We start from the raw sequence: 54,867 nt of genomic DNA on the forward strand, positions 1-54,867 counted from the left end.
GGATCCTGTTCACCACGGCCACCTCGGTGGTCGCCTCGGCCGCGTGGCCGGTGGTCTCGCGCCGCAATCTGCGCCAGATCGCGCTGATGGTCTACGGCCTCGGTGCCCTCGCGATCGCGATCACCCTGGCGTGGTCGTTCACCTTCGGCTGGCTCGTGGTCGCGCTCGGCGCGGTCTTCATCGTGACCACCGGTCTGCGCAACCTGGACTGGACGACACTGGGTCGCGGCATCGCGATCTACACCGCCGGAACGGCTTTGGTCGCGGTGCTCGCGGTCGCCAACGCGGGCCGCGGTTTCCAGAACGCCGAACCGGCCCCGCCCGGCGAGCCCACCTGGGGTTGGCAGGCCTGGGAGATCGCGAGTCTGCTGATCGCGTTCGGCGCGGTGTCGATCGTGGTCGAGTTGTGGTGGCGTGCGCGGATGACGCTGCGCCGCATCCGTCCGCTGCACAAGCTGATGATCGGGCGCTTCCCCGATGTGGTCGCTCCCGAACAGAACGCCACTTCGACCCAGTTGAAGGCCTCCGACCACGTGGCCCAGGTGATGGACGCGCTGTATCTGCTCTCGGGCAGCGGCATCGTCATCCCGGCGGCGGGCGAACCGCCTGCCTCGGTGCCGGAGCGGGCCACGGTCGTCGCCGAATGGGCGCGAGATCCGTTGGGGGACTTGTTCGTCGACGCGCGCTGGATCGCGCCGCCGCCGGGTGTGAGCCCGCGCGGCTGGGTACTGGCGATCGCGACCAAGTACGACGCGGCCGTCGCCGCGGCGGGCGCGACGCCGAAGAGCGCGGCCACCGCCAGCTGAGTATCAACACAGAGAACGGGCCTGAGCTGGTGGATTTCACCGTCTCAGGCCCGTTCGCTGTGCACGTATCCAATGTTTCTCGGCCGTACCCAGGACACCAGCAGGTGCGTCAGGCCGACCGTCGCGTGGATCCTATTCCGTTCCGTCCGGAGGAATTTCGGGCAAGCCCTCGCTGGCCCTCAACTTCTCCGCCATGGAGGTGAGCAAATTCTGTGATTCTTCCGAGAGGTCGAATGCCCTGCTGGACAGTCGACGCAGCCCGTAGCCCTGCAGCTGCGCGAGCAGTTCCAGGTCGTGATCGATCTTGGCCGCGTAGATGTCGTTGAAGAAGTAGTCAGGCTTGACCTTGAAGAACTTCGCCAGGGCGGCCACCGTCTCGTCGGACGGGTTGGTTCGTTGTCCCGACCGCAGCTGCGAGAGATACGGCTTCGAGATCGGATGCCCGGAGGCAGTCAGCGCAGCCGCAACCTCTGCGTTGGTGTGCGGCTTGCGCCCCGGGGGATGCACGGTTTCGAACAGCTTGTTCAGCCGCGCCGCGAAATCAGCCATTGTGAGCCGCCCAATTCCCTTCACTGTACTAACAGTCGTTATCTCGGATACGTATCATTGATATTAGCGGCTCAGTAACTGAAAACCTACGCCTGATTCCGGATTTCTCTACGGTTTCCGACGCTCACCTGCGTGCAGGGGCGGCGGCGGTCGCGTTTGCGGGTCACGCCAACGACTCTTGTCGAGCCCGAGGGTGCCGGGGTTCGTGCCCGTCGCGGGGTTCTTCGACCATAGGCCGATGGTAGCGTGAAGTTAGCTGATGTCTCATGTTCCCCCGGGCCCCCTGGATTGTGTGGCGTACGACACGTTCCGGGCGCCCTGGGATGAATGTTCAACCTGGGCGCCCGGTTTCGGTGAGGTCCAGTCTACAGGCGTTCGATGATCGTTCCGGTCGCGAGCGCGCCGCCTGCGCACATCAGCACCATGGCCGTGCCCTTGCCCGTTCGTTCGAGCTCGTGCAAAGCGGTGGTGATGAGCCGGGAACCGGTGGAGCCGACCGGATGCCCGATTGCGATCGCACCGCCGTTGACATTTACCCGGTCCATGTCCGGCTGATGTACAGAAGCCCATGAAAGTGCGACCGACGCGAATGCTTCATTGATCTCGAAAAGGTCGATATCCGCAATCGTCATTCCGGAGCGCTCGAGCAGCCGGGTGCACGCCTGCACCGGACCGTCGAGGTGGAACTCCGGCTCGGCGCCGACGAGCACCTGGGTGTGGATGCGCGCCCGCGGCCGCAAACCCTTGTTGCGCGCGACGGTTTCGTCCATCAGCAGCACCGCGGCCGCGCCGTCGGAGATCTGCGACGAGGTGCCCGCGGTGTGGATGCCGTCGGCGACGACGGGCTTCAGTGCCGCGAGACCCTCGAGCGTGGTGGCGCGCAGACCCTGGTCGCGGGTCACCTCCAGCTTCTCGCCGGTGGCATTGCCCTCGCCGTCGAGCACCGGCGCCGACACCGGGAGCACCTCGCGATCGAAGCGGCCCTCGGCCCAGGCCTGAGCCGCCAATTGCTGTGAGCGCAGGCCGAATTCGTCGATATCGGAGCGGGTGATGCCGCGCCTGCGGGCAATTCGCTCGGCCGCGCCGAACTGATCGGGCAGATCGATCGACCACGACGCGGGCCTGCGCGGGCCCGCCTCGGTGCCGACGTTCGCGCCGAGCGGTACGCGGCTCATGGCCTCGACGCCGCAGGCGATGCCGGTGTCGATCGCGCCGGTGGCGATCAGGCCGGCGATGAGGTGGTTGGCCTGCTGCGCCGAGCCGCACTGGGCGTCGATGGTGGTGGCGCCGGTCTGCCAGGGCAGGCCCGCGTGCAGCCAGGCGACCCGGGTGACGTTGTTGGACTGCTCGCCGGCCTGGGTGACGCAGCCGCCGATCACCTGCTCGACCTCGGCCGGGTCGATGCCTGCCCGATCGAGCAGGCCGCGCTGGGCCAGGCCGAGCAGCTCGGCGGCGTGCAGTCCCGAAAGCTGTCCGCGGCGCTTGCCGATCGGGGTACGCACGGCCTCGACGATCACGGGTGTGCCCATGTGATTCTCCCTCGTAACTGCAACAAGTTCTGTTTCGACATCCAGGGTAAAACCGCGTGGTTCTTCCGTCACGGCAACCCCTATGCTTGAATGATTGTAGAACGTGTTTCAGTTTGTCGAAGGAGACATCTGGTGGTAGATCCGCGCACCGAACACGCCGGCCCCGGTCAAGCGACGGGCACCCGGCCGAACCTGCCGGACGGGTTCGACGTCACCGACCCTGCTATCTACGCCGAGCGTGTCCCGACAGAGGAATTCGCGGAGCTGCGGCGCGCGGCTCCCATCTGGTGGAATCCGAAGTCGCCCGACGTCGGCGGGTTCCACGACGACGGCTTCTGGGTGGTGAGCAAGCACGCCGACGTGAAGGAGGTGTCGCGTCGCAGCGACGTGTTCTCCACCTACGAGAACACCGCGATCCCGCGCTTCAACGACGACATCACCCGCGAGCAGATCGAGCTGCAGCGTTTCGTCATCCTCAACAAGGACGCGCCGGAGCACACCAAGCTCCGCAAGCTGATCGCCAAGGGCTTCACCCCGCGCGCGGTCAACGGCCTGCGGGCCGAGTTGTCGGCGCGCGCGGAGAAGATCGTGAAGGCCGCGGCCGAGTCGGGCGGCGGCGACTTCGTCACGCAGGTGGCCTGTGAGTTGCCGCTGCAGGCGATCGCCGAGCTCATCGGCGTGCCGCAGGAAGACCGGATGAAGGTCTTCGAGTGGTCCAACGACATGACCGGCTACGACGATCCCGACAATGTCGACGTCGACCCTGTCGCCGCGTCGATGGAGCTGCTCGGCTACTCGTACCAGATGGCCGAGGCCAGGAAGGCCTGCCCGGCCGACGACCTGGTCACCACGCTGATCGAGGCCGACGTCGACGGTGAGGCGCTCACGCCGGAGGAGTTCGGCTTCTTCGTCATCGTGCTGGCCGTCGCAGGCAACGAGACCACCCGCAACGCCATCAGCCACGGCATGATCGCCTTCATGGAGAACCCCGACCAGTGGGAGTTGTTCAAGAAGGAGCGTCCGTCCAGCGCGGTCGACGAGATCATCCGCTGGGCCACGCCGGTGACCTCCTTCCAGCGCACCGCGCTCGAGGACACCGAACTGGGTGGCGTGCAGATCAAGAAGGGGCAGCGTCTGGTCATGCTGTACCGCTCGGCCAACTTCGACGAGGACGTCTTCGAGAACCCGGAGAAGTTCGACATCATGCGCCAGGACAACCAGCACCTGTCCTTCGGCGGCACCGGCGCGCACTTCTGTGTCGGCGCGAACCTGGCCCGCCTGGAGATCGACCTGATCTTCAATGCGATCGCCGATCACCTGCCCGATATCACCAAGGTGGGTAACCCGCGACGCCTGCACTCGGGCTGGCTCAACGGCATCAAGGAACTGCCGGTCGACTACAAGACCTCGGGTTGCCCTGTAGCGCACTGAGATCCGAGTAGGACATAAGAAATCAGCCCCGGTACCGAGAGGTACCGGGGCTGATTCGTTCTTCGTCGTCAGGACACGCGACGAGAGGTGGCCATGGCGCGGTCGACCTCCCAGAAGGCGCGCAGCGCGGCGATCTTGCCCTCGGCGTCGACCTTGTAGGTGAACACGCCCTCGGCATCGATCACGTGGCCAGCCATGGTGGTGCGGATCTTTCCGGTGAAGGCGATCTCGTTGCCGCAGGCGAAGGAGTCCTCGAAGAGGAATTCGATCGACTCGGTCAGCGCGATCGCCTTGTCCCAGAAGCCGCCGATCGCCTCGTGGCCGCGATGGCCGACGCCCTCGGGGTCGAAACCCGAAGGGCCGACGGGATCTTCGACGATCCCGTCCTCGGCGAACAGGGCGACCCAGGCCGCCCGGTCCTTGGCGCGCACCGCGGCCTGGGAGGCCAGGCCCGCCGCGCGCGCCGAACGGTCTACCGCTGTCTCCGTCATGGCTTTTCCTTCGCGACGATCGGGTCGGCGATGTATTTCTCGGCGAACTTGCGCAGCGAATCCTGCTTGGCGGCCAGCTCGCCGTCGAAGCCGATGCCGTCGGACAGCCACGGCACCACGATGGTGTCGGTGACGCCGGCGTCGGCCAGATCCTGGTAGCCGCCGCGACCGAACTTGTCGATGCACACGGCCTGGATCTCGAAGGGCACCTCGGACCGGTCGTACTCGGCCCGCAGCTCGCGCAGGGTGTCGATGGTGGTGACCAGGTCGTCGAACTTCATCATCGCCGAGGTCCAGCCGTCACCGATGCGGGCGGCCCGGCGCAGGGCCGGACCGGTGTGCCCACCGATGTAGAACGGCACCCGCTCGCTCGGCGCCGGGCTGATCTGCAGCTCGCCGAAATCGAAGAACTCGCCGTGGTACTCGACCATGCCGCCGTCGAGCACGAGCCGGATGATCTCGATCATCTCGTCGACCCGCGCGCCCCGGCGGGCGTAGGGCACTCCGCACCACTCGAATTCCTCAGGGGCCCAGCCGATGCCGATGCCGAAGCCGAAGCGGTTGCCCGACATGTTGGCGATCGAGCCGACCTGCCGGGCCAGCAGCAGCGGATTGCGCGAGCCGAGCTTGAGGACGTTGGTGTAGAACCGCAGGTTCGTGGTCACCGCGGCCATGGAGGCCGCGGCGATCAGCGGGTCGACCCACGGTGTCTCCGGCCCCCAGAACCGGCTGCCGTCCGGGGTGTACGGGTAGTCGGCGGCCTGCGACTTCATGTAGAACAGCGAGTCGGGCAGGCCGATCGAGGTGAACCCGCATTCTTCGGCCGTCTTGGCCAGCTCGGTCAGCTGGTCGAGCGGGCTCAGCGCGATTCCGAGGGTGAATTTCATTCCGGGCGCTCGCTTCCCACGACCCACATCGAGAAGTACTGGGAGCCACCGCCGTACGCGTGACCCATGGCCTTGCGGGCATTCTCGACCTGGTACGCACCGGCCCGGCCCATGACCTGCTTGGCCGCCTCGGCGAAGCGGATCAGGCCGGAGGCGCCGATCGGGTTGGAGGAGAGCACGCCACCGGACGGGTTCACCGGGATGCGGCCGCCGATCTCGGTCTCGCCCTTGTCGGTGAGTTTCCAGCCCTCGCCTTCGGCGGCGAAGCCCAGGTTCTCCAGCCACATCGGCTCGAACCAGGAGAACGGCACATAGATCTCGGCGACGTCGATCTCCTCGAGCGGGTCGGTGATCCCGGCCGAGGCCCACAGCGCGGCGGCCGCGTCGCGACCCGCCTGCGGGTTGACCTGGTCACGACCGGAGAAGGTGGTCGGCTCGGTGCGCATCGCGGTCCCGTGCACCCAGGCGACCTTCTTGCCCTCGGCCTCGACCGCCGCCGCGGCCTCGGCATTGCCGATCACGAGGGCGCAGGCGCCGTCGGAGGACGGGCAGGTCTCGTCGAAACGGATGGGGTCCCACAGCATCTGGGAGGCCAGCACCGAGTCGAGGGTGATGTCGGGCTGGTGCAGATGCGCGAGCGGATTCTTCGCGCCGTTGCGCCGGTCCTTCACCGCCACCATGGCGCCGATGTGCATCGGGGCATTGGAGCGGCGGATGTAGGAGCGCACGTGCGGGGCGAAGTAGCCGCCTGCGCCCGCGCCGACCGGCATGGTGAACGGCACCGGAATCGACAACGCCCACATGGCATTCGATTCCGACTGCTTCTCCCACGCGATCGCGAGAACCTTGCCGTGCACGCCGGCCTGCACCAGATTGGCGGCGACGACGCCGGTCGAACCGCCGACCGAGCCCGCGGTGTGCACGCGCAGCAGCGGCTTGCCGATGGCGCCGAGCGCTTCGGCGAGATACAGCTCGGGCATCATGACGCCCTCGAAGAAGTCGGGCGCCTTGCCGACGACGACGGCGTCGATGTCGTCGATGGTCAGGCCCGCGTCATCGAGCGCTCGATCGATCGCTTCACGGCACATGCCCGCCATGGACACGTCCGCGCGCTTCGTCACGTGATGAGTTTGGCCGGTGCCGAGCACCGCCGCGGGGAAGCTCATCGTGCCTCCGATTCCAGAACGGCGACCAGGTTCTGCTGCAGCGCGGGGCCGCTGGTCGCATGAGCGAGGGTCCGGTCGGCGGTGCCGGAGATGATGGCCGTCGCGGCGTTGCCGATCCGCTCCAGGCCTGCCGCGAACATCGGGTTGGCCGCGAGCGCACCGCCGGACGGGTTGACCGGGGTCTCGGGGGACAGGCCGATCGCCTCGGCCAGGATCAGCTGCTGATGGCTGAACGGCGCGTGCAGTTCAGCCAGGTCGAAGGAGGTGTTGCCGCGGGTCGCCGCCGCGGCCGCCCTGGTGGTGGAGGGCGAGCGGGTCAGGTCGCGGCCACCGAGCGCCTGGGCGTCGATATTGTGCGCGATGCCGGTGATCCACGCCGGACGCTCGCACAGCTCCCTGGCCCGATCGCCGACCGCGAGCACGATCGCGGCCGCGCCGTCGGTGATCGGGGCGATGTCGTGCGCGCGCAGCGGATCGGCGACATACGGTGCGGCGAGCAGGGATTCGATGTCACCACCGGCGACGGCGGCCATCTCGCGCTCGGTCCAGCGGCCCGCGTCCAGCCCGGCACGTGCCTGCAGGCCCGCGACCGAGACGGAATCGGGCCACAGCGGGCCGACCAGATACGGGTCGAGCTGCCTGGTCAGCACCTGACGCAGCGTGCCCGCCGACGACTTGCCGAAGCCGTACACGAGCGCGGTCTGCGCCTGCCCGGAGAGCAGCTTCACCCACGCCTCGTAGAGCGCCCACGCGGCGTCCATCTCCACGTGCGACTCGTTGATCGGCGGCACCGCGCCGATCGCGTCGACCGCGGAGATGAACGAGAACGCCCGCCCCGCCAGGTAATCCGAGGACCCGGAGCACCAGAAGTCGATATCGGTCTTGCTGATGCCGAGGTCGGCGTAGAGCTGCTGGAAGCACGGCACGAGCATCTCGACGCCGTTGGTGGTGCCGAAGGTCTCCGGCACGTGCGGTGCGTGGGCGAACCCGACCACCGCGATTTCTGGTGTACTCACGTCGCCTCTCAGAGGTGGTGCTGGTAGGACTCGTACGCGGCATCGGGCTCGCCGGTCGGCCGGAAGTGGTCGATATTGGCCAGCGCGTGGCCCCATTCCTCGCGCGGCTTCCACACGGCTTCGACCCGCATGCCCATGCGCACCTCGGATGCCTCGCAGCCGAGAACCAGGTGCAGGAACGGGATGTCGGCGCCGTCGAGCAGCACGTAGGCGGCCACATACGGTGGCTTGATCCGCTGGCCGAGGAACGGCACGTTCACGATGCAGAAGGTGGTCACCGTGCCCTTGTCGGGCAGCTCGACCAGATCGTCGGTCGGTGTGCCGTCGGTCGGGTTGGCGCCGCGCGGCGGGAAGTACACCCGCCCGCCCGCTTCGGACCGGCCGCCGATCAGCTTGCCCTCGGCGAGGCCGCGCAGGTAGACGCTCTCCTGCGGGGAGGCCGTGTGTTTGTAGCTCATGTCGACGGGCGTGGTCAGCATGGTCACCGGCTCGGCGGTGTCCTCGGGCTGCGCGGCGGCCTCGGCGCCTTCGCCCGGCTCGAAGCAGGCGATGTCCTGAATCGTGCCGGTGCGCTCGTCGGCCCAGCGCACCCGCACGCGCATTCCCGTGCTCACCTGGCTCGGGTCGGTCACGTCCAGCGCGTGCAGCATCGCCGTGTCGGCCCCGTCCAGCTGGACGAGTGCCCACGCGAACGGGCGGTCGAACGGCTGCCCGGGCAGCGGCTCGGCCACCCATGTCCACGACTGCACCGTGCCGGTCGTCTCGACCTGGACCAGCTCGGCCAACGGGGCCGAGGTGATCGGGTCGTATTCCTGCGCGGGCACCAATACCCGGCCGTCACTGCCGCGCACGCCGAGTATCCGGCGGTCGCGCAGTCCGGTCAGAAAGGCGCCGATGACAGGTCCGACGGACCTGGTGTAGTCGAACTGCACCCGGAGGGGTGCACTCAATACTTCCACTGCGGTATTCCCCTGGGTCACGATATCGAGTAGAACAGGTTCTTATTCTGCTTGCAAGGATTCGCCGGAAAGGGCGTCGGTCATGAAATTCGGACTGCAACTCGGTTACTGGGGTGCGCAGCCGCCCGCCAACGCCGGCGAGCTGGTCGTCGCGGCCGAGGAAACGGGGTTCGACGCGGTGTTCGCCGCCGAATCGTGGGGCTCGGACGCGTTCACTCCGCTGGCCTGGTGGGGGTCGTCGACCGAGCGGGTGCGCCTCGGCACTTCCGTCGCGCAGATGTCGGCCCGTACGCCCGCGGCGGCCGCGATGCACGCGCTCACCCTCGATCACCTCAGCGGCGGCCGGGCCATCCTCGGCCTCGGCGTCTCCGGTCCACAGGTGGTGGAGGGCTGGTACGGGCAGCCGTTCGCCCAGCCCCTGCGGCGCACCCGCGAGTACGTCGACATCGTGCGCAAGGTCCTCGCTCGCGAGGCTCCGGTGACCTCCGACGGCAAGCACTACGGCCTGCCCTACGCCGGGCCCGGGGCGACCGGCCTCGGCAAGCCGCTCAAGCCGATCGTGCATCCACTGCGCGCTGAGCTGCCGATCTGGCTGGGTGCGGAGGGTCCCAAGAACGTCGCCCAGACCGCCGAGATCGCCGACGGCTGGCTGGCGATCTACTACGCGCCGCGCCTGGCCGGCATGTACAACGAGTGGCTCGACGAGGGGTTCGCCCGGCCGGGCGCCCGGCGCAGCAGGGCTGATTTCGAGATCGCCGCGAGCGCCCAGGTGGTCGTCACCGACGATCCGGCGGGCGAGATCGAGCGGATGCGCTGGGTGACCTCGCTCTACATCGGCGGCATGGGCGCGCCCGAGCTGAACTTCCACGCCCAGGTGTACAAGCGGATGGGTTACGGCGCCGAGGTCGACGAGATCTCCGCTCTCTTCCAGGCGGGTCGCAAGGCCGAGGCGGCCGCGGCGGTGCCCGACGAGCTGATCACCGACACCGCCATCTTCGGCGACGAGGCCCATGTGCGCTCGCGGTTGAAGGAATGGGAGGACGCCGGGGTGACGATGATGCTGATCTCGGTTTCGGATGCCGATCAGATGCGTCGTCTCCAAACCCTTGTATCGAGTTAGAACACGTTCTAAATTCGATGGGGTGAGCAGCCAGCAGACAACGGAAGTCCTCGGACTGTGGAATATCGCCGCGGCCGATCCCGAGCGGATCGCCGTCGTCGACCCGGACGGCAGGGAGATCACCTATCGAGAATTGGCCACCCTCGCCAACCGCTACGCCAACGGACTACGCGGCATCGGATTGCGCACCGGCGACGTGGTCGTCAGCATGCTGCACAACGGTGTGGAGGCGATCGCCGCGTACTTCGCCGCGTATCAGGCGGGTCTGTACATCGTCGCGGTGAACTGGCACCTCACCGCGCCCGAGATCGCCTACATCCTCGGCGACAGCGACGCCTCGGCCTTCCTGGCCAGTGAGCGGTTCGCCGCCACCGCCGCCGAGGCCGCCGAGCTCGCCGAACTGCCCGCCGAAGCCCGCTTCTCGGCAGGCGTCATCGACGGCTTCCGGCCGGTCTCCTGGCTCGGCGCCGCCGACACCGGCCGCCCGGACGAGCGTTCGGTCGGCGCGCCGATGCTCTACACCTCGGGAACCACGGGGCGCCCCAAGGGCGTTCGCCGCCCGCTGACCGGCGCCGATCCCGATCAGGTCCCCGCACCGAACAAGGCCTTCTTCGCCCTGTTCGAGCTCGCGCCCTACGACGACCACGTGCACATCTGCGGCTCGCCGCTCTATCACACGGCCGTGCTGAACTTCTCGACGATCTCGATCCAGATGGGCCACAAGCTGGTGCTCATGGACAAGTGGGATCCCGAGGACATGCTCGCGCTGATCGAGCGCCACCAGGTGACCCACAGTCACATGGTGCCCACCCAGTTCCATCGCCTGCTGGCCCTGCCCGAGGACGTGCGCGGCCGCTACGACGTGTCCTCGCTGCGCAGCATGGTGCACGGCGCGGCGCCGTGCCCGCAGCAGACCAAGCGGCAGATGCTCGACTGGTGGGGTCCGGTCGTCACCGAGTACTACGCGGCCACCGAGGGCGGCGGCACGGTGATCAACGGGACCGAGTGGCTGAACAAGCCCGGTTCGGTCGGCAAGGCCTGGCCGTGGTCGGTCATCAAGATCCTCGACGAGACCGACGGCACCGAATTGCCCGCGGGCAAAGAGGGCATGGTCTACATGAGGATGGGCGCGTCCAGCTTCGAGTACCACCATGCCAAGGAGAAGACCGAGGAGTCGCGCGTCGGTGACCTGTTCACCGTCGGCGACATCGGCTACCTCGACGAGGACGGCTACCTGTTCCTCTGCGACCGCCGTTCCGACCTGATCCTGTCCGGCGGCGTGAACATCTACCCGGCCGAGATCGAGGGCGTGCTGATGAGTCACCCGAAGGTGGCCGACGTGGCGGTTCTCGGTGTGCCCGACCCGGATTGGGGCCAGCAGGTCAAGGCGTTCGTGCAGCCGGTCGACGGTACCGCCGGCGACGACGCGCTCACCGCCGAGATTCTCGAGTTCGCGGCCGGTCAGCTCGCCAAGTACAAGCTGCCCCGCACGGTGGAATACCGTGCGGAGCTGCCCCGCGACCCCAACGGCAAGCTGTACAAGCGCCGCCTGCTCTGAAAGAGGTTCCCGCTCAGACGGCTTCGCGCCACTCCGGCGCGAGCCCGAAGAGCGGGAACAACTTCTCGGTGTCGAGGAAGAAGTTCAGGCCCGAGATGGTGTCGCCCTCGAGCTCGAGCACGGTGATCGACCACGGCACCCACACGCCGGGCTCGCCACTTGGCTTGTAGTGACCGAAGGCGGGCAGCCCGTTGGCGCCTTCCAGCGGCACCATGCGCGAATCGCGGCACGCGCTGCCGGTGCTGAGCATGAACGCGGCCACATTCTCCGGCCCCGAGATCCAGAGATCGAAGGGCGGCATCGACAGCGCCACATCGGCTTTGAGCAGAGTGGTGAGCGCGTCCATGTCGTAGGCCTCGAACGCCTTGACGAAATCGTCGACCAGCTTGCGCTGCTCGGGATCGCCCTCGTCGAAACCGTCGGTGACGGTCGGCTGCACCTTGGACATGGTGGCGCGCGCCCGTTGCAGCGCGCTGTTCACCGACGCGGGCGACATCATCAGCGCCTCGGCGGTCTCCCCCGCGGAGAAGCGCAGCACCTCGCGCATGATCAGGATCGCGCGCTGGGTGGCGGGCAGGTGCTGGCAGGCGGCGACGAAGGCGAGGCGCAGCGTGTCCTTGGTCGAGGCGTGCTCGGCCGGGTCGGCGCCGAAGGCGAGCGCGTTCGGGATCGGCTCGATCCACACGTAGTCGGGCTGCGGGGCGGGCAGCGGCGAATCCGGGCGGCCCGGTCCGTTGAGGTCCATCGGCCTTGCCCGGCTCTGCGGACGATCGAGCATGTCCAGACAGATATTGGTGGCGATCTTGTACAGCCACGAGCGCAGACTGGCGCGGCCCTCGAACGAATCGTAGGAGCGCCAGGCGCGGGTGAAGGTCTCCTGCACCGCGTCCTCGGCCTCGAACGAGGAGCCGAGCATGCGGTAGGCGTACGCGCACAATTCGCGCCGGTGGGTTTCGAATTCGGCCAGCACTGCGGGATCGGGGCCGGTGGTAGCGGTTGTGGCGTCGCTCATAGTTTCCCACGATGCCACAGGGGTCCGACAGCCGACAGAGGTGAAAACAGACCGGCGAGATTTGCGAACTTTGCCCGGCGCGATGAATTCCGGTGAGCCGTCGCGTCTACATGTTCGAGACCGCAACGACGCCACGAAAGGCTGATACCCATGAGCAGCAAGATGATCTTCATCAACCTCCCCGTCGCCGACCTCGACCGCTCGAAGAGCTTCTACGAGGCTCTCGGCTGGAAGGTCAACGAGGATTTCACCGATCAGAACGCGTCGTGCATCGTCATCGACGACAACATCTGCCTGATGCTGCTGACCAAGCCCTTCTTCTCGACATTCAGCACTCGGCCGATCGCCGACACGATCAACACCGCCGCCGCGGGCTACGCGCTCTCGCTGGCCAGCGTCGAGGAGGTCGACGCGCTGACCGACGCGGCCGTCGCCGCGGGCGCGACCGAGCAGACCAACGAGGACAAGCGCGCCCAGGAGGCCCAGGTTGGCATGCACGGCCGCACGTTCCTCGACCCCGACGGTCACCAGTGGGAGCCGTTCTACATGAACTACCCGGGCGCGTAGGCACCCGGCCGAACAGGGCGCGAGGCGGATGGCTCGCGCCCTGTTCGCGGTGACTACTGCCCGGTGAAGTTCGGCTTGCGCTTCTCCGCGAAGGCGCGCGGCCCTTCCTTGGCATCGGCTGACCGGAAAACCTCCATGCCGATCTTCGCCTCGATGGGGAACGCCTCGTTCTCCGGCATCGCCTCGGTTTCGCGCAGCGTGCGCAGCATCGCCTGGACGGCGAGCGGGCCGTTGTCGGCGATCTGGCCGGCCAGCGCCAAGGCCTTGTCGAGGGCGGTTCCGTCGGGGACCACGTGGCCGATCAGGCCGATCTCCTTGGCCTCGGCGGCAGTGATGTGCCGACCGGTCAGCAGCAGATCAGCGGCCACCGTGTACGGGATCTGCCGGGCCAGCCGCACCGCGGAACCGCCGAGCGGGAACAGGCCCCAGCGGGCCTCGGAGACGCCGAACTTGGCGCTTTCCCCGGCCACGCGCAGGTCGGTGCCCTGCAGGATCTCGGTGCCGCCGGCGATGGCCGGGCCCTCGACTGCCGCGATCAGCGGCTTGGCCAGTCGCCGCCCCTTCAGCAGCGCGGGGAGGTAGGCCGGGTCCCAGCTGCCCGCGGAGGCGGTGTCCCCCGGATGCTGCGAGCTCATCGCCTTCAGGTCCATCCCCGCGCAGAAGGCCCCGCCCGCGCCGGTGAGGATCGCGACGCGGATATCGGGATCGCTGTCCACCTGGTCCCAGGCATCGCGCATGATCGCCATCATCTCGCCCGACAGGGCGTTGCGCGCCTCCGGCCGGTTCATCGTGACGATGAGGACGTGATCGCGCTTCTCGACCAGACAATGCGACATTTTGGATATCTCCTGACGTTCGACCTTGTCAGAAACAGTAACACGTTCTATTTTTGTTCCTGTGAGCTACAACATAGCCGATCTCGTCGAACACGCCGTCGACCTGATGCCCGACCGGATCGTGCTGGTCGGCGAACATCGCGAGTCGACCTACGCCGAACTGGAGGAGCGGGCCAACAAACTGGCCCACTACCTGCTGGAACAGGGTGTGAAACCCGGCGACAAAGTCGGAATCTACTCCCGCAACACCGTCGAAGCCGTCGAAGCGATGGTGGCGATCTTCAAGGCGCGGGCGGTGATGATCAACGTCAACTACCGCTACGTCGAGAACGAGTTACTGCACATCTTCGACAACTCGGACATGGTCGCGCTGATCCATGAGCGTCGCTACTCCGACAAGGTCGAGGCGGTCCGCTCGAAGGTGCCCGGTCTGAAGACGGTGCTCGTCGTCGAGGACGGCACGGACACCCCGACCTCGCCTGGCACGGTGGAGTATGAAGCGGCGCTGGCCGCGTCCTCCGGCGAGCGCGACTTCGGTGAGCGTTCGCCCGACGACATCTACATGCTCTACACCGGCGGCACCACCGGCCTGCCCAAGGGCGTGATGTGGCGGCACGAGGACGTGTGGCGGGTGCTCGGCGCCGGCATCAACTTCATCACCGGCGAGTACACCAAGGACGAGTGGGAGCTGGCCAAGATCGGCGCGGCCAACCCGCAGATGGTGCGCTTCCCGATCCCGCCGATGATCCACGGCGGCGCGCAGTGGGCCACCTTCCACAGCCTGTTCGGCGGCGGCAAGGCCGTGATGATCCCCGAGTTCAGCGGGCACGGCGTCTGGCAGGCCGTCGACAAGCACAAGATCAACCTGATCTTCATCACCGGTGACGCGATGGCGCGGCCGATGCTCGACGCGCTGGAGGAGGGGAACCCGGAAACCGGTGAGCCCTATGACCTCTCGTCGCTGTACGTGCTCGCCAGCAGCGCGGCGCTCTTCTCGCCGCCGCTCAAGGACAAGTTCCTCGAGCTGCTGCCGAACCGTCTGCTCACCGACTCCATCGGTTCCTCGGAAACCGGCTTCGGTGGCCTGGCGACGATCGCCAAGGGCCAGACCCACACCGGTGGCCCGCGGGTGAAGATCGACGCGGCCACCCAGGTGCTCGACGAGGAGGGCAATCCGGTCGAGCCGGGTTCCGGCGTCGTCGGGCTGCTGGCGCGCAGCGGGCACATTCCGCTCGGCTACTACAAGGACGAGGTCAAGTCGGCCGCGACGTTCAAGGAGTTCAACGGGGTTCGCTACGCCATCCCCGGCGACTTCGCGCGCGTCGAGGAGGACGGCACCGTCACCATGCTCGGCCGTGGTTCGGTGAGCATCAACAGTGGTGGCGAGAAGATCTACCCCGAAGAGGTCGAGGGCGCGCTCAAGGCGCATCCGGACATCTTCGACGCGCTGGTCGTCGGCGTCGAGGACGCGCGCTGGGGCCAGCGGGTGGTCGCGGTGGTGCAGTGTCGCGAGGGCAAGCGGCCGAGTCTGGCCGACCTGAAGCCGGTGCTGGCGCAGGAGATCGCGTCGTACAAGCAGCCGCGCAGCCTGTGGTTCGTCGACGAGATCAAGCGCTCGCCCGCGGGCAAGCCGGACTACCGGTGGGCCAAGTCGCAGACCGAGGAGCGGCCTGCCGACGAGCACGCCGAGGCGGGCTCCGCGTAGCGGGTTCGAACAGCAATGGGCCCTTCCGGCAATGTCGCCGGGAGGGCCCATTTCTTTCAGTGGTTGCCGAGTTCGGCGAGCTGGTAGGCCAGTTTGCCGCGGACCGCGGGGATGCCGGTGAGTAGCCGCATCGCGGTATTGCGCAGGGTGCGGGCCGGGGCCGACTGGAGGGTGGCCATGCGGGTCATCCGGTCGGTGAAGGCGACGACGTCGAGAGCGACCGGCCTGCGTACGGTCTCGTACTCGTCCAGCAGCGAATCCGGAGCGCCGGCAGCCACTTTCGCCAGCAGCCCGGCGAGCATCGCGGCGTCCTGGATGCCGGTGTTCATGCCCTGCCCGCCCGCCGGGCTGTGGACGTGCGCGGCGTCGCCCGCGAGCAGGATGCGGCCCGCGCGGTAGTGGTCGGCGACGCGGTGGTGTACGCGGAAGCGTGAGCTCCACAGCACCTCGTCGACGTGGACCTCGCCCGCCGGTCCGCGGGCGTCGAGGAGGGTCTGGATGTCGTCGCGGGTGGGGTGCTCCGGTGCCTCGTCCACGGTGGCGACGACACGATACCGCTCCTGCTCCGGATCGGGCAGCGGCGCGACGACGGTGACGCCCTCCGGTGAAAGATGCAGCGAGACTTCGGTTCGCGGCGTCGGCCAGCTCATCCGCACATCGGCCAGGATGAACGACGCGGGGTAGGTGTCGCCGGTGAAGCCGATGCCCGCCTGTTCGCGCACCACGCTGTGCATGCCGTCGGCGCCGATCACGTAGTCGGCGGTGATGGCGCCCGCGGTGTTGTCGGCGGTGGTGTATTCGACGGTGACACGGCCGTTCTCGTCACCGACCCGCTCGACGATGATCGGCCGGTGGACGGTGCCGCCCAGCTCGTGCAGCCGGTCGAGCAGGACCTGCTCGGTGACATCCTGGGGGATCATCAGCGTGTAGGGGTAGGCGGTCGGCAGGTCACCGAATTCGACGGTGGCCAACGTTTTCGGGCCGTCGTGCACCTTGAAGGTGGGGACCTGGATACCCCGCGGGAGGAGTTCCTTCGCGATGCCGAGTTCGTCGAGAACCTCCAGGGTCCTGGCGTGCACGACCGCGGCGCGAGAAGTGTTGGCGCCCTCGCTCAGCCGATCGATGAGGACATGGTCGACGCCCGCTTCGGCGAGCACGATCGCGGCGGTGAGACCGGCGGGGCCCGCGCCGACGATGACGACGGAAGTGGCTTCGGGCAGGGAGGTGGCGGTCATTGCGACTCCTGGTCAACGCTTGTGTGCCAACGCTTGTAGGCATAACGGTAAACCCGGCCGTAGATGAAAGTCAACAGTTGTTGGCCTACACTTGTTGGCATGACTTCCGCCGACCAGGAGACCCCGGCCCGCCGCTCGGACGCCACCCGCGCCGCCATCCTCGCCGCCGCGCGCGCCCGCTTCGCCACCGACGGCTACGCCAAGGCCACCATCCGCGCCATCGCCGCCGACGCCGCGATAGACCCGTCGATGGTCATGCGCTACTTCGGCTCCAAGGACGGTCTCTTCGCCGCCGCCGCCCAGATCGACCTGGACCTTCCCGACCTCGGCGCCGCGGACCCGGACACCATGGGTGAGTTGGTGATTCGCCGCTTCCTCACCATCTGGGAGGAGAACGACAACACCGTCCTGCTGATCCTGTTGCGCTCCTCGATCACCGACGACGTGGTGGCCGCCCGCTTCCGCGAGGTCTTCGCCCAGCAGGTCCTCCCCGCCGTCCTCCGCTTCGGCACCCCCGCCGACGCCCCCCGCCGCGCCGCCCTGATCGTCACCCAACTCCTCGGCCTGGCCCTATGTCGCTACGTCCTGCGCATCCCCCCGGTAGTCGACCTGACGCCGTCGCAAATAGTCACCGACATCGCCCCCACCCTCCAGCGCTACCTGACTTCGACTCCGGTTGACAGGCCGTGCGTGCTGTGAGGATGTGGACCAGCCGAGGGAAGCTGCGGATAGTGAGCGCCGGTTCGACGAGGCGTCAGCGCACGTGCTCCATGCGAGTGGCGAGCTGAATCGTCGGCTAGCGGAAGGTGCACGTTCGGCTGAGCCCGTGCTGGAAGAGACTGACGCCGTGCGGGCGGACGGTCAGGTGGGCGCGCTGTCGGAAGACTTCGCAACGCGCCATCGAGATCTGTTGAATCGGCTCGCCGAGTAGGTGTGGCTGCAGACCGATTGGGTTATGAGGCGAGGAGCGGGCCGTACTTCTGGCGAGCGGCTTCGCCCGAAGTGCCGACTTCGGCGCCGATGGTCGACCATGGCACGCCACGCTCTCGTGCGGCGGCGACGCCGTCGATGACCTGACGTTCCGCTTCGGCCCTTGCGACCACAGCCGCTCGCAGGGCAGCGAGCGCGGCGGGGTCGCGCTCGTCTTCTGCCCGCGGCTCGTAGTTTTCGAATCGCCTCGCCAGGTCGTCGGCGTGGGCGAGGATGTCTTTGGTTGTACGCGGCATGTTCATCACCTCAGAAACTTCGGCCGGGCTTCCATAGCGTGGATGATGACGTGGGAGTCGGTACTGGTCACGTAGCCGACTTCCAGCATCGTCGCGTCCATTGCCGGTCCGATGAGCATGATGAAACCGTCATCGAGATCGAACGCGGCGACCGCATTGTTGAAAGCGTGCACCATGTCGCCGGAGTCGATGCCGTGCTTGTAGGCACTTGACGCGATCACCGGGCTCCGGCTGCATGGCTACAAGTTACCTTGCCGTACTTGGCTCTCGCAAGGTTACTCCTTCGACGCCAGTTCGGCGCCGAGGGCGAGGAGGTGGGGTGTCGCGGCGCCGAGGGCGAATTCGTGGTGTTTGGCGGCGGTGAAGTAGTTGTGGACGATGTGGTCGCGGTCGATGCCGAGGCCGCCGTGGACGTGGACGACGGTGTGGGCGACCTTGTGGCCCGCGTCGGCAGCCCAGAACTTGGCGATGTGGATGGACTCCGCGGCGGGGAGGTTCTCGGACAGGCGCCAGGCGGCCTGGGTGACCGTCAGGCGCAGGCCGCCGATGTCGATGTAGGCGTCGGACAGGCGCTGCGCGACGGACTGGAAGGAGCCGATCGGCTTGCCGAACTGTTCGCGGGTGCGGGTGTGCTCGGCGGTCAGCTCGAGTGCGCGTTCCAGGGTGCCGAGCTGGAGCGCGGAGAGGCCGAGCCAGGCGTGTTCGCGCAGCCACGTGAGGATGTCGGCGCCGGATTCGACGGTGCCGAGCAGTGCGGCGGGGGTGCCTGCGAGTTCGACGACGAACTCGGGGCTCAGGTCGACGACCTGCTGGGCGGTGCGGGTGACCGAAGCGTGGTCCGGGTCGACCACGAAGACGCCGACACCATGGGAGGTGATGGCGGGCACCAGGATTCGCTCGGCGCGATCGGCGTAGGCGACGGTGGTCGCGGTGCCGGTCAGCGTCCAGGCCGCACCGGCTGGCTCGGCGACGATGCCCGGCGCGGCGGTGGTGGCGCGCAGTTCCTCGGCGAGCGCGGCGGTCAGCACGATCTCGCCCGCGCCCGCCCGCGCGGCCAGCTGCTGCTGGTCGGCATCGCCGAATTTCGCCAGCGCACCGGCGCCGACGACGATCGACCACAGATAGGGCACCGCGGCGACAACGCGACCGAGTTCACGCAGGATGGCGGTCTGCTCGAGCATGCCGAAATCGCTGCCGCCCAAGGCTTCCGGTAGCGCGGCGGCGAGCACGCCGGTCTCGGCGAGCGACTTCCACAGCTGCTCGTCGTAGCGGCCCGCGGTGTCGAGTTCGCGCAGGCGGTCGGCGGTGACGAGCTTGGCGCAGATCTCGCCGGTCAGCCGGGCGAGATCGGTCTGGGCTTCGGTGGGTGTGAAATCCATGAGGGGATACCGGCTTTCGGGATCAGCGGGCGGAAGCGGGCTGGCGCAAGGCGGTCATGGCGATGATGTCGCGCTGCACCTCGTTGGTGCCGCCGCCGAAGGTGAGGATCAGCGCGGCGCGGTGCATCCGCTCGAGCCTGCCGAGCATGACCGCGCCGGGGGAGTCCTGGCGCAGGTAACCATGTGAGCCGACGACCTCCATCAGCAGGCGGTAGGCCTCGGTGGCCAGCTCGGTGCCGTAGACCTTGCACGCGGAGGCGTCCCACGGCTTCGGCGCCGCCTCGCCACCCTGGTCGGCACGGCTGGCGATCTCCCAGTTCAGCAGCTTGAGGTATTCGACCTTCGCGTAGACGCGAGCCAGGTTCAGGCGCACCCACTCCTGGTCGATCACCCGCTTGCCGTCGGGACCGGTGGTCTCGCGCGCCCACTGCACCGTCTGGTTGACCGCGAGCGAGAGCGGCCCGGCCGAGGTCAGCGCGACGCGCTCGTGGTTGAGCTGGTTGGTGATCAGCGACCAGCCGCCGTTCTCCGGCCCGACCATCGACGACGCGGGAACCCGCACGTCCTGGTAGTAGGTGGCGCTGGTGTCGGGCCCGGCCATCGTGTGCACCGGCGTCCAGGAGAACCCTTCGACGTCGGTGGGCACGATGAACATCGTGATGCCCTTGTGCTTCTTGGCCGTCGGATCGGTGCGCACCGCCAGCCAGATGTAGTCGGCGTAGGCGATGAGGCTGGTCCACATCTTCTGGCCGTTGATGACGAAGTCGTCGCCGTCGCGCACCGCGGCGGTGCGCAGCGAGGCCAGGTCGGTGCCCGCGCCCGGCTCGGAGTAGCCGATGGCGAAGTGCAGCTCACCGGAGGCGATCTTGGGCAGGAAGAATTTCTTCTGCTCCTCGGTGCCGTACTGCATGATCGTCGGCGCGACCGAGTTGAGCGTGAGGAACGGGACGGGCGCGCCCGCGATCGCGGCCTCCTCGACGAAGATCAGCTGATCCATCGTCGTGCGGTCCTGGCCGCCGTACTCCTTCGGCCAGCTCAGCGTCAGCCAGCCGTCGCGGCCCATCTGGCGCACGACCTCGCGGTAGACATTGCCCTCGCCGTACTCGCCGGTCTGCAGGCTCAGCGCGGCACGTCGTTCCGGCGTCATCAACCGGGCGAAATATTCGCGCAGCTCGGCGCGCAATTCTTCCTGCTGCGGCGTATACGCGACGCGCATGGGTCCCTACCTCGGTCTCTGCTGCGAAAACGGACGCGGCGGGGCGCAGGGGATGGGCCCCGCCGAAACCGATCATTGCATACCAACTGGAACATGTTCCAGTATTGACAGTGAATCGACAGCTGTTCCCGCTTCGCGGGCGTACTGTCTGGGTTAGTGTCGCGGAGACCGCGTGGAAGGAAGTTCTCATGAAGATCATCGTCGATTTCGACCGGTGTGAAGCGAACGGCGTGTGCGTAGGAATCGCCCCTGACATGTTTGAACTCGATGACGACGATCAGCTGCACGTCCTCGAGGGCGATGTGGCCGACGATCGCGTCGCCGACGTCGAGGAAGCGGTGGCGCAGTGCCCCAAGGCCGCGCTGCGGTTGGCGTGATCGCCTCTTGTCGGATAGTGAAACACGTTCTAAAGTCGGCCCGATGAGTGTGATGCAGACTTCACTGGACGGCCGGGTCGCTATCGTCACCGGCGCCGGGGCCGGGCTCGGCCGGGCCGAAGCCCTCGCGCTGGCAGGCGCGGGCGCCGCGGTCGTGGTCAACGACCTCACCGAGGATGCCGCCGCCGAGACCATCGCCGCGATTCGCGAGCTCGGCGGTAAGGCCGAGTTCGTCGGCGGCAGCATCGCCGAGCGCGCGACGGCCGACGCGCTCATCGCGACCGCCCAGGAATCCCTCGGCGGCCTCGACATCGTCGTCAACAACGCGGGCATCACCCGCGACCGCATGCTGTTCAACATGTCCGACGAGGACTTCGACGCGGTGATCGCCGTGCACCTGCGCGGGCACTTCCTGCTCTCGCGCAATGCCGGCGCCTACTGGCGCGCGGCGTCCAAGGCCGCGGGTGCGCCGGTCTACGGCCGGCTGGTCAACACCTCCTCGGAGGCCGGGCTGCTCGGGCCGGAAGGTCAGGCGAACTACGGCGCCGCGAAGGCGGGTATCACCGCGCTGACGCTGTCGGCCGCGCGTGGCCTGTCCCGCTTCGGCGTGCGGTCCAACGCGATCTGCCCCCGGGCCAGGACCGCGATGACCGAGGCTGTGTTCTCCGAGGCGCCCGAGGGTTCGGTCGACCCGCTCGCACCCGAGCACGTGGCCAAGCTCGTCGCCTACCTCGCCTCGCCCGCCGCCGACGCGGTGAACGGTCAGGTCTTCGTCGTCTACGGCCCGATGGTCGCCCTCATGGCGGCTCCCGAGGTGGAGGCTCGCTTCGACGCCGCTGGCGCCGAATGGTCCGAGGCCGACCTCGCCTCGACGCTGCACGGCTACTTTGCCGAGCGGCCCGCCGACCACATGTTCTCGGCCCGTTCGCTACGCGATCTGGGCTGACTCTTCCTGCCGCCGATTTGCCGGAGGTTGGCTCGCCGCGCGCCACGACGCGCATGTCTGCCGAGTTGTGTTGATCACAGGTCCAGGTGTTGGTAGACATGAGCGTCGGGGTGTGTGGCGCCTCACAGGAGGTAAAAGGCATCCGGTCAGTTTTCGTTTCAGTTTTGACGGCACATTTCGTGAAAAAGTCCTGGTAATAGTCTCCCCAAACGGCAGACATCAACAGGAACATGTTCTAGTCTTTGGGCAGTCTTCAGATCGGGGTGGCGGTGAAGTACGGGTACGCGGGTCGATCGGTCCGCCCGTCCAAGAAGGAGGAATTCGCGTGAACGACCTCCTTGCTGTCCCGTTGCGGGCAGTCGGCGGATTCTTCGAACTCGGCGCGGACGTGGCGAAAGCTACCGTCCGTCGACCGTTTCAATGGCGTGAGTTCATCGACCAGTCATGGTTCGTCGCTCGCGTCTCGATCGTGCCGACGCTGTTGGTGGCGATTCCGTTCACGGTGCTGGTGGTCTTCACCCTCAACATCCTGTTGCGCGAGATCGGCGCCGCCGACCTCAGCGGTGCGGCCGCCGCGTTCGGTGCCGTCACGCAGGTCGGGCCGATCGTCACGGTGCTGATCGTGGCAGGCGCCGGCGCCACCGCGATCTGCGCGGACCTGGGCGCCCGCACGATTCGCGAAGAGATCGACGCGATGATGGTGCTGGGCATCGACCCGATCAGCCGGCTGGTCGTGCCGCGCGTGTTCGCCTCGATGTTCGTGGCGCTGATGCTCAACAGCCTGGTGTGCACGGTCGGTATCGTCGGTGGTTTCGCTTTCTCGGTGTTCTTGCAGGGCGTGAATCCGGGCGCGTTCGTCAACGGCATTCCGCTGCTGACGAATCTGCCCGAGCTGATCATCTCCGAGGTCAAGGCCGGTCTGTTCGGGTTGATCGCCGGAATGGTCGCCTGCTATCTCGGTCTGCAGGTGAAAGGCGGACCCAAGAGTGTCGGCGACGCGGTGAACCAAACAGTGGTATTCGCCTTCATGGCGCTTTTCGTGGTGAATGTGGTTGTCACCGCGATCGGCCTGAAATTCACGGTGCGGTGACCGAAATGGCATTCGTAGTTCGCAGTAAGTTCCCGCGCACGGTCCGCCGTTTCGACCGGGTGTCGAAATCGCTGGATTCCCTCGGCGACAAGGCGATCTTCTTCGTCCAGGCGCTCGCCTCGGTGCCACGCGCGCTGGTGCATTACCGCACCGAGACCATCCGGCTCATCGCCGAGATCAGCATGGGCAGTGGCGCACTGGCGGTGATCGGCGGCACCGTCGTGATCGTCGGCTTCCTGACCCTGATGGCGGGTGGCACCATCGCGGTCCAGGGCTACAGCTCGCTCGGCAATATCGGTGTCGAGGCGCTGACCGGCTTCTTCGCCGCCTTCATCAATGTCCGCATCGCCGCGCCGGTCATCTCCGGCATCGGTCTGGCCGCCACCATCGGCGCGGGCGCGACCGCCCAGCTGGGCGCGATGCGGGTGGCCGAGGAGATCGACGCGCTGGAATCGATGGCGATCAGGCCGGTGCCGTTCCTCGTCGGTACCCGGGTGCTGGCGGGCTTGATCGCGATCATCCCGCTCTACGCGCTCGCGGTGATCGCCTCCTTCCTCGCCAGCCGCTTCGCGACGGTGGTGATCTACGGCCAGTCGGCCGGCGTCTACGACCACTACTTCTCGACGTTCCTCATTCCGAGCGACATCCTGTGGTCGTTCGCGCAGGCGATCGTCATGGCACTGGCCGTCATGCTGATCCACACCTACTTCGGTTTCACCGCCGCCGGCGGTCCGGTGGGTGTCGGTGTCGCGGTAGGCAATGCGGTGCGGGCCTCGCTGGTCGCGGTCGTCACTGTGACGCTGCTGATCTCGCTGGCCATCTACGGCACCTCCGGCAACTTCCACCTCTCGGGATAGCGCGATGGATACCTCACGGTTCGTTGCCGCACTGCAGGGCGGGCTCGGGCGTAAGCTCGCCGCGCTCGCGCTGGTCGGCCTGCTCGTCGCGGGTGCGTCTCTCGCGCTCGCGCTGTTCCAAGGCGCGTTCACCAATACCGCTGTGGTGCTGGTCGATACGCCGCGTACGGGCCTGGTGCTCGACCCCGACGCCAAGGTGAAGGTGCGCGGCGTCGAGATCGGCCGGGTCGCCGACATCGAGCTGCGGAACGACGGCGCCCAGTTGCGGTTGGAAGTCGACCCCGACCAGCTGAAGCTGGTGCCCGCCAACGCGGGTGTCGACATCCGCTCGACCACGGTGTTCGGCGCCAAGTACGTCAACTTCATCGTCCCCGACCAACCGGCCTCGGCCTCGCTGTCCCCGGGCAGCACCGTGGCGGCGAGCTCGGTGACCGTCGAGTTCAACACCCTGTTCCAGCACCTGTCCGACGTGCTCGCCCAGGTGGAGCCGGAGAAACTCAACGCGACACTGACCGCGTTGGGCACGGCCCTGGAGGGTCGCGGCGACAAGCTGGGAGATCTGCTGGTGCGCTCGGATCGCTATCTGCGCGAACTCAATCCGTACCTGCCGACCCTGCAGTCGGATCTGGACAAGACCGCCGCGGTGACCGGCCTCTACGCCGAGGTCACCGACCCGCTGTTGCGCACCGTCGACAACGCGACGGTCACCTCGCAGACCATCGCCGAGATGCAGGGCCAGCTCGACAACGTGCTGGTCAACGTGATCGGGCTGTCCGACACGGTCGGATCGGTACTGCGCGAGAACGAACACGATCTGGTGACAGCGCTCGATCTGCTACGGCCGACGACCGCCCTGCTGTTCGAGTACGCGCCGGCGCTGAGCTGCATCATCGACGGCATCGGCCCGCTGATGCCGATCGCCGAGGAGATGATGGGCGGACGGCTGCCGGGTGTCGGCATGAACGCCAGCTTCATGCTCGGCGCGCAGCCCTACACCTACCCGAACGACCTGCCCAAGGTGAACGCCACCGGCGGCCCGCGCTGCGAGGGTGTGGTGGACCGGGTCCCGAACAGCCATTCGGACTATCTGGTGACCGATACCAGCGAGGGCACGGTGTACACGCCGAACACCCAGCACGAATTCCACGGTGTGCCAAAGGTATTCCAGCTGCTGCTGGACGGATTGCCGGGAGTGACGCGGTGAGGAACACGGGGACGACGATCAAACTGGCGATCTTCACCGTGGTGATGACGCTGGTGTTCGCCGGCCTGGCGATCGTCTTGAGTCAGGCGCGGTTCTCCAGCGAGAACGGCTATCGCGCGGTGTTCACCAGCTCCTCGGGCATGCTGCCCGGCGCCAAGGTGCGCATCGCCGGTGTGCCGGTGGGTTCGGTGACCTCGGTGAAGGTCGGCGACGACGACCTCGCCCACGTCGAGTTCGATGTCGACAGCAAGTACGCGGTGCTGGCGAGTACCCGGGCGGCGATCAAGTACGAGAACCTGGTCGGCGACCGCTACATGGAACTGCTGGAGGGGCCGGGTTCGGCTCGGCGGCTCTCCGATGGTGACACCATCAGCCGTGAGCAGACCTCGCCCGCCCTGGATCTGGATCTGCTGCTCGGTGGATTCAAGCCGCTGCTGCGTGGGCTCGACCCGGAACAGGTCAACGACCTCACCGCGGCGCTGCTGCAGATCTTCCAGGGACAGGGCGGCACCCTGGTCTCGCTGCTGAACAGCGGCGGGAGCTTCGCCAAGACCCTGGCGGACCGGGACGCGCTGATCGGCAGCGTGATCGACAACCTGAACACCGTGCTCGCCACCATCGACGATCGCGGCGATCAGTTCGCCACCACCATCGAAGAACTGCAGCGCCTGGTCAGCGACCTGTCCGCCCAGCGCGACCCGATCGGCAACGCGTTGCCGCGGATCGCGGGCGCGACGCAGGAACTCAACGACCTGCTGGTGCAGGCCCGTCCCGATCTGCGCAACACCATCGAACAGACCGGCAGGCTCGCCACGAACCTGGACGAGGGTTCCGACCACATCGACTGGGTGCTCGGAAAGCTGCCGGATACCTACAAGAAGCTCATCCGGATCGGTGCCTACGGTTCCTTCCTGCAGCTGTATATCTGCGGTACCAACTTCCTGGTCAGCGGCCCCAACGGCCAGCCGATGGAAGTTCACGCGCCGGGTCTGCAGGCGACCGGAAGGTGCACGCCCAATGAATGAGAACAAATCGTCGGCGGCGACGATCGGCATCGTCGGTGTGGTTCTGGCGGTGACGATCTCGCTCGCGACGCTGCAATTCACCGAGCTGCCCTTCATCCGCTCGGGAGCGACGTTCACCGCGAACTTCCTCGATGCGGGCGGTCTGGTGCCGGGCGACCCGGTTCATGTGGCCGGTGTGCGTTCCGGCGAGGTGCGGCAGGTCAGCCTCGACGGCGACAAGGTGCTGGTGAAGTTCGACCTCGACGAGTCGATCGTGCTGGGTGAGAAGACCACCGCCGCGATCAAGACCAATACGGTGCTCGGCCGCAAATCGCTGGACGTGGTGCCGACCGGCCCCGGCGCGATCGGCACCGGCGACACCATCCCGGTCGAGCGCACCACCTCGCCCTACTCGCTCAACGAAGCGCTGAGCGATCTCGGTGGGACCGTGCGCGATCTCGATCTGGATCAGGTCGACCAGACTCTCGACACCCTGTCGGCGGCCTTCGCCGACACGCCGGGCCCGCTGCGCAACGCGCTCGACGGCGTCACCGCCCTGTCGCGCAGCATCAATGTGCGCGACCAGGCGCTGACCGACCTGCTGGCCCGGGCGCAGAATGTCACCAAGATCCTGGCCGATCGCAGCACCCAGCTCAATACCCTGCTCATCGACGGCAACGAGCTGCTCGGCGAGCTCGACCGGCGCCGGGCGGCGATCAATCAGCTCGTCGTCTACATCGATGACGTGGCCAGGCAGCTCTCGGGCCTGGTCGCCGACAACGAGCCGCAGATGCGGCCGACGCTGGACCGCCTGAATTCGGTACTCGCGCTGCTCCAGCGCAACGAACAGAACCTCAACGAAGCCCTCGACGGCCTCGGCCCATACGCCGCCGCGCTCGGTGAGCAGGTCGGCAACGGGCCCTGGTTCAACGCCTACGTGGTGAACGCTTCCAGTACCGAACTGCGCCCGCTCGTCGACGCGCTGGTCTGGCCGGAGCAAGTGCCACAGGACCTGATCGACATCTTCACCAACCCGAGGACGCCGTACATCGCTCCTGCTGAGGAGGATCCCCCGCGATGAGCTTGACCCAGCAGGTGCGCGGGTTGCCGCGCTGGACGATCGCGGTGGCGGTGGTAGTGATCGCGGCGCTGGTCGCGGTCGGCGTCTACCTCGTCACCGGTGGCGGAAAGAACACGGTGACCGCCGCGTTCACCTCCACCACCGGCCTGTACAAAGGCGATGAGGTGCGGGTGCTCGGCGTCACCGTCGGCAGCATCGACTCGATCGAACCGGGCAAGGGCCAGGTGCGCGTGCAGATGAGCATCGACAGCAGCGTCGATCTGCCCGCGGACGCGCGCGCCGTGATCATCGCGCCGTCGCTGGTGTCGGCCCGCTTCGTGCAGATCGCGCCCGCCTACAGTGGCGGCCCGAAACTGGCCGACGGCGCGCAGATTCCGCTCGAGCGCACCGCGGTTCCGGTGGAGTGGGACGAGATCAAGGCCGAATTGACCAAACTGTCCACGGCGCTCGGTCCGGTCGGTGACGACAAGCAGGGCTCCTTCGGCCGCTTCGTCGACACGGCGGCCGAGAACCTCGACGGCAACGGACAGAAGTTCCGTGACACCCTGCGCGAACTGTCCGCGACGCTGACCACCCTGTCCGACGGGCGAACCGACCTGTTCGGCACCATCCGCAACTTGCAGAAGTTCGTCGAGGTGCTCTCGGCGAGCAATGAGCAGATCGTGCAGTTCAGCGGTCGGCTGGCCTCGGTGTCCTCGGTCCTGGCCGGCGCGTCGGAAGAACTCGGCGCCGGATTGGACAGTCTCGATGTGGCGCTGGCCGATGTGAAGCGGTTCCTCGACGGCACCGGGGGTGAGCTCACCGAGGGCGTCGAGCGCCTCGCCGATGTGACCCAGACGCTGGTCGACAAGCGGCCCCAGCTCGAACAGGTGCTGCACTCCGGCCCGACCGCGATGGTGAACTTCTACCAGCTCTACAAGCCGGCTCAGGGTTCGCTCACCGGCGCGGTGGCGCTGAACAACTCGGCCAATCCACTCAGCTTCATGTGTGGTTCGATCCGGGCGCTCGAGCTCAACAACTCGGACAGGTCCGCGGATCTGTGCGCGGAGTTCCTTGCCCCGGTGATCAGTTCGCTGGCAATGAATTACGTGCCGATCATGACCAACCCGGCCAGCGGCGTGACAGCCTTCCCCGAGCAGCTGGTGTACAGCGACCCGAGTCTGGCCGGCGCGGGCCAGCCGAACCAGGCCCCGGCCGCTGCTCCGATCACCGTGCCCGAAGGTCTTGCCGGGCTTGCCGTTCCAGGAGGACAGCGATGAGGCGGCAACGCACACTCGCCGGGCTGGCCGTCGGCGTCGCCGTCGCGCTCGGCACCACCGGCTGTCAATGGGACGGGCTCAACTCCCTGCCCATGCCCGGCTCCGAGGGGCGCGGGCCCGGCTCGTACACCGTGCGGATCCAGATGCCCAATGTCACCACCCTGACCCGCAATTCACCGGTGCGGGTGGACGATGTCGAGGTCGGCAACGTCACCGGGATCGAGGTCGAGGGCTGGCACGCGCTGGTGACGGTGTCGCTCAACCCCGAAGTCCATCTGCCCGCCAACGCGATCGCCAAGATCGGCCAGACCAGTCTGCTCGGCAGCAACCACGTCGAGTTGTCCCCGCCGACCACGGTCGCGCCGGAAGGGCAGTTGCGCGGCGGCGATGTCATCCCGCTCGAGCGCGCGGGCGCCTACCCGACCACCGAGCAGGTGCTGTCCTCGCTGTCGGTGGTGCTCAACGGCGGCGGGATCGCGCAGCTCGAGACCATCACCACCGAACTGAACGCGATGGTGAACGGCCGCGAGGACGAGATCGCCGACCTGCTGCCGCAGCTCAACGAGCTGACCACCGGCTTGGAGCGACAGACCGGCAGCATCATCGCCGCGATGGAGGGCCTGGATCAGCTCGCGGTGAAACTGGCCGGTCAGCGTGACGTGATCGCCGAGGCGATCGAACAGATCCATCCCGCGCTCACCGCGCTGGCCGACCGGTCGGCGAACATCACCACGGCGATCACCGCGCTCGGTGAGCTCGGTGACGTCAGCGAACGCCTCATCAAGACCAGCGGCGACGATCTGGTCGCCAATCTGCGCAGTCTCGGTCCCGTGCTGAAGACACTGGCCGACACCGGAAACAACCTGATCCAGGCGCTGGGCATCCTGCCGACCTTCCCGTTCCCGATCAAGAACATCGACAACGCGATCATGGGCGACTACATGAACTTGTTCATCACGTTGGACCTGACCGCCAGCCGTCTCGACAGCAACTGGCTCACCGGTACCCCGCTCGGCGGTCGCTTCGGTGGTGTCGAGGGTGTCGTCGGCTCGTTCGCGCCGTCGACCGCCACCGACGCCGCTGACCCGGCCACCGCGCCGTTCGCGGCCCCACCCGCCCCCGGAGCCATGCCAACCATTCCAGGGCTACCGTCCATCCCCGGCCTGCCCGCCATCCCCGGTATCACCGCGCCGCTGCCCGGCCAGGAAGGGGCGGGTCGATGAAACTCACCCGGTTCGTCCGAATCCAGCTCGCGATCTTCGCGGTGCTCACGGTGGTCGGTCTCGTCGTGATGAGCGGCAGCTACCTGCAGGTGCCCGCGATGTTCGGGATCGGCCGGTACGCGGTGACCGTGCAGCTGGCCGCCACCGGTGGGCTCTATCCCACCGCCAATGTCTCCTATCGCGGGCAGAACATCGGCAAGGTCGAGGCGGTGCGCCTGACGACGGGCGGGGTCGAAGCGGATCTGTCGATCGACAGCGACTACAAGGTGCCCGCCGATTCGAGCGCGTGGGTGCGCAGTGTCTCGGCCATCGGCGAGCAGTACGTCGACCTGGTGCCCACCGAGCAACCGTCCGACAAACATCTGCGCGACGGCTCGGTGATCCCGGAGCAGCGCACCCACCTGCCCCAGGATGTCGGCACGATGCTCGACCAGGCCGACAAGCTGCTCGCCACCGTCGCCGACACCCGCCTGAAGCAGGTGATCGACGAGGCCTTCCACGCGTTCAACGGCGCCGGGCCCGATCTCCAGCGGTTCATCGACTCGGCGGCACTGCTGGTGCAGCAGGCCGAAACCGATATCGAGCCGACCAAGAAGCTGCTCGATCAGATCGGCCCGCTGCTGGACACCCAGACTCGTTCCGCCGACGACATCCGTTCCTGGACAGCGGATCTGGCTACGGTCACCGATCAGCTGCGCGAGCACGATCCGGCGCTGCGGAGCCTGTTGAACAACAGTCCCTCCGCGATGGAGACGGTGACCGGGCAGTTCCAGTCTCTTCGCCCCACCCTGCCGCTGCTCGCCAGCAATCTGGTGAGCCTCGGGCAGGTCGGCGTGACGTACAACGCGAGCCTGGAACAGCTCATGGTCGTCTTCCCGCCGCTGATCGCGGCGCTGCGGACCGCCATCCGTGGGCCGATCCAGTACGGCGTGATGGTCGACTTCATGACCGTCCTCAACGACCCGCCCGCCTGCACCACCGGCTTCCTGCCCGCGGACCAGTGGCGACAGCCGAGCGAACTGGACCAGGTGGACACTCCACCCGGGCTGTACTGCAAGGTGCCGCAGGACTCGAATATCGCGGTGCGCGGCATCCGCAACACGCCGTGCATGGAGTTCCCCGGCCGCCGGGCGCCGACGCCCGAGCTGTGCCGGACCGGGTTCGTGCCGGAAGGCAACAACCCGCCGTTCGGCCCGGTGCAGCCGGTCGCTCCGGCCTCCGCACCCGCAGGCGCATCGACGGGCGGTGTGACCCCCGCCGCAGCGCGCCCTTATGATCCGTCCACCGGCAGCTATCTGGGCACTGACGGACGCACGTACCGCCAAGGCGACATCGCCGCGGATGGCTCGGGCACTGTTCCGGCCAGCTGGCAGGCGATGTTGGAGGAGCAGCAACGATGAACGACAACGACAACCGCCGCCCGCGCAGGCGGGCCGCACGCTCGGCCGGACCACCGGTCGACGAGACGGCGGCCGAAACGGTCACCATCAGTAAGAGCGACACCGCATCAAACGTCGAGGTGACGGTGAAGCTCGCCGACGCCACGGTGAAATCCGAGGACGCGACGGTGAAGCTCACCGCCGCCGCGAAGTCCGACGCAACGGTGAAGTCCGCCGTCACCACCGTGAAGTCCACGGACGACACCGTGCGGCTCGCGGACGCCGCACCGTCGACCACGGACAAGTCTCCGGTCGATCCGGCGAAGTCCGCCGACGACACCGACGCGGCCCCCCGCTCGGGCGGCCGCGTCCTGGCCCTCGCCGCGGCGATCGTGCTCGTGCTCGCCCTGGTCGTCGGCGCCGGTTTCGCCGCCTTCACGGCCTACTCCGTGAACCGGGGCGAAGACCTGCGCGCGCAGTACACCGAGACCGCCCGCCAGGCGGTGCTGAACCTGACCACCATCCGCGCCGAGACCGCCAAGGATGACATCGACCGGATTCTCTCTGTGGCTTCCGGCGACTTCAAGACCGAGTTCGACGGTCGCGTAGATCCGTTCATGGACATCGTCAAGCAGGCGAACGTGGTCTCCACCGGCGAGGTGGTCGAGTCGGGCATCGTCTCGGCCGACAACGAGTCCGCCCAGGTGCTGGTCGCCGCGAAGCAGACGGTGAGCAACAACGGCTCGCCCGAACCGCAGTCGCGGCAGTACCGGTTCCGGATCACCGTGTCGAACAGCGATACCGGAATGACCGTGTCGAAAGTGGAGTTCGTCGGATGAGCCAGCGTATGAAGATCGTCTTCGGCAGTCTCGCCGCCCTCGGCCTGATCGCCGCGATCGTCCTCGGTGTGAGCGGCTATCAGCTCTGGCAGCACGACCGGACCGAGCAGGCCCGCGCCGACGCGATGAGCACGGCCAGTCGCACGGTCAGCGCCATGTTCACCTATGAGCCGGCCACCGTCGACACCGAGCTGCCCAAAGCGGCCGATGGCCTGACCGAGTCCTTCCGCAGCGACTACCTGAAGCTGATCAAGGAAGCGATCGCGCCGGGCGCCAAGGAGAAGCAGCTCACGGTCAAGGCCACCACCCAGGCCGAAGGCGTCGTGTCCGCCGATCCCGAGCACGCTGTCGTGCTGCTGTACCTGAACCAGCTGACCACCAGCAAGGACACCCCCGACGGCACCGCTTCCGGTAGCCGGGTGCGGGTATCGCTGGACAAGTCCGACGACCGCTGGCTGGTAGCCCAGGTCACTCCGGTCTGAGCTGTGCACCGCGCGGCAGGCGCACCACGAAGGTCGCGCCGCCGCCCGGTGTCTGTTCCACCCGGACGGTGCCGCTGTGCGCGGCGACCAGGGCGGCCACGATGGACAGGCCGAGACCGGTGCCGCCGCTGCTGCGGGTGCGTGAGGTGTCGGTCCGGTAGAAGCGTTCGAAGATCCGGGCAGATTCCTCTGTGGACAATCCGGGGCCGGTGTCGGCGACCTCGAGCCGTACCTCGTCCTCGGCGGGGGTCAGCCGGACCGTGATCGAGGTGCCGTCCGGGGTGTGGGTGCGGGCGTTGTTCAACAGGTTGGACAGGATCTGGCGCAGGCGGTGTTCGTCGCCCGAGATCTCCAATGTGCCGGTGCCCTCGGCGATGTCGAGGGTGATCGGCCGGTGCTCGCCCGCCGCCTCCTCGACCGCGCGTGCGCTGTGCACGGCGTCGCCCGCGATGGCGAGCAGGTCGACCGGTCGCAGGTCGACGGGTCGTTGCGCGTCGAGCCTGGCCAGCATCAGCAGGTCCTCCACCAGCAGGCCCATCCGCTGCGCCTCGTGTTCGATGCGGTTCATGAACGTCGCCGGATCGCCGGTCGCGCCCTGCCGGTACAGCTCGGCGAAGCCGCGGATGGTGGTGAGCGGGGTGCGCAGTTCGTGACTGGCGTCGGCGACGAAACGCCGCATCCGCGCCTCGGATTCGCGCGCCGCCGCCTCGGAGGCCTCGGTGGCGGCGAAGGCCTGCTGGATCTGGGTGAGCATGCTGTTGAGCGAACGGGACAGGCGGTCGACCTCGGTGTCGGTGCCGCGCACCGGGACTCGGTGGTGCAGCTCGCCCTCCGCGATGGCCGCGGCGGTCGCCTCGACCCGGCCCAACGGCCGCAGGCTGCCACGGACCACGAAGTAGGCGGCGATCGCCAACGCCGTCAGGATGATCGCGCCGACCACCAGCTCCAGCACGACGAGATTGCGTACGGTCTCGATGTTCTCGGTGAGCGGCCAGGCGACCGTCGCCGACGCGTGCTTGCCGTGCACCGTCAGCACTCGCCACTGCTCGTCCGAGTCACCTTCCGAGCCGACCGTGACCGGTTGCAGCGCAGGCGGATCGGGCAGCGCGGGGGTGGCATCGGTGCCGAAGACGTTGTCCAGGGTGATGTCCCGGGTTCCGTCGGAGCTCTCGGCGTGCAGGTAGTACCGACCGGGCGGCTGGCGGTCCGGCGCCGGAGCAGGCAGCGCGGGGGCGGGCAGGCCGACGCGGCGCTCCCATTCGATCGCCGCGTCCGTCAATTGCTGATCGGTGCGATTCTGCAGCGAGCTCTCCATCGCCTTGGTGACGACGAAACCCGAAGCGACCAAGCCGAATCCGGCCATCGCCACCAGGATCAGCACCAGTGTCACCCGCAGCGGGACGGCCGAGAACCTGGGAACGCGCGGCCTCATCGCGCGGCAGGCTCCCGCATCACGTATCCGACGCCGCGCAGGGTGTGGATCAGCCGCTGCTCGCCGGTGTCGACCTTCTTGCGCAGATACGACACATACGTCTCCACCACCCCGACCTCGCCGCCGAAGTCGTAGCGCCACACGTGATCCAGGATGCGCGGTTTGCTGAGCACGCTGCCCGCGTTCACCATGAAGTAGCGCAGCAGCGTGAATTCGGTGGGGGACAGGGCAACCGGCTCGCCCGCCTTCCACACCTCGTGGGTGTCGTCGTCGAGTTCGATGTCGGCGAAGCGCAGCCGGGTGCTCGCCTGTTCCGGCGCGGTCTGGCCGGCGCGGCGCAGGATCACCCGCAGCCGGGCCACCACTTCCTCGAGGCTGAACGGCTTGGTGACATAGTCGTCGGCGCCGAGGGTGAGGCCGGTGATCTTGTCCTCGACCTCGTCACGGGCGGTCAGGAACAGGACAGGGGCGTCGATGCCGTCGGCGCGCAACCTGCGCAGCAGGCCGAAGCCGTCCATCCCCGGCATCATCACGTCGACGATCAGCGCCTGCGGGCGGAACACGCGCGCCTTGTCCAGCGCTTCGGCGCCGTCGGCGGCCGTCGCCACCTCGAAACCCTGGTAGCGCAGGCTCACCGCCAGCAGTTCGACGATCATCGGTTCGTCGTCGACGACGAGCACCCTGGCTTCGGGTGCATCAGGCACACCGCTCATGGGTCCCATCGTCGCGCACCTCGCTGGGAAGTGGCTGGACCCATGCTGTGAGGTCGCTGTGTGCCGCTCAGCGCGACGTTTCGCCGAACACGTCCTCGTCTTCGCTGAGCAGGGCCGAACCGGCGACATTGCTGTGGGAGAGCGCGTCGAGGAAGGCGCGGGCCCAACGCTCGACGTCGTGGGTGAGCACCTGGCGGCGCAGCGATCGCATCCGGCGGCGCTTGGTGTCGCGGTCGTCGTCGAGCGCGCCGGCGATGGCGTCCTTGACGCTGTCCAGGTCGTGCGGATTGCACAGGTAGGACTGGCGCAGCTCGGCGGCCGCGCCGGTGAACTCGCTGAGCACCAGGGCGCCGTTGAGGTCGCTGTGGCAGGCCACGTACTCCTTGGCGACCAGGTTCATGCCGTCGCGCAGCGGGGTCACCAGCATGGCGTCGGCGGCGACGAAGAAGGCGATCAGCTCGTCGCGGGGGATCGGGCGGTGCAGATAGTGCACGACCGGGTAGCCGACGCGGGCGAACTCGCCGTTGATCCGGCCGACCTGGCGTTCGATGTCGCCGCGCATCTTGATGTAGCTCTGCACGCGTTCGCGGCTCGGGGTGGCCAGCTGCACCATCACCGTCTCGGACGGGTCGATCCGGCCCTCTTCCAGCAGTTCCTGCAGCGCGTTGAGCCGGATGTCGATGCCCTTGGTGTAGTCGAGGCGGTCGACGCCGAGCAAGATGTTCTTCGGATTGCCCAGCTCGGCGCGGATCTTGGCGGCCCGCTCGCGCACCGAACGGCGCCGGGAATGCTCGTCGAGCTCGGCGGAGTCGATGGAGATCGGGAACGCGCCGACGCGCACCGTGCGGAAGCCGACCTGCACCACACCCAGCTTGGACCGCACGCCGATGGTGCCGCGCGAGGTGGGCTGACCGGCCAGTCTGCGGGCCAGGTAGAGGAAGTTCTGCGCACCGCCGGGTAGATGGAAGCCGATCAGGTCGGCGCCGAGCAGGCCCTCGACGATCTCGGTGCGCCACGGCATCTGCATGAACAGCTCGACCGGGGGGAACGGGATGTGCAGGAAGAAACCGATGGTGAGGTCGGGCCGCAGCATCCGCAGCATCTTCGGCACCAGCTGCAGCTGGTAGTCCTGTACCCAGACCGTCGCGCCCTCGGCGGCCACCTTCGCCGTCTCCTCCGCGAACCGGCGGTTGACCTCGACATAGGCGGCCCACCAGGCCCGGTCGTACACGGGGCGCACGATCACGTCGTGATACAGCGGCCACAGCGTGCCGTTGGAGAACCCCTCGTAGTAGTCCTCGACCTCCTGCGCCGTCAGCGGCACCGGATGCAGTTCCAGACCGTCCTCGATGATCGGCTCGACCTCGACGTCGGGCACACCGGCCCAGCCGACCCAGGCCCCCTTGTTGCTGCGCAGGACCGGCTCCAGCGCGGTCACCAGACCACCGGGGCTGCGCTTCCATCGGGTCGTGCCGTCGGGCAGGCGCTCGAGGTCTACCGGCAGCCGGTTGGCGACCACCACGAACCCCGAGCCCGCACCGCTGGCGACGGATTCGCTGTCATCGGACGGACGGTCGTTGGACTGTTTATCGATCATTGGTCCACTCACGCATCCTTTGCGCGTCGCAGGGTCCCGCTTTGAGGTTGTGGTCGTAGGGGAGGGTCAGCTGGGTCCGATGCCGAGCATCGACAGCAGCATCCGGCACTCGTCAGCGTCTTCGGCGTATGCCGCGACGACGCGCTGTGCCTGGCGAGCGGTCTCGTCGGCCAGTGGCTCGAGCTCGTCGTCGGCGATGTCGTTGGCGCTGCTCTTCGCGGCCATAGTGGTTCGTCCTCCCGGTTTCCAAACGCTCTGCGTGCGAGTAGTCAATACTATCGGTCGCTTGTGCACGGCCGATGAACTCCCGACCCGATCACCCCACCCCGGTGCAGTGTCGTGGCGGTCCCGTTACCGTGGTCGTCGGACAGGTCCACTCCGCAGAGAGGTTTCTTTCATGCCACTGGCCACGGTGAACGGCATCGCACTGAACTATCAGGTCAAGGGCGACCGTACCAAGGGCACCGACGTCAAGGGCGGCGGTCCGCTGGTGGTGTTGATCATGGGCACCGGGTCGCCGGGCCGGGTGTGGGATCTGCATCAGGTTCCCGCGCTGGTCGCGGCCGGATACCGCGTGTGCGTCTTCGACAACCGGGGTATCGCGCCGTCGTTCGAGGCGGCCGATGGCATGCGGATCGAGGAGCTGGTGGCCGACACCGCGGCGCTGATCGAGTTCCTCGACGAGGGGCCCGCCCTGATCGCGGGCACCTCGATGGGCGCCCGGGTCGCCCAGGAGCTGGCACTGGCCCGTCCCGACCTGGTCCGCAAGGCTGTCTTCATGGCGGGCCACGGCAGGCTCGACCAGTTCCAGAAGACGCTGTCGGCCGGTGAGCAGGACCTCGACGCCGCCGGTGTGCAGCTGCCCGCGAAATTCGAGGCGGCCCTGACCGCGGTGATGAATCTGTCACCCGCGACCATGGCCGACGCCAACGCCGCCCGCGATTGGCTGGATCTGTTCGAGTTCACCGGCGGGACCACGCCCCCCGGAATCCGGGCCCAGCGGGCGATGGACCACGAGTTCGACCGGATCGCCGCCTATCGCGCAATCACGGTGCCCTGCCTGGCAATTGGCTTCGCCGATGATAGGATGATTCCGCCTTATCTGTCACGGGAGGTTGCCGAGGCCATCCCGGGCGCCAGGTACCAGGAGATTCCGGACACCGGGCACTATGGCTACCTGGAACGCCCCGAGGCGGTCAACAAGATCCTCCTCGATTTCTTCGCGGCCTGACCGCCGAGGCTGAGGTAACCACCTACACGTAACGTCTGCCTTGCTAGGGTCGACACAACGCCCGGGGGTGCGCACCCCTGAGCGATCCCGTACACAGCGCCAGTATCCAGTGAGGTGAAATGAGCACCAACCCCTTCGACGACGAGGACGGCCGCTTCTTCGTTCTGGTCAACGACGAAGAGCAGCACTCCCTGTGGCCCGCGTTCGCGGAGGTCCCGGCGGGTTGGCGTGTCGTGTTCGGTGAGGAAAGCCGGGCCGCGTGCGTCGAATACGTCGAGAAGAACTGGACCGATATGCGTCCCAAGAGCCTGCGTGACGCGATGGCCGCCGACGATGCGGCCCGCGCCCAGTCCTGAGCAGTAACACAGATACTGCGCCGGGGCCTCGCTGAGCGTGACGGCCGTGTGGCACTCCTACCGATGCCACGCGGCCGCCGCGTGCCGCTATGATGGTCGCTGCCCTCCGGGGCCGATGAAGTACCCGCCTCCTTAGCTCAGTGGTAGAGCACCGCTCTTGTAAAGCGAAGGTCGTCAGTTCAATCCTGACAGGGGGCTCAATGCGAAAGAAAGGCTCTGGCCCTGGTCAGAGCCTTTCTACGCGCTGCCCGCCGCCTTGAATCCGGCGTTCGGCCTCACTGTGGACGCACTCACGAACTGCGGCGTTCGTGACGGATCTGCCGAAACCGATCTAGTCGCCCTCGGTCTTTGCCGTGACCCCAAGACTTTTGGGGCGACCTCGCGTCCATGCGCTGCGGTATCTTCCATGCGATCGCCGCACCCTGGTCGGCGCGCAGAGGAAGCACACGCCACATGTTCAACAAGTCCTTTGCGGCCGCCGCGCTCTCGGTGAGCGCCGCTGCCGTCCTCGCGGCACCGCCCGCCGACGCCGACCCGGTCAACTGGGGCGCCGTTTCCCTCAGCGTGTGGGGCAACGTCTACGCGTTTTCGGTCAACCACCCGACCGAAGCCGACGCCATTCGAGCCGCCGACCGAGCGTGCAAGGGGCAAGGCATCATCGACTGCCGGATGGTGGTGACGTTCGCGGACGGCTGCGGTGCAGTCGTGACGAGTCCGCTCGCGATCGTCGCAGGGTTCCCGATCGTGGGCTTCGGTAAAGGGGCGAACCCAGGGGAGGCATACGCAGACGCCACCCGCAACCTCCCCACCGGCACCGGAAGCGCCGGCTCGTTCAATCGCGACCACGCCTGCACCCTGCCTTGATCTAATTCCCGCACGGTCTCGATAGATGTCGGGCTGACACGCCTCCTTTCGGCATAGGGTGAGACGCATCGGCGAGTAATCAGGAAGATCCGATGAACCTCTCACGTCCGCTGAGCCGGACAATCGGCGTGCTGACCGTCACCGCGACGGCCGCGCTTCTGCCCGCGGCGACCCCGGCTGCCGCCGCGCCGGAATCGTGTCCGCAGTGGACACAGCGCACGGTCGCGTCCGGCTACGGGTTGCTCGAGAACCTCGCTTTCGACGGCCGCGGGAACCTGCTGCTGTCGGAGCAATCCGCCACCGGAGTCGGCGGCTCGCTACAGCGTCTGGCGGCCGACGGCGCGAAGTCTGTCGCGGTGGGCGGTATCGACGGCCCCGGTGGCGTCATCGTCGTCGGCGACACGGCCTATTTCACGACCGGCAACAGCGCCGTGGCAGCGCTGACGGGCCGCGCGGACGGCACCATTCGCGCGCTTGACCTCGACACCGGCGCGGTCACCACGATCGCCACCGGCTTGACGATGCCGAACGGCCTCGCGCAACTGCCGAACGGCGATTTCGTCGTCAGCAAGGACGTCGGCGCGGGATCCATGACGCGAGTAGCGGCGAATGGCAGCGCGTCGCCCTATGCACCGTCACTCACCTCCACCAACGGCCTCGCGTTCGACCGAGCGCGCAATCGGCTCGTAGTTTCGACAACATTCGACCCCACAACAGTGGTCACCTTCGTCGACTACGCCGACCCGTCCAGGCCTGCCCCGCACACCGTGATCCCCGGATACGGCCCACTGAACGCTGCCGACGATCTGACCGTCGGCCCGGACGGCAAGGCATACGTGGCGCTCAATGTCGCAGGCCGAATCCAGCGGGTCGACCTGGACACCCGCCAAACCTGCACCATCGCCGACGGACTCCCGCTGTCCTCCTCGGTCCGTTTCGGCGCAGGCCCGGGCTGGGACGCGCACGCCCTCTATGTGACGAGCTTCCTCGGTACCGTCACCCAGCTGACCCCACCCAACTCCTGACGGTGCTCGGAAAGGTGGGGCGTGCGCTCGGCCTCGGCGGTAGGGGTCAGTCGGGGACGTTGGCGCCGTGGCCGAGTTCGCGGAGGGCGGCCTTGATCTTGTCGCGGGCTTCGTCGAGGGATTCGGGCTTGGGGGCGGTGTCGGCGCCGGAGATGTCGAAGTCGCCCATGGTGTAGGCGGGGAAGACGTGGGTGTGCAGGTGGGGGACTTCCAGGCCCGCGATGAGCAGGCCGGCGCGGGGGGCGTCGAAGGCGATGCGGACGGCCTGGCCGATCTTCTGGGCGACGGCGGTGAGGCGGGCCATGACGGCGGGGTCGACGTCCTGCCACTGGTCGATCTCGGCGCGCGGCACGACGAGGGTGTGGCCCTGGGTGACGGGGGCGATGGTGAGGAAGGCGACGAACTCGTCGTCCTCCCAGACGAAGCGGCCGGGAAGCTGTCCGGCGATGATCGCGCTGAAGACGGATGCCATGCGGCGAGCCTAATCAGATCCCGACGAAATGCGACAGGATGCCCTGCACCTCGTAGATGTCGACCTGACGGTTGAACCGCTGCTTGACCGGCTCGTTCCCGCTGCCGATCCAGATGTAGAGCTCGGCGTCGAGGTCGAAGGTGCCCGCGGTCTCCACGGCGAAGTGGGTGATCGAACGGTAGGGGATGGAGTGGTAGCTGACCTTGCGGCCGGTGACGCCCTGCTTGTCGACCAGGATCAGCCTGCGGTTGGTGAACAGCATCGCGTCGCGCACCAGGATGAAGGCCGAGTAGACCTGCTCACCCTGGCCGAACAGCCGCGCGTACTCCTGCTGGGCGGCGGCGGGGTCGATGCGGCCCGCATTGCCCATCATTCCGTCGAGCAGACCCATGATGTGCTCCCCTCGCCCGTGCTCCGGCATGCGGCGGACCAAGTCGTCACGCCGGCATCATTGTCCCCCAAGCGAACCCGATGTGGGTGGCGTGTGCGGGTGAATTCCCGGTGCCGGGTGCGGGATCGGATCCGCGGCCGCGGCCGCGCGGCCGCTACCGGATACCGCGACCAGAGAGCGGGCTGGGGCGTGCGAAGCAGGTGCGAAGCGCGCGACTAATCTGTGACCGTGCGCGTACTCGTCATCGGTTCCGGAGCCCGTGAACATGCCCTCGTCCTGGCGCTACGCCGGGACCCGTCCGTGACGGCGGTCATCGCCGCCCCGGGCAACCCGGGCATCGGACAGCATGCCGAGCTACGCCCGGTCGATCCGTGCGCGGCCGAGGACGTCGTCGCGCTGGCCGCCGAGGTCGCCGCCGATCTCGTGGTCATCGGACCCGAGGTGCCGCTGGTGCTCGGCATCGCCGACGCCGTGCGCGCTGCCGGGTTCCCGGTGTTCGGTCCGTCCAAGGACGCGGCCCGGATCGAGGGATCGAAGGCGTTCGCCAAGGACGTGATGGCGGCCGCCGGTGTGCGGACCGCGCACAGCGAGATCGTCGACAACCCGGCTGACCTGGACGCGGCGCTGGACCGCTTCGGCCCGACCTGGGTCGTCAAGGACGACGGCCTGGCCGCGGGCAAGGGCGTCGTGGTGACCGCCGACCGCCGCGCGGCCCGCGATCACGGTGCCGAGCTGCTCGAGCAGGGCCACCCGGTGCTGCTGGAGTCGTTCCTCGACGGGCCGGAGGTGTCGCTGTTCTGCCTGGTCGACGGCGAGACCGTGGTCCCGCTGCTGCCCGCCCAGGACCACAAGCGTGTCGGTGACGGCGATTCCGGCCCCAACACCGGCGGCATGGGCGCCTACACCCCGCTGCCGTGGCTGCCCGAAGAGACGCTGAACGAGATCGTCGAGGACGTGGTCAAGCCCGTCGCGGCCGAGCTCGTCGCGCGCGGCAGCTCCTTCTCCGGCCTGCTGTACGCGGGCCTCGCGATCGGCACCAACGGTCCCGCCGTCGTCGAATTCAACTGCCGCTTCGGCGATCCCGAGACCCAGGCCGTGCTGGCCCTGCTCGACAGCCCGTTCGCCGAACTGCTGCACGCCACCGCCACCGGCCGCCTGGCCGAGGTCGAGCCGCCGCGCTGGAAGGACGGTTCGGCCATCACGGTCGTGCTGGCCGCCGAGAACTACCCGGCCCGCCCCCGCACCGGTGACGTGATCACCGGCGCCGACGACGGCGCGCTGGACGGCGACACGCTGGTGCTGCACGCGGGCACCGGACAGCGCGAGGACAAGGCGCTGGTCTCGGCGGGTGGGCGTGTGCTGAACGTCGTCGGCGTCGGCGCGGATCTCGCCCAGGCCAGGGAACGTGCCTACGCCCGGCTCGCCCAGATCAAGCTCCCCGGCAGTCACTTCCGCACCGACATCGGCGCGACCGAGGTGGTCGTCCCGGAGCGGACGACGTAGCTAGGACTTCTGCGCTGCGCCCTCAGCAGAGTTCCGTCGGTCGTTCGCGTTTATGTCGGGCGTTGGATGCTGTTGGACACCATGCGTAGATGTTGGCCCTGGACACGGTCTACATCGGCGATCCGATCCTGGACCGCCCGTTGCGCAGCGCGGAGACCCGCATAGTGGTTGTCGACCTGCGCAGCCGCATTCTGGGCAGCCGCAGCCGTCAGTTCGACGATCGTGCGCCCGAGCCATTCCCGATTTGCGTTCGACGTAGTCCGGCCGAGCTTGACATCGAGGAGGAGACCCATGGCATTCACTCGAACCCTGACTGCCCCATCCGGTGTCCGTGCCTCCCCCTCGATTCGGGCGATCTGTTCGCTGTTGGCTTCGATGGCCCGTAACTGGGCCTCGAACTCATCGGCGGCGGCCTCCAGTTCGGAATCGTTCGGTGTCATTCGAGTTGCTCCATCGCTGTGTGGACCCAATCGCGAACTTGTTCGCTCTCATCGTCGGCATAGCGGGCAATGAGTGGGAGAGTGCCGTCCGCCTCCGCGAGAATGAGAGCTTGAATCGCCCATTGGCGGGTGCCGCGATCGGCGAGTGCATCGACAGCGATTTGTATCGCTTCGGGGGTCTTCGATCGTCCGAGGTACGGGAGTAGAGCGGCACGCGGGTTGTCATCTGTCAGCTCGTTGAACAGACCGAGTATTTCAGCATAGTTCTCCGGTCCCGCGATCTTGTCGAGTGCGCCGCCTGCCCACCATTGCAAATCAGTTGGCATCGGTGGGTCTCGCCGAAGCTGCGCAATCAACGCGGCGATCGCCGCTTGATCGCCATAGGCAACCGGATCGGCGAGGTTGTGCAGCAGATGGGCGCGGATCCCCTGTCGGTGTGTTGTCTCGGGTCCAGGAATCTTTCTGTCAAGATCGGCCAGCCAATCTATGAAAACTGGTACCGCTTGTGGGTCGGTGCCGACGTAATTGTCGAGGTCGGCAAGTCTGAAGCATCGAACTCCGACAGCGGCCAGGTCCCGAGCGAGTCGCAGTTCGAACCCGCGCTCGCCATCAACGTATTCCGGCGGAATATTCTCAAGCCAGTCGTCATTATCCGGCATTCCCGGATAGTTAGCGCCCGACCATTCCTGCTGCGCAATCTTCTCGGGTTCCTGGATGCGGGCCTTCGCTCGCGCCTCGGCGGCTGCCTCGGCGATGTCTTCCGTCCCCGACTCTATCCGCGCGATCTGCTCTCGCAACTTCCGGAGCTCCGATGACCTATCGAGGTTTGGGTTTGGCGTCATTGTTATCGTCTAGCTCCTTCCTGACCAGTTGGATTTGCCCGGTATCGATCATGTGTCGAATGTCGGGATCGTTTATGTTCGTTCGATGGTCGGTTACCAGAACCATGGTATAGCCCTGGCTCTGCGCGTATACGGTTTCGAGTTTGATCTGCTTGATAGAGCGGTCGTCCAGTTCGTTTGCATTCTTCACCTCGACCACTTGCTTGTTTCCTACATCGATGTAGTCAGGGTATATCGTGTCGCCGTTTACCGTTACCCCTCTTCGGCCGGCGGGTAGCGGGATCCCCGCTCTTTCCTCGCCGCGGTCGCCGGCGTCTTCATTGCCGTCCTTGTCGCGATTCCGAATTGGTTGGGCGTTACGGGGTGTTCGATTCAGGATGGATGACAAGAACTGTACGTCGCCACTCGCTGCTGCGTAGATGCCTTGGCAGTTGCCAATCGCTTGGTCGACGTTATCGTTTATTTCGTTCAGTAACCCGTCGATTGCGCTGGCGTAATCCTTCTTTGTTTTTTCTTCAAGTCTTTCTATCGCCCTGATCATCGGCCCCGATATGAACCCGGGAAGGCGTTTCAGGGCAAATTTGTCGGCCTCATAGGACAGGAGGATGATCCGAAGAATATTTAGCGAAGTAACTATCAACGCGCGGTTGTCTGCGCTGATCTTCCCTACCGATTTACAGGCAGTCTCGAGGTATGTGCCGAGCTCGCCGGAATCATGCAATGCCGTGTGCACGTTGTTGATTTCATCTATTATTCCGCTGACCTCGACGTCAGCCTTCTCTGCGGCGGACCATTTCAATACTGCGAAATTGCGCATCGTGTCCGCGGTTCTCTTGGTGGCTCGACCCCATTCGCCGAAATCGGTACCTGCCTTAGTGATCCTTGCGGGGTCACTATCTGCCCATGGGCGGGTGACCAATCCCTTCAGCAAGTCCCAGTTGGATGGCGTATCGTGCTGACCGCCCGCGGCGTACTCGCCGGGGTGCAGGTTGATTTTCAACGTGGTGCCGTCCTGTGCTGCAGGGGTCGGCTGGTTAGCTTTCGGGTTGTTGTTATTCTCGGCATGGGCATGATTGAGCCCGGCCCAGTGCACCTGGTATCCCAGTTCGCGGGCGGCCATTGCGCTGGTCGAAGCAACTTCGAAGATATCGGTGGCTGCCTGGTCGAAATTCTGGCCCCATCGGGTCCCGCCCGGAAAATAGCTCCCGGCCGAGTTGGCGACCGTCAACTTGGACTTTAGGGCTCGAAGATCACGCTCCACGTCCCGGCTAGTGCCGGTCAGCTGTCGTGCGGCGTTGTAGTAGGACTCGGGATCGATGTCGGTCATCCGTCTGACCAGCCGAACATCTGGCGGTTGGCCGCACGGGCGTCGGCATAGTTCTGGCGACAACTGTCGACATGGTGCCGAAGCTCCCGCAACTCAACGAGATGGCTCGCAGCGGTGGTCTGCCAGTTCGTGTGAGTTTCGGCAAAAGCGTCTGCTGCCTCCCCTGTATATTCCTGGGCGAGAGTCGCGGCGGTGGTGCGGGCATCGGCGAGATAGGTTTCCAACGTCGCGATGCGGGTGTCGAGATCGGTGACGAAGTGGGTCATCGCGGTCAGATCGTATGAGAACAGTGCCATCAGGAATTCCGGTCTTGCCCTGTCACAGGTTCAATCTGTACTGCTGGATCTCTGCGGCGCCGTCGTCGTCCTGTCCGGTGAAGGCCTGCGCAGCGGTTCGAAGGTGCTGTGCATAGCTTTCGAGGTGACTGGTGTGCGCGGCGACCCGCGAGTTCAACGACTCCCATGTCGTGGCGATCAGATCCGCGGCGGCGCCCTGCCACGTGTTTTGGAGATCTGTGTGTGCGAGGTGAATTCTGTTGAGTTCGTAGAGAAGATCGCCCTGGCGGTTCTGCAGCGCAGTCGCTGCTTGCCGAAGCTTCTCCGGGCTGACGTCGAGCGTACTGTCGTCCATAGCATTCCCTTCCCCGTTCCCGATCGTCTGTCTGGAGGAAGCGCACATGGACTGGCGTAGCGCGGCGTCGCAACAAGAACAGGACGACCTGGACAACCTGCTGCGGGACAGTATAGGCGTCGCCGGTGAAATGCTCAGTGGCGTAGCAGGTCTCGCGCCCTTCATGCTGGTTGTGGGCGTGGACGGGGCCAAGTCGATGCGCCGGCTTGCGGGGGCGGCCCCAGACGAAGATTCGATCCGGGACGACCTCACCTTCGATGATGACCGGCGGGAGTTGCGCGCTCGAGTCATCGTGTACGCCGTGACCGCGCGGCACCCCTTCGTCGGCGATGCGATCAAGATCGCCGCCGAGCACGCGGGCGGCATCGCGATCGACCTACTCGTTCCGTACACGTCGGACGAACAGTCGGTGAACATCGACATGATTGGTGCAAATGCGGCCGTGGGTGTCCGGCGACTCTGGCAGTAAGCCGTTCGCGCCGAGCGCATCCGGCGATCGAACGACTCCGACTTGCGTTTGGTGATGTCAGGCGTCAGGTCAGCCGCAGGCCGTGCAGGGCCAGCCAGGCCTGCGGGTCGACATGCTGGCCGTTCTGCACGATCTCGAAGTGCAGGTGGGGGCCTGTGGAATCGCCGCGGTTGCCGATGCGGGCGATCTGCATGCCCGCGGGGACGCGTTCGCCCTGGGAGACGAAGAAGTCGTACATGTGGCCGTAGATGCTGATGGTGCCGTCGTCGTGGCGGATGCGGACCCACAGGCCGAAGCCCTGCGCCGGTCCGGCTTCGACGACGGTGCCGTCGGCGACGGCGTAGATGGGGCTGCCGATGGGTGCGGCGATGTCGATGCCGCGGTGCATGGTGCCCCAGCGTGAGCCGAAACCGGAGGTGAACGCGCCCTTGGCGGGCAGGCTGAAGCCGCCGCCGGACGGTGTCGACCCCGGCACCATGACCCCGGGGACCACCGGGGCCCGCTGGCCCATCCAGTCCTGCCACTCGCCCGACGCCGCGGCCGCCGCTTCCGCCTTCGCCCGCTCCAGGGTGGCGCGCGCGGCGGCGGCGACCACCGCTGCCTCACGGCGCTTCTCGCCCCTGGCGATGGCGGCGAGCAGGCGGCTCGACGACTGCGGATTCGGCGCGAGCTGCGGTGGATAGGCGATCGCCACCCGCTGCGCCTCGCCCGGCGCCAGTGGACGATCGCTCGCGATGTCCCTGATCTGCGAGTCGGCGGCGGCGAACACCGCGACGATGACGACGCCGGCGATCAGCACCCGACGCTCGAGCAGCACCTGACGCACTCGATCCCGGCTCGGCCGCTGCGCCCACAGCGCTTCGGCAACTGCCTTGGGCCGCAACCAGAACACCGTGCGCACCTCGCCACGGCGCAGTTCACCCGCGACCTCGCCGACTGCCGGGTGTTTGTCCACCCAGGCCGTCACCCGCTCGCGAACGCTGGTCTTCGACGTCAGCTGCTCGCGCCAATTCGCCTGCAGGACATGGCCGTTGATGCTGACCATGCGCCGGGCTGCACTATCTGCGGCGGATTGTGCCGACGCGTTGTCGTCCGCCGGGGCATTGTGGCCGGCCGAAGTGTCCTCCGCTGCAACACCGTTGGCTGTGGCCTGCCAGCCGGTGTCCGTGTCTGCGGCGTGTACCTCGTCGGCTGCGGTCTGCTTGTCGCTGTCGGCGTCCGCGGGGCGCGTGCCGTCGGCTGTGGCCTGCTTGCCGACGCCTGCATCTGCCGTGCCCACCCCGTCGGCTACCGCTTGCTCGTGACTGTGTGCCGCTGTATCCGCCGGGCGCACACTGTCACCCGTCGTTGGCACGATTGCCTCGGCCGACGAACCGCCGACTGCCGACGACGTGTCAGCGCGATCGGTCGTTCGCGTATCCGCCCGCCGCACTCTCCCCGCCCTCATCCACTCCATCGTGCCCCCGCGCCCCGGCACCGACGCAGCTGCGCCTGCTGCGTCGGTGGCTGCGTCTTCGCTGTCGGAGCCATTGTGCCGACCATATCTGTGAACGCGCGCAATCGGGTGCTCTACCGTCTCTCGGGTGTCCAGAGAATCGCGCCGGTCGACAATTCCCCCCTTCTACGTGATGGATGTGTGGAAGGCGGCGGCCGAACGGGCCAGGTCGCATGGCGATGTGCTGATCCTCGCGGCGGGGCAGCCCTCGACGCAGGCGCCTGTGCCGGTCTTGCGGGCCACCAGGGCCGCCATCGACCACGAACTGCTCGGCTACACCGAGACGTTCGGGATCCTGCCGTTGCGCGAAGCCATCGCGGGGCATCACAGCGAGACCTACGGCTATGACGTGCACCCGGACGAGGTGGTGGTGACCACGGGATCGTCGGGCGCGTTCACGCTGATCTTCCTGGCCGCCTTCGACGCGGGCGACACCGTGGTGGTGGCCAGGCCCGGCTACCCCGCCTACCGGAACACGCTGACCGCGCTCGGCTGCACCGTGGTCGAACTGGACTGCGGCCCGCAGACGCGTTTCCAGCCGACCGTGGCCATGCTCGAGGCGCTGCCGGAGCCGCCCGCGGGCCTGGTGGTGGCCAGTCCGGCCAACCCGACCGGCACCATGATCGACCCGGCCGAACTGGCCGCGCTGGCCCGCTGGTGCGAGGAGCACGGCACCCTGCTGATCTCCGACGAGATCTACCACGGCATCACCTACGCGGGGGCGAGCACGCCGACCTCGTCGGCGTGGGAGTTCTCCCGGTCCGCCGTGGTCATCGGCTCGGTGTCGAAGTACTTCTCGATGACCGGCTGGCGGCTCGGCTGGATGCTCGCTCCCGAGGACCTGCGTCCCGCCCTGCAGCGGCTGGCCTCCAACATGACCGTGTGCCCGCCCGCCATCTCCCAATACGCGGCGGTGCACGCGTTCGGACCGGAAGCCAAGGATGAACTGGACGGTCACGTGCGCCGGTACGCGCGTAACCGGGCGCTGTTGCTGGAGGGTCTGCCGAGCATCGGTATCACCGATCTCGCGCCCGCCGACGGCGCCTTTTACGCCTATGCCGATATTGGACATTTGACCAACGATTCCCGTGCCTGGTGCGCCGAGATACTCGCGCACACCGGCGTCGCGCTGGCACCCGGTCTCGACTTCGACACCGTGCACGGACTTCGCACGGTTCGCTTCTCCTTCGCGGGCTCGGGCGACGACATCTCCGCAGCACTGGACCGGTTGGGAAGGTTCCTGAAGGACTGACCGGTCCCGCTGTCAACAGTGATGTGCGACAACAACTTTGCCTAGTACGAACACTTCCGTGCCGGGATACGGTAAAACTCAGTTATCCCGATTTCCCGCGTTTCCCCGATGACGATTGCGCACGGTTGAACTGATGATGACTGGCACGATGGCACGGTGACCACCGCGACGACCCCGAAAGGCGAACGACGTCGCCAGGCCCTGGTGGCGGCGGCGGCTGAACTGTTGCTCGAAGGCGGCTTCGACGCGGTGCGACATCGCTCGGTGGCGTCGCGGGCCGATCTTCCGCTCGCCTCGACCACCTACTACTTCGAGTCTCTGGAAGATCTGATCGCCCGGGCCGTCGAGTTCAGCGGCGCGATCGAGCTCGACGCGATGCGTCGCCGGGTCGGTGAGGTCAGCCATCGCAGGCGCGGCGCCGAGGCGACCGTCGACCTGGTCCTCGACCTGCTCGTCGGGCCCGACGACGGCGACCTGGACGCCCGCGGTCAGCTGATCGCCCGCTACGAGCGCTCGGTCGCCTCCGCCAGGCACCCCGAGTTACGCGAGGTTCAGCTCCGACTACGTACCCAGCTCGAAGAACTGCTCGCCGACGTGCTGCGCCGCTCCGACCGAGTGGTGCGCCCCGAGCAGTTGCGCAGGCTGGTCGCCGTCGTCGACGGCGCCGTAGTGGCCGCGCTGATCGAGGGCCATCCGGAACCGCGGCGCCCCGCACGGGCCGGTCTGCTGGACATGATCGACATCGTCGCCCCGCCCGTAGTGCCCAACATGATGCCCCAGCAGCTGGAACGGGCACGCCAACTAGACTGAACGTTCGTGAGCCTCGTCCCGAATGTCCTCGCCACCCGATACGCCAGCCCGGAGCTCGTCGCGCTCTGGTCGCCCGAGAACAAGATCGTGCTCGAGCGCAGGCTGTGGCTCGAGGTGCTGCGGGCCCAGTCGGAGCTCGGCATCGATGTCCCCGCCGGCGTGATCGACGACTACGCGCGCGTGATCGACCACGTGGATCTTGCCTCGATCGCCGAGCGGGAGCGGGTCACCCGCCACGACGTGAAGGCGCGCATCGAGGAGTTCAACGCGCTGGCCGGGCACGAGCACGTGCACAAGGGCATGACCAGCCGCGATCTCACCGAGAACGTGGAGCAGCTGCAGATCCGGCTCTCGCTCGAGCACGTCTACAACCACGGTGTCGCCGTCGCGGCCAGGCTGGCCGAGCGGGCCGCCGAGTACCAGACGCTGGTGATGGCCGGTCGCTCGCACAATGTCGCCGCGCAGGCCACCACGCTGGGCAAGCGTTTCGCCTCCGCCGCCGACGAGGTGCTCGTCGGGCTGGCCCGGCTGCGCGACCTGATCGACCGCTACCCGCTGCGCGGGATCAAGGGCCCGATGGGCACCGCCCAGGACATGCTCGACCTGCTCGACGGCGACGCGGGCAAACTGGCCGCGCTCGAGCAGCAGGTGGCCACCCACCTCGGCTTCGCGACCGTGTTCACCAGCGTGGGCCAGGTGTACCCGCGCTCGCTGGACCACGACGTGCTCTCGGCGCTGGTGCAGCTGGGTGCTGGCCCGTCGTCGTTCGCGCACACCATCCGGCTGATGGCGGGCCATGAGCTGGTCACCGAGGGCTTCCAGCCCGGCCAGGTCGGGTCGTCGGCGATGCCGCACAAGATGAACACTCGCTCCTGCGAGCGCGTCAACGGCCTGCAGGTCGTGCTGCGCGGCTACGGCTCGATGGCGGCCGAGCTCGCGGGCGCGCAGTGGAACGAGGGCGACGTGTTCTGCTCGGTGGTGCGCCGCGTCGCGCTGCCGGACGCGTTCTTCGCCATCGACGGCCAGACCGAGACCTTCCTGACCGTGCTCGCCGAGTTCGGCGCGTACCCGGCGGTGGTCGCGCGTGAGCTCGACCGGTACCTGCCGTTCCTGGCCACCACCCGCATCCTGATGGCGGCGGTGCGCGCGGGCGTCGGTCGCGAGACCGCGCACGAGGTCATCAAGGAGCACGCGGTCGCGGTGGCGCTGGCCATGCGCGAGCAGGGTCGCGAACCCGATCTGCTGGACCGCCTCGCCGCCGACGACCGGATGCCGCTGGACCGCGCCGCCCTCGATGCCGCGCTGGCCGACAAGTCGGCGTTCATCGGCGCCGCGTCCGACCAGGTGTCCGAGGTGATCGCGCAGGTGCAGAAGCTGGTCGAGGCGAACCCCGAGGCGGCGCGCTACACGCCGTCGCCGATTCTCTGATCCGGCATATTCGTGCACTTCGGTTCGTCGCAGTCAGTTTTCTGACTCGAAGCGGCCGAAGTGCACGAAAATACCGGGCTGGATACCGTACGCGGGTGAATCCGTACACGATCTTCGCCGACATCATCGCCGGGCTCGCCCCCTCGTCCAAGGTCTACGAGGACGACGATGTGCTGGCCTTCATGGACATTCGTCCCGTGACTCCGGGTCACGTGCTCGTGGTGCCGAAGACGGCCGCGCCGAGCCTGGCCGATCTCGATCCGGTCCTCGGCGGCAAGCTGTTCCAGGTGGGGCAGCGGATCGCGGCCGCGCTGCGGTCCAGTGAGGTGGCGGCCGACGGGGTGAACTTCTTTCTCGCCGACGGGGTCACGGCCGGGCAGGAAGTCTTCCATGTGCATCTGCACGTGATCCCGCGGACGCCGGGCGACGGCTTCGGGCTGCGCGCGCGACCGACCTCGCCCGCCCGCGCCGACCTCGACTATCTGGCCGGTTCCATCCGCGGCGCGCTCACTCGCTGACGCCCACTTCGGGCGAACCGGGCATTGCGAACCGGAGAGTTTGCTGAAGAAACGCCCGAAACGCCGAATGCTTCCAGTTCATTCACCTCTGGGTTACTTTGGACTGTCCTTGGCATGCGGTAATGGAGGGTGGGTCGTGCGTCGTACAGGTGTTGCTGCTTCAGTGCTGGCTTTCGCTCTCGCGTTGCTCGGACCCGCGGTGGTGAACCCGGCCCCGGCGGCTGCCGCTCAGATCATCGGGGTGAACAACCTCAGCCCCACCCGGACGGCGATCACGGTCACCTCGCCTGCGATGGGCCGCACTGTCGACCTGCAGGTGCTGCACCCGGCGGGCGGCGGCGCACGGTCGACGTATTACCTGCTCGACGGCCTCGATCCCGGTGTCGGCCAGAGCACCTGGACCAACGCGACCGACGCGGAGGCGTTCTTCCGCGGCAAGAACGTCAACGTCGTGATGCCCATCGGCGGGCAGGCCAGCTACTACGCCGACTGGATCACCGACGACCCGCGCTTCGGCCGGTACAAGTGGGAAACGTTCCTCACCCAGGAACTGCCCGGCCTGATCGACGCGGAGTTCGCCGGTAACGGCGTCAACGGCATCGGCGGCCTGTCGATGGGCGGCAACGCGGCCTATGTCCTGGCTGCCCGCCACCCCGAGCTGTATCGGGCCGTCGCCGGTTACAGCGCGTGCCCCGACAGCGCGATGGCGGCGGGCGCGATCATGTTCTCCATCGCCAATCGCGGTGGCAACCCGCTCAATATGTGGGGCGCGCCCGGCAGCCCGGAATGGGCTGCGCACGATCCGGCGCTGATGATCGACCGGCTGCGCGGCAAGGCGCTGTACCTGTCGACCGGTACCGGCATCCCCGGCCCGCACGAGGCCGAGCTCAAGCCGCAGCTGGCGGAGAACATCTTCCTCGGCGGGCCGATCGAACTCGGCGTGAACACGTGCATGGTGGCCTTCGACCAGCGCCTGCGCGCGGCGGGCATCGGCGCCGAGATCGATTACCACCCGGTCGGGACGCACTCGTGGTCCTACTGGCAGGACGCGCTGCACGCGTCGTGGCACACCATCGGCCCGGCGCTGGGGGCCTGAGAATCCTGCTCGACGCGGCCCGGCTCGACGGCTTCGCGGCCCGAGAGCCGGGCCGCGGTGCGTTCCAGGGTGCTATCGAGCCGATCGGCGGCGCAGTACCGCGCCCGCGATCACGCCGACGACCGAGAGCCCGGCGATGATCAGCACGTAACCCGCTGGGAAGCCCAGGATCTCGACGTATTCCTTGCTCACCACCCGGTCGCGCACGGTGACGTCCTTCGATGCGGCGGCGAGCGTGAAATCGCTGGTGATGCTCGACGGCTGGGGAATGTTCACCGAGAGCTCGGTCAGGTAGTTCTTGCCCGCGGCAAGCGCTTTCAGGTCCGGATCGGTGAGTTCACCGATGGGGGAGGCGAATTCGGTAGTGGTCGATTGGGTCGCCGTGTCGGCGTCGGTGCGCGCCACCCGGTGGTCGCTGAAGACGTAGAGGTGGACCGACTGGGGTCGGGTGGCCGCGGCGGACATCCGCATCGGGTAGACGAGGCGGTCGGAATCGAAGGTGAGGCGTACCGGATCGAGCTCGCCCGAAAGGGGTTTCGAGCTGGTGAGGCGCATCACGACGAAGGACCAGCCCTCCCGCAGATACGGGTCGAGGGTAGCGCTCACCTCGGGGCGGAGCTGATAGCCGTTGACGTCGAGCCACTCTCGTACGCCGGTGAGGTCGCCGCCGCGCAAGGTGGTCGCCTCCAGCGGGCCGAGCTGCACCTTTCCCAGGACGTCGGGGCCGGAGCCGGGCGCGGCACCCGAGGTCGCACCGTCGTAGTCGCTCCCGAACCAGTGGTATTCCTTGACGATTTCGGGCGCGGTGAGCCGCGACAGCTCGCTGAACGAGGCCGCGCTCCCGGCCGACACGGTCGCCGGTGCCGGCGTGGGAACGATCAAGGCCGCATCGGCGCCATCGAACTGCATCCCCAACCGCATCAGGACCGTCTCGCGCGTCCCGTCCCAGCCGAGCACCGCGGTCTCACTGTCGACCCGCGCCGAGTTCCCCCCGCTGACCACCCCACCGCACGCACACGCGGTCGCCGGTGTGACCGCCGCGGAACCTGCCGCCAGCACCACCCCGACAGTCACGACGAACGATCGAACCGCATACCGCATCCCCATGCGAGCAGGCTACGCACTCCGCGCCCCGCTGCCATCCGCAGAAATACCTAGCACGGACGCCCGGGGGTGTAGCGGCCGAGTTGGCGGGCCCGGCCGGAGCGCTGCGGCTACGGTGGACCCATGGCTGGCGAGAATGAGACGGTGTCGGCGCCGATCGCGAAGAAGGTGCCCTTCGAGCGGGTGCATCACGGTGACACGTTCGTCGACGAGTACGAGTGGCTACGGGACAAGGAAGACCCCGAGGTCATCGCGTACCTGGAGGCCGAGAACGCCTTCACCGAGGCGCAGACCGACCAGCTCCAGCCGCTCCGGGACAAGATCTTCGACGAGATCAAGGCCCGCACCCAGGAGACCGATCTGTCGGTGCCGACCCGGCTGGGGGAGTACTGGTACTACTCGCGCAGTTTCGAGGGCAAACAGTACGGGGTGCATTGCCGCTGTCCCATCGACGCGAACGCCGATGGCATCGACGCGTGGACGCCGCCGCAGCTCGAGGCCGAAACGGTGATCGAGGGCGAGCAGGTGCTGCTCGACAGCAATGTCCTTGCCGAGGGGCTGGACTTCTTCGCGCTCGGCGCCTTCTCGCTGAGCCACGACGGCAATCTGCTCGCCTACTCGGTCGACAGCACCGGCGACGAGCGCTACACGCTGCGGATCAAGGACCTGCGCACCGGTGAGCTGCTGCCGGACGAGGTCGTGGGGGCCGCGCCCGGCGCGACCTGGTCGCTGGACGGCACGCACATCTTCTATCAGACCGTCGACGAGTCGTGGCGTCCCGACACCGTGTGGCGGCACCACGTCGGGGCTGCCGCCGATACCGACGTGACCGTGTTCCACGAGCCCGACGAGCGCTACTGGGTGAGCGTCGGCGCGACCCGCTCCGAGAAGTACCTGATGATCTGGCTCGGTTCCAAGATCACCACCGAGGGCTGGGTGCTCGAGTCGGACAACCCCGAGGGCGAGTTCCGGGTGCTGCTGCCGCGCCGTGAGGGCGTGGAGTACTCGGCCGAGCACGCGGTGATCGCCGGCCAGGACCGCTTCCTGATCCTGCACAACGACGTGGTCGACGGGGTGAAGGCGGAGAACTTCGTGCTCGCCGAGGCGCCGGCCACCGACCCGTCGGACATGACGATCCTGATCGGGCACCGCGAGGACGTGCGGCTCGAGGACATCGACGCCTTCGCCAACCATCTGGTGCTCGGCTACCGCCGCGACGCGCTGCCGCGCCTGTCGGTGTGGCCGCTGACCGCCGAGGGTTACGGCGAACTGACCGAGCTGGATTTCGGGCTCGAATTGTTCTCCGCCGGTGCGGGTTCCAGCCCGGAGTGGGAACAGCCGACGCTGCGGGTCGGGGTCACCTCGTTCATCACCCCGATGCAGGTGTTCGACTACGTGCCCGCCACCGGTGAGCTGCTGCTGCGCAAGGAGCAGCCGGTGCTG

58 protein-coding genes and 1 tRNA gene (1 of these 59 only partly in view) are annotated in these 54,867 nt (G+C 67.3%); 32 read left to right on the forward strand and 27 right to left on the reverse strand.

Features of this window, described 5'->3' with window-relative positions; translation table 11 throughout:
• Positions 1–806: hypothetical protein (locus tag ACFWF2_RS09770; protein WP_379306437.1), on the forward strand; the 806-nt coding region annotated here is incomplete at its 5' end.
• 132 nt (positions 807–938) lie between these two features.
• Here the strand turns inward: ACFWF2_RS09770 and ACFWF2_RS09775 are convergent.
• Together ACFWF2_RS09775 and ACFWF2_RS09780 are read right to left on the reverse strand one after the other, a co-directional pair.
• A complete protein-coding gene (locus tag ACFWF2_RS09775; protein WP_019044759.1) occupies positions 939–1,355 on the reverse strand; it encodes a helix-turn-helix domain-containing protein in 417 nt (138 codons plus the stop codon).
• Positions 1,356–1,720: 365 nt separating this feature from the next.
• A complete protein-coding gene (locus tag ACFWF2_RS09780; RefSeq protein ID WP_379306439.1) occupies positions 1,721–2,884 on the reverse strand; it encodes a steroid 3-ketoacyl-CoA thiolase in 1,164 nt (387 codons plus the stop codon).
• A 132-nt stretch (positions 2,885–3,016) separates the two neighbouring features.
• Between ACFWF2_RS09780 and ACFWF2_RS09785 the strand changes: the two genes are divergently transcribed.
• The gene (locus ACFWF2_RS09785) at positions 3,017–4,315 is read left to right on the forward strand and encodes a cytochrome P450 (protein ID WP_379078489.1); all 1,299 of its coding nucleotides are present in this window, start codon (positions 3,017–3,019) and stop codon (positions 4,313–4,315) included.
• 68 nt (positions 4,316–4,383) lie between these two features.
• On the opposite strand, the gene ACFWF2_RS09790 is transcribed toward ACFWF2_RS09785, so the two are convergent.
• Genes ACFWF2_RS09790 through ACFWF2_RS09810 form a run of 5 tightly spaced genes read right to left on the reverse strand, consistent with a single transcriptional unit; the run spans position 4,384 to position 8,855 of the window.
• Positions 4,384–4,806: a nuclear transport factor 2 family protein gene (locus ACFWF2_RS09790; RefSeq protein ID WP_379306441.1), complete on the reverse strand. Its 423-nt coding sequence runs from the start codon at positions 4,804–4,806 to the stop codon at positions 4,384–4,386.
• Positions 4,803–5,693 (reverse strand): TIGR03619 family F420-dependent LLM class oxidoreductase, encoded by an 891-nt coding sequence (locus tag ACFWF2_RS09795; protein ID WP_379306443.1) that lies wholly within the window; start codon positions 5,691–5,693, stop codon positions 4,803–4,805. The genes ACFWF2_RS09790 and ACFWF2_RS09795 overlap by 4 nt, the downstream gene beginning before the upstream one ends.
• Positions 5,690–6,859 carry a thiolase domain-containing protein gene (locus ACFWF2_RS09800; RefSeq protein WP_379306445.1) on the reverse strand — a complete coding sequence of 390 codons (1,170 nt, stop codon included), beginning with the start codon at positions 6,857–6,859 and terminating at the stop codon, positions 5,690–5,692. Before ACFWF2_RS09800 ends, ACFWF2_RS09795 begins: the two co-directional genes overlap by 4 nt.
• Positions 6,856–7,875: a thiolase domain-containing protein gene (locus tag ACFWF2_RS09805; RefSeq protein ID WP_379306447.1), complete on the reverse strand. Its 1,020-nt coding sequence runs from the start codon at positions 7,873–7,875 to the stop codon at positions 6,856–6,858. Before ACFWF2_RS09805 ends, ACFWF2_RS09800 begins: the two co-directional genes overlap by 4 nt.
• Positions 7,876–7,883: 8 nt before the next feature.
• Positions 7,884–8,855, reverse strand: a complete 972-nt coding sequence (locus tag ACFWF2_RS09810; RefSeq protein ID WP_379306449.1) for a Zn-ribbon domain-containing OB-fold protein — start codon at positions 8,853–8,855, stop codon at positions 7,884–7,886.
• Between the two features lie 61 nt (positions 8,856–8,916).
• Between ACFWF2_RS09810 and ACFWF2_RS09815 the strand changes: the two genes are divergently transcribed.
• Positions 8,917–9,954 (forward strand): LLM class F420-dependent oxidoreductase, encoded by a 1,038-nt coding sequence (locus ACFWF2_RS09815; RefSeq protein WP_379306451.1) that lies wholly within the window; start codon positions 8,917–8,919, stop codon positions 9,952–9,954.
• A gap of 22 nt (positions 9,955–9,976) precedes the next feature.
• Positions 9,977–11,512, forward strand: a complete 1,536-nt coding sequence (locus tag ACFWF2_RS09820; protein ID WP_379306453.1) for an acyl-CoA synthetase — start codon at positions 9,977–9,979, stop codon at positions 11,510–11,512.
• A 13-nt stretch (positions 11,513–11,525) separates the two neighbouring features.
• Here ACFWF2_RS09820 and ACFWF2_RS09825 read toward each other — a convergent pair whose 3' ends face one another.
• Complete coding sequence (locus ACFWF2_RS09825) at positions 11,526–12,524, reverse strand: sigma-70 family RNA polymerase sigma factor (protein ID WP_379306455.1); 999 nt, start codon at positions 12,522–12,524, stop codon at positions 11,526–11,528.
• Between the two features lie 150 nt (positions 12,525–12,674).
• Here ACFWF2_RS09825 and ACFWF2_RS09830 point away from each other — a divergent pair, with 150 nt between their 5' ends.
• Entirely contained in the window at positions 12,675–13,091 is a 417-nt protein-coding gene (locus tag ACFWF2_RS09830; RefSeq protein ID WP_379306457.1) for a VOC family protein, read from the forward strand.
• 53 nt (positions 13,092–13,144) lie between these two features.
• Here the strand turns inward: ACFWF2_RS09830 and ACFWF2_RS09835 are convergent, their stop codons facing one another.
• Positions 13,145–13,927: a crotonase/enoyl-CoA hydratase family protein gene (locus ACFWF2_RS09835; protein ID WP_379306459.1), complete on the reverse strand. Its 783-nt coding sequence runs from the start codon at positions 13,925–13,927 to the stop codon at positions 13,145–13,147.
• A gap of 61 nt (positions 13,928–13,988) precedes the next feature.
• On the opposite strand from ACFWF2_RS09835, the gene ACFWF2_RS09840 reads away from it, so the two are divergent.
• Positions 13,989–15,632, forward strand: a complete 1,644-nt coding sequence (locus tag ACFWF2_RS09840; RefSeq protein WP_379306461.1) for an acyl-CoA synthetase — start codon at positions 13,989–13,991, stop codon at positions 15,630–15,632.
• 56 nt (positions 15,633–15,688) lie between these two features.
• On the opposite strand, the gene ACFWF2_RS09845 is transcribed toward ACFWF2_RS09840, so the two are convergent.
• On the reverse strand, positions 15,689–16,867 hold the full coding sequence (locus ACFWF2_RS09845) for an FAD-dependent oxidoreductase (protein WP_379306463.1): 1,179 nt from the start codon (positions 16,865–16,867) through the stop codon (positions 15,689–15,691).
• A gap of 99 nt (positions 16,868–16,966) precedes the next feature.
• Here ACFWF2_RS09845 and ACFWF2_RS09850 point away from each other — a divergent pair, with 99 nt between their 5' ends.
• Positions 16,967–17,566 (forward strand): TetR family transcriptional regulator, encoded by a 600-nt coding sequence (locus ACFWF2_RS09850; RefSeq protein ID WP_379306465.1) that lies wholly within the window; start codon positions 16,967–16,969, stop codon positions 17,564–17,566.
• A 254-nt stretch (positions 17,567–17,820) separates the two neighbouring features.
• Here ACFWF2_RS09850 and ACFWF2_RS09855 read toward each other — a convergent pair whose 3' ends face one another.
• The 4 genes from ACFWF2_RS09855 to ACFWF2_RS09870 are packed head-to-tail and all read right to left on the reverse strand — an operon-like array spanning position 17,821 to position 20,688.
• Entirely contained in the window at positions 17,821–18,093 is a 273-nt protein-coding gene (locus tag ACFWF2_RS09855) for a hypothetical protein (RefSeq protein WP_379306467.1), read from the reverse strand.
• Positions 18,094–18,098: 5 nt separating this feature from the next.
• Complete coding sequence (locus tag ACFWF2_RS09860; protein WP_379306469.1) at positions 18,099–18,314, reverse strand: hypothetical protein; 216 nt, start codon at positions 18,312–18,314, stop codon at positions 18,099–18,101.
• A 54-nt stretch (positions 18,315–18,368) separates the two neighbouring features.
• Positions 18,369–19,472 carry an acyl-CoA dehydrogenase family protein gene (locus ACFWF2_RS09865; protein ID WP_379306471.1) on the reverse strand — a complete coding sequence of 368 codons (1,104 nt, stop codon included), beginning with the start codon at positions 19,470–19,472 and terminating at the stop codon, positions 18,369–18,371.
• A gap of 22 nt (positions 19,473–19,494) precedes the next feature.
• Positions 19,495–20,688, reverse strand: coding sequence for an acyl-CoA dehydrogenase family protein (locus ACFWF2_RS09870; protein WP_379306473.1), 1,194 nt, complete (start codon positions 20,686–20,688; stop codon positions 19,495–19,497).
• Between the two features lie 188 nt (positions 20,689–20,876).
• Between ACFWF2_RS09870 and ACFWF2_RS09875 the strand changes: the two genes are divergently transcribed.
• The 12 genes from ACFWF2_RS09875 (at position 20,877) to ACFWF2_RS09930 (ending at position 32,429) form a co-directional block, all read left to right on the forward strand.
• Positions 20,877–21,065 (forward strand): ferredoxin, encoded by a 189-nt coding sequence (locus ACFWF2_RS09875; RefSeq protein ID WP_379306475.1) that lies wholly within the window; start codon positions 20,877–20,879, stop codon positions 21,063–21,065.
• Between the two features lie 43 nt (positions 21,066–21,108).
• Positions 21,109–22,011 carry a 3-oxoacyl-ACP reductase gene (locus ACFWF2_RS09880; protein WP_379306477.1) on the forward strand — a complete coding sequence of 301 codons (903 nt, stop codon included), beginning with the start codon at positions 21,109–21,111 and terminating at the stop codon, positions 22,009–22,011.
• A 325-nt stretch (positions 22,012–22,336) separates the two neighbouring features.
• On the forward strand, positions 22,337–23,101 hold the full coding sequence (locus ACFWF2_RS09885) for an MlaE family ABC transporter permease (RefSeq protein ID WP_379078522.1): 765 nt from the start codon (positions 22,337–22,339) through the stop codon (positions 23,099–23,101).
• Between the two features lie 5 nt (positions 23,102–23,106).
• A complete protein-coding gene (locus ACFWF2_RS09890) occupies positions 23,107–23,958 on the forward strand; it encodes an MlaE family ABC transporter permease (protein WP_379306479.1) in 852 nt (283 codons plus the stop codon).
• A gap of 4 nt (positions 23,959–23,962) precedes the next feature.
• Complete coding sequence (locus ACFWF2_RS09895) at positions 23,963–25,162, forward strand: MCE family protein (RefSeq protein WP_379306481.1); 1,200 nt, start codon at positions 23,963–23,965, stop codon at positions 25,160–25,162.
• Positions 25,159–26,187 carry an MCE family protein gene (locus tag ACFWF2_RS09900; RefSeq protein WP_379306483.1) on the forward strand — a complete coding sequence of 343 codons (1,029 nt, stop codon included), beginning with the start codon at positions 25,159–25,161 and terminating at the stop codon, positions 26,185–26,187. Before ACFWF2_RS09895 ends, ACFWF2_RS09900 begins: the two co-directional genes overlap by 4 nt.
• The gene (locus ACFWF2_RS09905; RefSeq protein WP_379306485.1) at positions 26,180–27,247 is read left to right on the forward strand and encodes an MCE family protein; all 1,068 of its coding nucleotides are present in this window, start codon (positions 26,180–26,182) and stop codon (positions 27,245–27,247) included. Before ACFWF2_RS09900 ends, ACFWF2_RS09905 begins: the two co-directional genes overlap by 8 nt.
• Complete coding sequence (locus ACFWF2_RS09910) at positions 27,244–28,506, forward strand: MCE family protein (RefSeq protein WP_379306487.1); 1,263 nt, start codon at positions 27,244–27,246, stop codon at positions 28,504–28,506. The genes ACFWF2_RS09905 and ACFWF2_RS09910 overlap by 4 nt, the downstream gene beginning before the upstream one ends.
• The gene (locus ACFWF2_RS09915) at positions 28,503–29,729 is read left to right on the forward strand and encodes an MCE family protein (RefSeq protein ID WP_379306489.1); all 1,227 of its coding nucleotides are present in this window, start codon (positions 28,503–28,505) and stop codon (positions 29,727–29,729) included. Before ACFWF2_RS09910 ends, ACFWF2_RS09915 begins: the two co-directional genes overlap by 4 nt.
• Positions 29,726–31,129 (forward strand): MCE family protein, encoded by a 1,404-nt coding sequence (locus tag ACFWF2_RS09920; RefSeq protein ID WP_379306491.1) that lies wholly within the window; start codon positions 29,726–29,728, stop codon positions 31,127–31,129. The genes ACFWF2_RS09915 and ACFWF2_RS09920 overlap by 4 nt, the downstream gene beginning before the upstream one ends.
• Positions 31,126–31,947 (forward strand): hypothetical protein, encoded by an 822-nt coding sequence (locus ACFWF2_RS09925; protein WP_379306493.1) that lies wholly within the window; start codon positions 31,126–31,128, stop codon positions 31,945–31,947. The genes ACFWF2_RS09920 and ACFWF2_RS09925 overlap by 4 nt, the downstream gene beginning before the upstream one ends.
• A complete protein-coding gene (locus ACFWF2_RS09930) occupies positions 31,944–32,429 on the forward strand; it encodes a h domain protein (protein ID WP_379306495.1) in 486 nt (161 codons plus the stop codon). Before ACFWF2_RS09925 ends, ACFWF2_RS09930 begins: the two co-directional genes overlap by 4 nt.
• On the opposite strand, the gene ACFWF2_RS09935 is transcribed toward ACFWF2_RS09930, so the two are convergent.
• From ACFWF2_RS09935 to ACFWF2_RS09950, 4 genes are all read right to left on the reverse strand, one after another.
• Positions 32,416–33,861: an ATP-binding protein gene (locus tag ACFWF2_RS09935; protein WP_379306497.1), complete on the reverse strand. Its 1,446-nt coding sequence runs from the start codon at positions 33,859–33,861 to the stop codon at positions 32,416–32,418. The genes ACFWF2_RS09930 and ACFWF2_RS09935 overlap by 14 nt on opposite strands.
• Entirely contained in the window at positions 33,858–34,574 is a 717-nt protein-coding gene (locus ACFWF2_RS09940; protein ID WP_189029975.1) for a response regulator transcription factor, read from the reverse strand. The genes ACFWF2_RS09935 and ACFWF2_RS09940 overlap by 4 nt, the downstream gene beginning before the upstream one ends.
• A gap of 67 nt (positions 34,575–34,641) precedes the next feature.
• The gene (locus ACFWF2_RS09945; RefSeq protein WP_379306499.1) at positions 34,642–36,171 is read right to left on the reverse strand and encodes a trehalose-6-phosphate synthase; all 1,530 of its coding nucleotides are present in this window, start codon (positions 36,169–36,171) and stop codon (positions 34,642–34,644) included.
• 66 nt (positions 36,172–36,237) lie between these two features.
• Complete coding sequence (locus ACFWF2_RS09950; RefSeq protein ID WP_019044795.1) at positions 36,238–36,396, reverse strand: hypothetical protein; 159 nt, start codon at positions 36,394–36,396, stop codon at positions 36,238–36,240.
• Between the two features lie 172 nt (positions 36,397–36,568).
• On the opposite strand from ACFWF2_RS09950, the gene ACFWF2_RS09955 reads away from it, so the two are divergent.
• The 5 genes from ACFWF2_RS09955 (at position 36,569) to ACFWF2_RS09975 (ending at position 39,647) form a co-directional block, all read left to right on the forward strand.
• A complete protein-coding gene (locus ACFWF2_RS09955; protein WP_379306501.1) occupies positions 36,569–37,402 on the forward strand; it encodes an alpha/beta fold hydrolase in 834 nt (277 codons plus the stop codon).
• Positions 37,403–37,521: 119 nt separating this feature from the next.
• Positions 37,522–37,758 (forward strand): MbtH family protein, encoded by a 237-nt coding sequence (locus ACFWF2_RS09960; protein WP_022565839.1) that lies wholly within the window; start codon positions 37,522–37,524, stop codon positions 37,756–37,758.
• A 126-nt stretch (positions 37,759–37,884) separates the two neighbouring features.
• A tRNA-Thr gene (locus tag ACFWF2_RS09965) sits at positions 37,885–37,956 on the forward strand.
• 255 nt (positions 37,957–38,211) lie between these two features.
• Positions 38,212–38,622 carry a DUF4189 domain-containing protein gene (locus ACFWF2_RS09970; RefSeq protein WP_379306503.1) on the forward strand — a complete coding sequence of 137 codons (411 nt, stop codon included), beginning with the start codon at positions 38,212–38,214 and terminating at the stop codon, positions 38,620–38,622.
• Between the two features lie 92 nt (positions 38,623–38,714).
• Complete coding sequence (locus tag ACFWF2_RS09975; protein ID WP_379306505.1) at positions 38,715–39,647, forward strand: SMP-30/gluconolactonase/LRE family protein; 933 nt, start codon at positions 38,715–38,717, stop codon at positions 39,645–39,647.
• Positions 39,648–39,693: 46 nt separating this feature from the next.
• Here ACFWF2_RS09975 and ACFWF2_RS09980 read toward each other — a convergent pair whose 3' ends face one another.
• Positions 39,694–40,119, reverse strand: a complete 426-nt coding sequence (locus tag ACFWF2_RS09980) for an HIT family protein (protein ID WP_379306507.1) — start codon at positions 40,117–40,119, stop codon at positions 39,694–39,696.
• Between the two features lie 13 nt (positions 40,120–40,132).
• A complete protein-coding gene (locus ACFWF2_RS09985; protein ID WP_189029989.1) occupies positions 40,133–40,510 on the reverse strand; it encodes a PH domain-containing protein in 378 nt (125 codons plus the stop codon).
• Between the two features lie 228 nt (positions 40,511–40,738).
• Here ACFWF2_RS09985 and purD point away from each other — a divergent pair, with 228 nt between their 5' ends.
• Complete coding sequence (gene purD / locus ACFWF2_RS09990; RefSeq protein WP_379306509.1) at positions 40,739–42,013, forward strand: phosphoribosylamine--glycine ligase; 1,275 nt, start codon at positions 40,739–40,741, stop codon at positions 42,011–42,013.
• 50 nt (positions 42,014–42,063) lie between these two features.
• Here purD and ACFWF2_RS09995 read toward each other — a convergent pair whose 3' ends face one another.
• Genes ACFWF2_RS09995 through ACFWF2_RS10015 form a run of 5 tightly spaced genes read right to left on the reverse strand, consistent with a single transcriptional unit; the run spans position 42,064 to position 45,252 of the window.
• Positions 42,064–42,453, reverse strand: a complete 390-nt coding sequence (locus ACFWF2_RS09995; RefSeq protein ID WP_379306511.1) for a YbaB/EbfC family nucleoid-associated protein — start codon at positions 42,451–42,453, stop codon at positions 42,064–42,066.
• Positions 42,450–43,250: a HEAT repeat domain-containing protein gene (locus ACFWF2_RS10000; RefSeq protein WP_379306513.1), complete on the reverse strand. Its 801-nt coding sequence runs from the start codon at positions 43,248–43,250 to the stop codon at positions 42,450–42,452. The genes ACFWF2_RS09995 and ACFWF2_RS10000 overlap by 4 nt, the downstream gene beginning before the upstream one ends.
• Before the next feature lie 19 nt (positions 43,251–43,269).
• On the reverse strand, positions 43,270–44,622 hold the full coding sequence (locus tag ACFWF2_RS10005; RefSeq protein WP_379306515.1) for a putative toxin: 1,353 nt from the start codon (positions 44,620–44,622) through the stop codon (positions 43,270–43,272).
• A complete protein-coding gene (locus ACFWF2_RS10010; protein WP_379306517.1) occupies positions 44,619–44,918 on the reverse strand; it encodes a WXG100 family type VII secretion target in 300 nt (99 codons plus the stop codon). Before ACFWF2_RS10010 ends, ACFWF2_RS10005 begins: the two co-directional genes overlap by 4 nt.
• A 22-nt stretch (positions 44,919–44,940) precedes the next feature.
• Positions 44,941–45,252: a WXG100 family type VII secretion target gene (locus tag ACFWF2_RS10015; protein WP_379306519.1), complete on the reverse strand. Its 312-nt coding sequence runs from the start codon at positions 45,250–45,252 to the stop codon at positions 44,941–44,943.
• Positions 45,253–45,298: 46 nt separating this feature from the next.
• On the opposite strand from ACFWF2_RS10015, the gene ACFWF2_RS10020 reads away from it, so the two are divergent.
• A complete protein-coding gene (locus ACFWF2_RS10020; protein WP_379306521.1) occupies positions 45,299–45,721 on the forward strand; it encodes a hypothetical protein in 423 nt (140 codons plus the stop codon).
• A gap of 64 nt (positions 45,722–45,785) precedes the next feature.
• On the opposite strand, the gene ACFWF2_RS10025 is transcribed toward ACFWF2_RS10020, so the two are convergent.
• Positions 45,786–47,000 (reverse strand): M23 family metallopeptidase, encoded by a 1,215-nt coding sequence (locus ACFWF2_RS10025; protein ID WP_379306523.1) that lies wholly within the window; start codon positions 46,998–47,000, stop codon positions 45,786–45,788.
• Between the two features lie 304 nt (positions 47,001–47,304).
• Here ACFWF2_RS10025 and ACFWF2_RS10030 point away from each other — a divergent pair, with 304 nt between their 5' ends.
• The 5 genes from ACFWF2_RS10030 (at position 47,305) to ACFWF2_RS10050 (ending at position 52,320) form a co-directional block, all read left to right on the forward strand.
• Complete coding sequence (locus tag ACFWF2_RS10030; protein WP_379306525.1) at positions 47,305–48,468, forward strand: pyridoxal phosphate-dependent aminotransferase; 1,164 nt, start codon at positions 47,305–47,307, stop codon at positions 48,466–48,468.
• A gap of 156 nt (positions 48,469–48,624) precedes the next feature.
• Complete coding sequence (locus tag ACFWF2_RS10035) at positions 48,625–49,278, forward strand: TetR/AcrR family transcriptional regulator (RefSeq protein WP_378850107.1); 654 nt, start codon at positions 48,625–48,627, stop codon at positions 49,276–49,278.
• 6 nt (positions 49,279–49,284) lie between these two features.
• Positions 49,285–50,706: an adenylosuccinate lyase gene (gene purB, locus ACFWF2_RS10040; RefSeq protein WP_379037399.1), complete on the forward strand. Its 1,422-nt coding sequence runs from the start codon at positions 49,285–49,287 to the stop codon at positions 50,704–50,706.
• Positions 50,707–50,801: 95 nt separating this feature from the next.
• On the forward strand, positions 50,802–51,224 hold the full coding sequence (locus ACFWF2_RS10045) for an HIT family protein (protein ID WP_379306527.1): 423 nt from the start codon (positions 50,802–50,804) through the stop codon (positions 51,222–51,224).
• A 163-nt stretch (positions 51,225–51,387) separates the two neighbouring features.
• Entirely contained in the window at positions 51,388–52,320 is a 933-nt protein-coding gene (locus ACFWF2_RS10050; RefSeq protein ID WP_379306529.1) for an alpha/beta hydrolase, read from the forward strand.
• 72 nt (positions 52,321–52,392) lie between these two features.
• On the opposite strand, the gene ACFWF2_RS10055 is transcribed toward ACFWF2_RS10050, so the two are convergent.
• Positions 52,393–53,427, reverse strand: a complete 1,035-nt coding sequence (locus ACFWF2_RS10055; RefSeq protein ID WP_379306531.1) for a DUF2330 domain-containing protein — start codon at positions 53,425–53,427, stop codon at positions 52,393–52,395.
• A 120-nt stretch (positions 53,428–53,547) separates the two neighbouring features.
• On the opposite strand from ACFWF2_RS10055, the gene ACFWF2_RS10060 reads away from it, so the two are divergent.
• Positions 53,548–54,867, forward strand: partial view of a S9 family peptidase gene (locus tag ACFWF2_RS10060; protein WP_379306533.1) — the 5' portion only. The gene runs 831 nt beyond the window's last position; 1,320 of the gene's 2,151 nt are visible here — the first part of the coding sequence; it begins with the start codon at positions 53,548–53,550; the stop codon falls past the right edge of the window.

The sequence above is a fragment of the Nocardia sp. NPDC060259 genome (assembly GCF_042728775.1).
Lineage (GTDB): Bacteria > Actinomycetota > Actinomycetes > Mycobacteriales > Mycobacteriaceae > Nocardia.

Excerpts from the sequence above, each read along its gene's own strand:
- ACFWF2_RS09775 (WP_019044759.1), bottom strand. The coding sequence starts at position 1,355 with ATGGCTGATTTCGCGGCGCGGCTGAACAAGCTGTTCGAAACCGTGCAT.
- ACFWF2_RS09780 (WP_379306439.1), bottom strand. The coding sequence starts at position 2,884 with ATGGGCACACCCGTGATCGTCGAGGCCGTGCGTACCCCGATCGGCAAG.
- ACFWF2_RS09790 (WP_379306441.1), bottom strand. The coding sequence starts at position 4,806 with ATGACGGAGACAGCGGTAGACCGTTCGGCGCGCGCGGCGGGCCTGGCC.
- ACFWF2_RS09795 (WP_379306443.1), bottom strand. The coding sequence starts at position 5,693 with ATGAAATTCACCCTCGGAATCGCGCTGAGCCCGCTCGACCAGCTGACC.
- ACFWF2_RS09800 (WP_379306445.1), bottom strand. The coding sequence starts at position 6,859 with ATGAGCTTCCCCGCGGCGGTGCTCGGCACCGGCCAAACTCATCACGTG.
- ACFWF2_RS09815 (WP_379306451.1), top strand. The coding sequence starts at position 8,917 with ATGAAATTCGGACTGCAACTCGGTTACTGGGGTGCGCAGCCGCCCGCC.
- ACFWF2_RS09825 (WP_379306455.1), bottom strand. The coding sequence starts at position 12,524 with ATGAGCGACGCCACAACCGCTACCACCGGCCCCGATCCCGCAGTGCTG.
- ACFWF2_RS09830 (WP_379306457.1), top strand. The coding sequence starts at position 12,675 with ATGAGCAGCAAGATGATCTTCATCAACCTCCCCGTCGCCGACCTCGAC.
- ACFWF2_RS09835 (WP_379306459.1), bottom strand. The coding sequence starts at position 13,927 with ATGTCGCATTGTCTGGTCGAGAAGCGCGATCACGTCCTCATCGTCACG.
- ACFWF2_RS09845 (WP_379306463.1), bottom strand. The coding sequence starts at position 16,867 with ATGACCGCCACCTCCCTGCCCGAAGCCACTTCCGTCGTCATCGTCGGC.
- ACFWF2_RS09850 (WP_379306465.1), top strand. The coding sequence starts at position 16,967 with ATGACTTCCGCCGACCAGGAGACCCCGGCCCGCCGCTCGGACGCCACC.
- ACFWF2_RS09855 (WP_379306467.1), bottom strand. The coding sequence starts at position 18,093 with ATGCCGCGTACAACCAAAGACATCCTCGCCCACGCCGACGACCTGGCG.
- ACFWF2_RS09865 (WP_379306471.1), bottom strand. The coding sequence starts at position 19,472 with ATGGATTTCACACCCACCGAAGCCCAGACCGATCTCGCCCGGCTGACC.
- ACFWF2_RS09870 (WP_379306473.1), bottom strand. The coding sequence starts at position 20,688 with ATGCGCGTCGCGTATACGCCGCAGCAGGAAGAATTGCGCGCCGAGCTG.
- ACFWF2_RS09875 (WP_379306475.1), top strand. The coding sequence starts at position 20,877 with ATGAAGATCATCGTCGATTTCGACCGGTGTGAAGCGAACGGCGTGTGC.
- ACFWF2_RS09880 (WP_379306477.1), top strand. The coding sequence starts at position 21,109 with ATGAGTGTGATGCAGACTTCACTGGACGGCCGGGTCGCTATCGTCACC.
- ACFWF2_RS09890 (WP_379306479.1), top strand. The coding sequence starts at position 23,107 with ATGGCATTCGTAGTTCGCAGTAAGTTCCCGCGCACGGTCCGCCGTTTC.
- ACFWF2_RS09895 (WP_379306481.1), top strand. The coding sequence starts at position 23,963 with ATGGATACCTCACGGTTCGTTGCCGCACTGCAGGGCGGGCTCGGGCGT.
- ACFWF2_RS09905 (WP_379306485.1), top strand. The coding sequence starts at position 26,180 with ATGAATGAGAACAAATCGTCGGCGGCGACGATCGGCATCGTCGGTGTG.
- ACFWF2_RS09910 (WP_379306487.1), top strand. The coding sequence starts at position 27,244 with ATGAGCTTGACCCAGCAGGTGCGCGGGTTGCCGCGCTGGACGATCGCG.
- ACFWF2_RS09915 (WP_379306489.1), top strand. The coding sequence starts at position 28,503 with ATGAGGCGGCAACGCACACTCGCCGGGCTGGCCGTCGGCGTCGCCGTC.
- ACFWF2_RS09920 (WP_379306491.1), top strand. The coding sequence starts at position 29,726 with ATGAAACTCACCCGGTTCGTCCGAATCCAGCTCGCGATCTTCGCGGTG.
- ACFWF2_RS09925 (WP_379306493.1), top strand. The coding sequence starts at position 31,126 with ATGAACGACAACGACAACCGCCGCCCGCGCAGGCGGGCCGCACGCTCG.
- ACFWF2_RS09930 (WP_379306495.1), top strand. The coding sequence starts at position 31,944 with ATGAGCCAGCGTATGAAGATCGTCTTCGGCAGTCTCGCCGCCCTCGGC.
- ACFWF2_RS09935 (WP_379306497.1), bottom strand. The coding sequence starts at position 33,861 with ATGAGGCCGCGCGTTCCCAGGTTCTCGGCCGTCCCGCTGCGGGTGACA.
- ACFWF2_RS09940 (WP_189029975.1), bottom strand. The coding sequence starts at position 34,574 with ATGAGCGGTGTGCCTGATGCACCCGAAGCCAGGGTGCTCGTCGTCGAC.
- ACFWF2_RS09945 (WP_379306499.1), bottom strand. The coding sequence starts at position 36,171 with ATGATCGATAAACAGTCCAACGACCGTCCGTCCGATGACAGCGAATCC.
- ACFWF2_RS09950 (WP_019044795.1), bottom strand. The coding sequence starts at position 36,396 with ATGGCCGCGAAGAGCAGCGCCAACGACATCGCCGACGACGAGCTCGAG.
- ACFWF2_RS09955 (WP_379306501.1), top strand. The coding sequence starts at position 36,569 with ATGCCACTGGCCACGGTGAACGGCATCGCACTGAACTATCAGGTCAAG.
- ACFWF2_RS09960 (WP_022565839.1), top strand. The coding sequence starts at position 37,522 with ATGAGCACCAACCCCTTCGACGACGAGGACGGCCGCTTCTTCGTTCTG.
- ACFWF2_RS09970 (WP_379306503.1), top strand. The coding sequence starts at position 38,212 with ATGTTCAACAAGTCCTTTGCGGCCGCCGCGCTCTCGGTGAGCGCCGCT.
- ACFWF2_RS09975 (WP_379306505.1), top strand. The coding sequence starts at position 38,715 with ATGAACCTCTCACGTCCGCTGAGCCGGACAATCGGCGTGCTGACCGTC.
- ACFWF2_RS09980 (WP_379306507.1), bottom strand. The coding sequence starts at position 40,119 with ATGGCATCCGTCTTCAGCGCGATCATCGCCGGACAGCTTCCCGGCCGC.
- ACFWF2_RS09985 (WP_189029989.1), bottom strand. The coding sequence starts at position 40,510 with ATGGGTCTGCTCGACGGAATGATGGGCAATGCGGGCCGCATCGACCCC.
- ACFWF2_RS09995 (WP_379306511.1), bottom strand. The coding sequence starts at position 42,453 with ATGACACCGAACGATTCCGAACTGGAGGCCGCCGCCGATGAGTTCGAG.
- ACFWF2_RS10005 (WP_379306515.1), bottom strand. The coding sequence starts at position 44,622 with ATGACCGACATCGATCCCGAGTCCTACTACAACGCCGCACGACAGCTG.
- ACFWF2_RS10010 (WP_379306517.1), bottom strand. The coding sequence starts at position 44,918 with ATGGCACTGTTCTCATACGATCTGACCGCGATGACCCACTTCGTCACC.
- ACFWF2_RS10015 (WP_379306519.1), bottom strand. The coding sequence starts at position 45,252 with ATGGACGACAGTACGCTCGACGTCAGCCCGGAGAAGCTTCGGCAAGCA.
- ACFWF2_RS10020 (WP_379306521.1), top strand. The coding sequence starts at position 45,299 with ATGGACTGGCGTAGCGCGGCGTCGCAACAAGAACAGGACGACCTGGAC.
- ACFWF2_RS10055 (WP_379306531.1), bottom strand. The coding sequence starts at position 53,427 with ATGGGGATGCGGTATGCGGTTCGATCGTTCGTCGTGACTGTCGGGGTG.